We start from the raw sequence: 50,050 nt of genomic DNA on the forward strand, positions 1-50,050 counted from the left end.
TGGCTTCAACCTGTTCGTGGAGCGTATACACGACTCGATGCGAGAAGTGGCGTCCTCAACGGTGCAGCTCAACGAAGTCGCCTTGAGGGTAGTGAGTGCGTCCAATGCCTCGATGCTCAACTCGGATCAGCAAGCCAACCGCACCAGCAGTGTCGCGGCGGCAATCAACGAACTGGGCGCTGCCGCTCAGGAAATTGCTCAGAACGCCGCACGCGCCTCCGGTCATTCCAGCGACGCCCGCACGCTGGCGTCCGAGGGTCAGGAGGTGGTCGGTAAGAACATCGCGGCGATGGATCGCCTGTCCTCTCGTATCAGCGGTGCCAGTGGCGAGATCGAAGCGCTCAATACCAAGACGGCCAACATCGGCCAGATACTGGAAGTCATCACCGGCATCTCTCAGCAGACCAACTTGCTTGCGCTCAACGCGGCTATCGAAGCGGCACGTGCTGGTGAGGCAGGCAGAGGCTTTGCCGTGGTCGCTGATGAAGTTCGCAATCTGGCCCATCGAACCCAGGAGTCGGCCAGTCAAGTGCAGGAGATGATCGAGCAGTTGCAGTCAGGCGCCCGTGAAGCGGTGGCGCTCATGAACGACAGTCAGCGTGAGAGCGTCGAAACGGTTGGAATCGCCAATCAGGCTGTTTCAAGCCTTGAAAGCGTGAGCGTGCGCATTGGAGAAATCGACGGCATGAATCAATCGGTTGCGACAGCCACTGAAGAACAGACCGCTGTTGTCGAAGCGATCAACGTCGACATCACGCAAATCAATACCCTGAATCACGAAGGTGTCGAGAACCTCAATGCAACGCTGCGTGCGTGTACCGATCTGGAACGCCAGTCAGCCCGTCTGACGCAACTGGTCGGCAGCTTCCGTATCTAGCGTGCAGGTGAATCGCTGCGGAATCGATTCACCTATTTATGCCGCAGGCTTCCAAATATCCGGAACTCTGGCGTCGAACACGGTTCTAGACCCCTTCTCCGATGCTCAGTCAGCGTCGGCGTTTTTCGTTTGGCAATCCTTCACGACGGAGCGACGCATGTCGATACAGCAAAAAACCGGGCACGTTTTGCCCGCGCGCGCCGCTGGCAAAATGGAAGCCGCAATGGCTGTGGGCAGCTTCGCCATCGGTACGGGCGAGTTTGCAATCATGGGTTTGATGCCTGATATCGCCAAAAACCTGCACCTGAGCGAGCCTCAGGTGGGCCATGCAATCAGTGCGTATGCGCTTGGCGTGATGGTGGGCGCCCCGCTGCTGACGATTATCGGTGCCAAACTGTTACGCAAGCACATGCTGTTGCTGCTGATGGCGCTCTACGCGATGGGTAACGTGGCCACGGCTTTTACGCCGACCTTTGGCAGCCTGGTCGCCTTTCGTTTCATCAGCGGTCTGCCACACGGAGCCTACTTTGGTATCGCAGCCGTGGTTGCGTCGAGCATGGTGCCGGACAACCAACGCGCAGGTGCTGTGGCGCGGGTCATGATGGGCCTGACCCTGGCGATGTTGCTGGGTAATCCGATTGCAACCTTCCTTGGCCAGTTTTTCGGTTGGCGCTCGGCCTTCGCGCTTGTAGGACTCCTCGCCCTCTGCACCATCGCGCTGGTGTGGCGCTTCGTGCCTGACCGTCGTGACGAACCGCGCAGTGATCCACGCAAGGAACTGGGCGCCTTCACCAAACCGCAGGTGTGGATGGCGCTGGCCATCGGTGCCGTCGGTTTTGCCGGCATGTTCTGCGTGTTCAGTTACCTGGCTCCGACCATGCTGGACGTCACGCGTGTGTCACCTCAGTGGATTCCCTTCGGACTGGCAGCCTTTGGCGTGGGCGGGATTATCGGCAACATCGCAGGCGGCAAGCTGTTCGATCACATGCAGTTCAAGGCCGTCGGCGTGTTGTTGATCTGGTCGATGGCCGTATTGCTGTTCTTCCCGTTCGCCGCCGGCTCGCTGTGGGGTGTGTTGCTGGGTATCGCGCTGGTCGGCACGATGGTCGCGCTGGCCGCACCGTTGCAGATCCGCCTGATGGACATCGCACATGAAGCGCCGAGTCTGGCCGCAGCCTCCAACCATGCAGCATTCAACCTGGCCAATGCGCTGGGTCCCTGGTTTGGCGGCATGGCGATCACCGCAGGTATGGGTTGGACCAGCACGGGCTACATTGGCGCTGGCTGTGCGCTGGCGGGCTTGGGCATTTACCTGCTGGCCAGGCGCATGAAGGGCGGGCAATAGAGCCTGGCGGCTGAACAGCAGCTTAAGAAGGGTCGATCTACACGCCAGCGACTCGTTGAATGTCGGATGATCGACCTTTAACGAGTCGTTTGCTGCCTGCGGAGGCATCCTTTTGTATAGATCGCTGCTGCAGGGGCTGGCCTTGTGTTGCACGGTACTCGTCACCCCTTCATGGGGGCACGCTGCCGAGCACCCCGACGGTTTTGCCAAAGACGTCACCGGCGGTGCCAATGCCGTCGCCGTGCATCCCGCCACGCTGGATGAGCTCGAGCAGGCGTTGTGCAGCACTTACGATCACCGTGGCAACTGCACGGATACGACGCCGCGCGTTGTTCTGCTAGACCACATGTTCGACTTTCGCGGCAGCGTAGTGGCGAACGGCAGTGCCACCACCACCGAGACCGGCTGCATGGTCAAGGCTTGCTCCGATGGTGGCGCGCAGCTGGCACTCAACGGCGCAAACGACTTCTGCCAGTCAAGGCCGCCCGCCTTAGTGACTTACGACAACGCCGGGTTAAAACGTCTGAAAATCGGTTCGAACAAAACGTTGCAGGGGATGGGGAAACAGGCAGGCATTCAGGGCATGGGGCTGTGGATCGGTGGCGGTGTCCATAACGTCATCGTCCGCAACCTGACCTTGTCCGACATCAATGCGCAGGTCGTCTGGGGAGGCGATGCGCTTACCATCGACGACGCAGACGGCGTGTGGATCAACCACAACACCTTTGCGCGCATCGGCAGGCAGATGATCGTCACCGGCTGGGGCGCCGCGTCTCACGTGACGATATCCGACAATGAATTCGACGGCCGAACACTCTGGTCCTCTACCTGCGACGGGCATCATTACTGGGTATGGCTGTTCCTTGGCGGCCATGACACGCTGACGCTGGCGCGAAATTACGTGCACGACACGTCAGGCCGTGCGCCTCACGCCGGCGGAATGCACGATGCTGCCGTGATCGCCCAGCTGGTCAATAACGTGTTTGCCCGCCTGACTTATCAGGGCGCGATCATGTCACGCACGCCCTCCTCACAGTTATTGGTCGAAGCGAACGGGTTCGAAAACGTGACGCACCCGATGTTCAACGATGAAAAGCAACCGGGCGCAGGGTTTGCCCTCTTCTCAACGGCTGCAGCAGCGGCTGTGAACGACGAATGTCAGCGCACGATTGGCAGAGCGTGTATCGCCAATCTTCAGCAACTGAGCGGCGACGACTATCGCCCACAGGACGACGCGGTACTTGAAGCGTTCGTGCCATACCGCCAGTACTTGGTGACGCCTTTATCTGCCGATGTAGCGCTGGCGAGAGTGCCTCTGCACGCCGGTGCGGGTAAAGACTGATTCCTTTTTGAAATCCCGTGAGTACGCCTTATGCAACGCTTGATCTGGATGCTGTGCTGCGGTTGCCTGGGTCTGGTCGGCCTTGCGGGCGAGGCACACAGCGCATCCTTTGGATTCGTTCGAACGCCGCCGCAGATTGTCGTGGACACCGGTAGCCAGCTGATATTCAGCGTGGACACGCGCAATGGCGATCTGGTCTCCCTGCGCTACCGAGGCCAGGAATTACAGACCCGCGAACCAAAAGCGTCGCAGATCGCATCAGGCTTGGGCGCGGCGCAGGTGAACGTTAAAACCGTAGGCGATGTGATCCTGATCAGCGCCCAGGCAGGTGACCTGACGCAGTACTACATGGCAGTGAAAGGCCGCGACGCTATTTACATGGCAACGTATGCGCCGACGTTGCTGCCGGTTGGGGAGTTGCGATTTGTCACGCGACTGGATGTGGGCAAGCTGCCCAAAGCAACGCATGGGACCGACTCCAATGTCGGCACAGCGATCGAAGGCAAGGACGTGTTTTTGCTGCCGGATGGACGCACCAGCTCCAAGTTCTACTCGGCGCAGCCGATGATCGATGATGCCATTCACGGCGTAAAAGGCCCGGGCGTGGCGGTGTATATGCTCATGGGCAATCGTGAACTCAGTTCGGGAGGTCCGTTTTTCAAAGACATCGCCACCCAGAAAACCGCCAAGACTCACGAGTTGTACAACTACATGTTCTCCAACCACACCCAGACCGAAGCTTATCGGGGTGGTCTGCACGGCGTTTATGGCCTGCTATTCACACAAGGGGAAGCACCTTCGGCTGAACTGGCCCAATTGGATTTTCTAAACGGTCTGGGGCTTGAAGGGTTTCTGAACAGCACTCAGCGAGGTTCGGTGTCCGGCCATGCCTCGGGAACTGATCACGGCCTACCAGCGGTGGTCGGTCTGGGCAATGAAACGGCGCAGTATTGGGCGCGAACCTCCACGGCGGGTGATTTTCTCTTGCCCGATGTTCGCCCTGGGCGTTATCGATTGACGCTCTACCAGACCGAGCTGGAGATCGCCCACGGCACAGTGGACGTTTCAGCGGGCAGCGTCACACACACCACACTGAATGCCGGATCGCCCAAGGGTCGAGTGAAATGGCAGATCGGGTTGCCCGATGGAACCCCTACAGGCTTTCGTAACGCACAACTGCTGCCAGCGGCCCACCCCTCCGACGCCCGTATGGCAACGTGGAAGTCAGGAACCTACACGGTCGGAACAAGCACGCCTGCCGATTTCCCGGCCGCACAATGGCGTGACATCAACAGCCCTGTCCGAATCGAGTTCTTACTGGCCGCCAAGGAAATACGCGCCTACCGGTTGCGAGTGCTCATTTCCCTCGCTCAGGCGGGCGGACGACCGCAATTGAGCGTCAACGACAGCTGGCACGCCGAGGTGCCAGCGGCCTCAGCGCAACCCGACAGTCGTGGCATCACCCGCGGCACCTGGCGTGGCAACAATACCCTGTTCGAATTCAACATCCCGGCGTCGGCACTGCATTCAGGCAGCAACTCACTCGAGATCGGCGTTGCCTCCGGCAAGTCAGGCACGGGTTTTTTGAGCCCGGGGTTTGTCTATGACAGCGTGCAACTGGTCGAATAGGCCATGTGACAGGCTCACTTGGCCTTGAGCGCATACTCAACGATCGTGTCCGCGCAGGCTTGTATGCCGCCTTGGGTGATGATTTCGTAGCCATGCGTATTTTCCGTCGGGATGGCGATGCACCCGGCTCTCGCTGCCGCGCCAATGCTCATCACCGCGCTTGCATCGGACGCAAAGTCCACCAAAAGCGCGACCTGGGCGTCGTACCCGGCTCGTGTTGCAGCAGCAATCAGGTCGTCAACGACGCACCGGGTGTAGACGCCCTTCTGATCGCCTGTACTGATAATGGGGTTGTCTTCCAGGCGAGTCCCGTATTCCTCCAGCACGGGTCCCACCTCTACGGCAAGTACCGTATCACCCGGCAGTCTGGAGGCCGCGTACATGGCCCCGGCATTGGTTTCCTCTTCCAGCGTTGTGCAGACAATCCAGACATCCTGCCTGAGTTCGTGGCGTCTTTTGCACAACTCTTCTGCTGCCTGAATGACCGCCAGAAGCGGTGCCCGGTCGTCCATAAAATGCGCCGCAATGGCATCGGGCAGATACCACGGGGCGCGCCAGTGCTTGCTCAGGACCACACGCGTTCCAGGCCGGATGCCCAGTGCCGACAGTTGTTCCCGGGGTCGGCGGGTGACCACATGCACGTCCGACCATTGCACGTTGCCCTTGAGGACGTCCCGGCTTTGGGATGTGCCGCCACTGCTGTGCATGGATCCGAATGAGAGCACGCCTGGGCATCTTTGCGTATCGCCCAGCACCTCGACGGGGGCCACCCCGAAACAGATGGGTTGGGCACCGCCCAGTGCTTCGACCAGCAGCGTGCCGTCTTCATTCACGAGCTTGACGACCATTGCTATCTCGTCCATGTGAGCCATCACGCTGATCCCGTCATCGGGATCAGAGGCGTGCGCCGCTTTTATCAGCCCTATGACGTTGCCTGCCCGGTCAACCGTGACCTCGTCGCAATGGCGTTCCAGTTCTGTCTTGCACAGCTTACGGACTTCATCTTCCTGCCCGCCCGGGCCGTAGGCCAGCAGCAAAGCTTCCAGCAAGGATTGGCGTTGATCGCTCATGGTTTCTCCGATGAAATGCACAGATCGATCGAAACCGTGTCCACTCGATCACGTTGCAGGGTCGAAAGGCTTTTCAGTGTTTTTTCATATACGGCGTCGGCAGTGTCTTTCAAACGCTGCCACTCCTGCAGGGTGATCACCTCGCGCAACACCAGTTCGTCGGCTCGACGAATCAGCGTCTGGTAGAAGTCATCGGGAAGATCCAGTCGATAGGTGTCATCCTCCAGTAACAGGTGCCATGCCTTCAGTTCCATTTGCTTGTCGTTTCTGGTCATGATTGCGTCTCCTGAGCCTGTTGCTTATTGGCCGGGGAGTGAAAGTCGGGATCACGGACGACGAACTCGTGATCCAATGAAGGTCAGTAACGATAAATGGCCGCAGCGCCCGTTTCGCTCGGCATGGAGCGCTCCGGCGGCAGTACAATCACCTCTCCGCCATGCTGCATGACGGCCAGAATCATTTCGTCCAGCACGTCATCCGAACCTGCCTCGTCATTGCTCTGAAGCGCAAGATCGCCGCTCAGCCCATCCATCACGCCATTAACCGTGCGTTCAGCCTCGACCAGCAGCAGGGCCACCCTGCCCTCGGTGGCCGCTCGTGCGATTTCAGGCAGTTCATGTGCGCTCAGCCGCTGGCCCACGGCTTTTGCGTATCGACCCAAGGCCTCATCCAGCCTGTCGTCCTGACGCAGACGGATGAGTTCGCCGCATGCGGACGTCAACTGCGCCGCCGTCAGTGTCGCCGGATCCTGTTCTATGCCCACCGGCAGCAGAAACGGATTGCGACTCTGCGCTCTGAACACGGCCTGGTTTTCAGCCAGTGCTACCAGAACAAGCGGTAATTTCGAGACCCGCGAGCAATGTTCGGTAATCCTGCGGTCAACGATGCGGAAGAACCGTTCGCGATCCAGGTTGATTTCCTCCTGCTTACCGCTGCCGCCCGACTCGTGCATCATCGGATCACCGCGCTCCCCGCCACCGCTGAACCCGTCTGGATGGCCCCGCTGGTCGCGGGGGGTAAGTTCATCGCCCAGCGCTTGATTTTGATTGGTCGGCACCGCCTCCGGCAGACTGACCTCCTGCAGGCTCTGCATGGATCCTTCATAAACACGCACGCTGTCACGCGACAGACAAAGAACCTGATAACGATCCGTCATCGGCGCAAGGCGCAATAAAGGCTTCAAGTAGGGATGGCTATTGACCACTGCGGTTTCCGGCACCGCCTTATGCAGGCCCACTACCAGAAAATGCTCCAGCCCGCCAAAAATGGCGATGGCTTCAGGGCAGGTGTTCCAGAACGCATGGTCGTCGATCAGCGCGTGGAACGGCGCGATCAGTGCCTGGCTGGCTATCTGTGGGTAATGCTGCTCCAGCAGGATTTCCAGTTCCTTGATCAGGTTTTTCAACCGAATAGGGTCCTGGGTGCGCTGCGGAAACGTTCGATGCGTTGGCATGTACACACTGAGGTTGGGACGTCCCGCCAACGCCAGCAGCCTGTTCAGTGTCTGCTCGGTAAAAGGTTGAATTGGAACCATGACGACCTCCTAGTCTTTGGCAAGCCGAGCCTGTTTTTCGAGGAACTCGTCTTCCAGCATGGCGTCCACCTCGGCGGCCGAGTCCTCATGCACGACCGGCGCAGTCAGATGCCCGGTTGACTCGACTTTCGACGACAGTTTCCCCATAAGATGTTCCAGCGCATGGCTCATTTTTCTGGCGGCACCTGCGACAGCCAAGTCCAGGCTGTCCGCCTTGTGGGTGACGGAAAGCGGTGTATGTCCCTTGGGGCGGGCTTCGATCTGGCAGCGTTTGTCCTGAGGGCCTGCTTTCTGTGCGTTGACGTCGCCTACGTGAATCTCTATCCGAGTCAGCAGATCGGCATAGCGTTCCAACTCATCGACCACCGTACTGCCTACCCACTCCTGCAGCTCTGCGCTGCCTTCGATGTGATTACTGTCCACCTGAACTTGCATGTGATTATCCTCCGACACAGGCGCCCGACTGCGCCTGTGCCAGTAGAAAGATCCGGCAACGGGTCGGTTCCTGAAAATGGATAACTGGTCAGTCCAGAGTGATCCGGGATGCTCAGTGCAAGGCGGTGCGTTTCAGTGCCTGCTTCCAATGCCCGTATAGTTCGGGGACTGCATTGCTGCGAGGTTCGTATCGCTGGCGAGGACGTTCGAGGCTTGCCAGTGCGTCCTCATCCGGCCACCAGCCAAGCGCAAAGCCTGCCAGGTGCGCAGCGCCGATGGCGGACACTTCCGGCGACAGACTGCGGATGACCGGACGTTGCAACAGGTCTGCCTGAAACTGCATCAGCCATTCGTTTCGGGTGGCACCGCCATCGACCCACAGCTCTCCCAAAGGGCCGGGGCTGTCCAGCTCCATCGCTTCGAAAACGTCGCGAATCTGGTAGGCAATGGCTTCAAGGGTGGCGCGCAGAATGTGCGCGCGGGTGGAGGCCTCGGTCAGTCCGGTGATCAGCCCGCGAGCTTGTGAGCTCCAATGAGGCGCACCCAGGCCGCCAAGTGCGGGAACGAAATACACACCGCCTTTATCCGGCAAGGCCGCCGCCTCGGCGGCCAGTGCGTCAACGTCCTGCGGCCCCCAGCAGGCGAGCCGCCCAGCTTACGGCGACTCCGGTGTGCACGATATTGCCTTCCAATGCATACGTGGGTGCATCGGTCTGCCAAGCAACAGTAGTCGCCAGCTGTTGGGCGGCGTGGGTAATAAAGGCGCTTTCGAGGCCACACTGCTGACTCAGCAATTGGCGACGCTGCTGGGTTGCCCCGCCTACCTGCTGCCCTCACAAAGCATCGAACAATCCGTCGACAGCCGTCATCGCATTCTGCAACTGGACGAAGTCAGAGAAGTTGTCGAGCGGTTCTCGAACCTGACCGTTGCGCTGGTCGGTATTGGCGAGCTCGAACCCTCGAAACTGCTGCGCAACAGTGGCAACTATCATGGCGAACCGATGCTGAAGCTGCTGGCCGAGCGTGGCGCCGTGGGTGACATCTGCCTGCGCTATTCGATGCCGACTGCAAACCGGTGCTGCAGGACAGCGAGGAAGTCGTGGTATCCGTAGACCTTGAGCAGCTTCTGAGCATCGCACGGGTCGTCGACCTTGCCGGCGGCGAGCGTAAAGTCAACGCGATTCGCGGCGCGCTGCGAGGTGGCTATCTGGATGTATTGATTACTGACCTTGCGACGGCCCGCTCGCTCATAGGCTGAAGTTCCGCACCGTACATCCGTTTGCGTCGGGGAGCGGATTCTTTGCGAAAGGCGGGATGCCCGCCTCTTACGCCTCTATCTCAGACAGCGCGGTCGACAGTGGAGCGCCGTTACTCAAGACCAAACCCGCCCAATGACGCCTCTGCGCGATGAGATGAGCTGTTTTTCAGAAAAATATGAATTTTTCCTCCCCTGTTTTGCTCATATCAGCATGAGCAACGGTTACGTCCAACGTTGCGGTGTTTTTGAATGTGAAATGCAAGGCTGAGGGAACGAGAAATGGCTCAATCAGAGCAGTATGGGAAGCCTGAACCAGGTGAAGGTCTGGTGCTTGTCGTTGAAGACGAGCAGACAATCCGTGACTTCGTATGTGAAATCCTTGAGACGGATGTCGGACTTCGCACCAAGGCCGTAGAAAACGCTGACCAAGCCATGAAATACCTGGAAGAGCACACGAATCGGGTTGCGCTGCTGCTCACCGATGTCCGTATGCCCGGCAGCATGGATGGTATTGCCCTGGCCAACGTGGTGGGCGAGCAGTGGGCGCACATCCCCGTGGTGGTGATGTCGGGCCACGGCACGCCCGGCAGCGATCAGTTGAAAGACGACGTGCTGTTCATTGCCAAGCCCTGGACCATCACGCAACTGGTCAACGGCATCATGGACAGCCTGGGCGCAGAAGGCATTGCCCACGTATCAATGGACGATCCGAACTGAGCGCCTTCGAGCCTGCTGCGCGCAATGAGTGCTGAATGGCATTGCGCGCAGCGCCGGGGGTGTGGTTGCGACCGGGCTAGCCGATGAACCGCTTAGAAACATTCATGCGCTTTTCAACCAGTCGCTCAAGCAATTCTTCTCGACGCGCCCGATCCGCCCTCTCCTTTGCCAACAACTCAGGCAGCATCTGACACGCTTGTTGCGCACTCATGATGAAAACGCCGTCATCGTCGCCAATGGCAATGTCGCCCGGCTGTACCGTCACCTCGCCAATCCTGATCGGACTGTTGAGCGCCCCGCTTTCTCCAAGGCTGCGCGTGGTCACGGCACTGATAGCACGACTGAACACCGGCAAGCCATGCTCGCGAAGAGCGGCGACATCGGTGACGGCACCGGACACCACTACACCGGCCAACCCTTTGATCAGGCCCGCCAAGGTGCGCAGCTCGCCCCAGCATGCGCAATGCGCATCACCTGCACATTCGACGACCAATACGTCGCCAGGCTCGCTGTTGATCAAGGCGTCACGCAGGATGCTGCCATCGGGCAGGTCCACCCGGACAGTGACGACGTTGCCGACCAGCCGCGCCCCTTCAGACACAGGCCTGATGCCCGGCAGATAACCGGATTCGGTCAAGTGGCCGATGGTCGATGCTGAAATTTCCCGGTACTGATCAAGTACGTCGTTGCTGACGTGTTGCTGCCTGGGTGCGATTCGCTCGTTCATCGGCATTTCTTTGGCCTCAATAGCGGACAGGTCGAGCAATACTCGACGGGATTGCTGGCGTCGTAATAAAAACAGCAGGTGCGGCGAAAGCGAATGCTTTGCCCGGTCGGCAGTGTCGTCGGCGGTCGCCTGAAATGCTTGAGCGGGTTGTAGTCCAGCCCGAACAACGATGGATCTGCATGGTTCAACAACCAGTCGAAATCCGCTTCGTACCGTGCCCGAATGGCAGGGTCATCGACTTTAGCCATGCGCTTTTCATACAGCGAGTACACACGTACTGCGGTGTTTTCCCACAGGATGCGTCGAGATATACCGCTTACCCGGTTGAAGGTTTCCCATAACGGCTTCAACAGGTCGGCAAACAGCGCACGGACAATGGACGCCCGCCAGAGGTCGCGCGCACCCTCCTCGCAGCCAATCGGCGTGATGGCTGTCATCGGCATGGCCGATGTCCACACGCCATTGTCATGGGCGTACTCGACCACACTGTTGTCCAGCGACAGTATTAGCCCTTTGTCATAGACCGACATCGCGTACAGGCAGGCCCCCGTGCTCAGGAAGGAAAAACGCTTGGCCAGCAACGAGGCTGTGATGGCGAGCGTTGGCGAACCAATGACAGGCCCCAAGGCGGCGAGCATCTGCCTGCACACCTCTTCATCCAGCAACGCCCGTGCGGGCAGTGAACGCGGATCCCGGGTGTCGGCCGTCTTTAACTGCAACGCACCGCTGAGCACCGCCCATTCGGCGTTGCTGAAGGCTTGCCCCTGAGTCATTGGGGCAGTTCCCGGCCAAAGGGAATGCACAGCGGCGTACCAAAAAACGGGTCGGCGATGATTCGGCAGTTCAGGTCGAAGACCTGTTTGACCAGCGCTTCGCTCAGGATATCGGCCGGCCGCCCTTGCGCAAAGGCCGTACGCTGATGCACGGCAATCATGTGGTCGGCATAGCGACACGCCAGGTTCAGGTCATGCAGGACCATGACGATGGTTTTGCCTTCCTGCCGGTTCAGGTCGCGCAGCAGGTCCAGCACTTCGATCTGATGGGCCAGATCGAGAAAGGTGGTTGGCTCATCCAGCAGAACGATATCGGTGTCCTGAGCCAGGGTCATTGCGATCCATGCGCGCTGACGCTGGCCACCGGACAACGCATCCACCGGGCGTTCGGCCAGTGCCAGCGTACCCGTCTGCAACAACGCTTTTTCGACCATCGTTTCATCCTGGGCAGACCACTGCTGCATCCAGTTCTGGTAGGGATAACGCCCCAGCGCCACCAACTGCCGCACGGTAATGCCTTCAGGCGCACTGGGCATCTGCGGCAGAATCGCCAGTTCACGCGCGACGGTTGCAGTGGATTTCTGGTGAATGTCCGCGCCATTGAGCACGACTGTGCCTTGCTGGGGCTTGAGCAAACGGGCCAGGGATTTGAGCAGGGTGCTTTTGCCGCAACCGTTACTGCCGATCAACACCGTTACCTGGCCCTGAGGCAACTGCAGGTCGAGGCTGTCGATGATGACTTGGCCTTGATAACTCAGGGTCAGGTCATGGGTTGCAATGGACGCCATCCGAAATTCCTTAATGCCGCTGGTTGATCAATAGATACAGAAAAAACGGCGTGCCCAGCACCGCGACAAAAATTCCTGCGGGCAGGTCCAACGGCAGGAACAGGGTGCGTCCGGCCAGATCGGCCAGCATCACCAGATTGGCCCCCATCAGCGCAGACATCAGCGCCTGACCGGCAAAGCCAGGCGGGATCAGGCGCTTGGCGATATGTGGCGCAATCAACCCGACAAAGGCAATCGCCCCGCCCCAGGCCACCGCCAGCCCCGCCAACGCCACGCTGACCAGCAGCAACCCGGCGCGCAACCACTGCACGCGTACGCCGATACCCTGCGCCAGATCATCGTCGAGTTGCTGCACCCGCACCTGCCGAGCCAGCAGCACCAGCAAGGGCAAAAGGACCGCCAGCCAGCTTGCCAGTGCGCGCGGCTCAGGCCAACTGGCACCATACACGCTGCCGGTCAGCCAGACGTAGGCCGACAGGGTGGTGGTCAGCGGGCTGAAAACCAGAATGAACGTGGTCACGGCCGCCAGCAGTGCCGACACCCCTACCCCGATCAGCACCAGCCGCAACGGCGACGCGCCCTGATTCCAGGCCAGCAGATAGATCGCCAGGGCCGCCAGGCCAGCGCCGCACATGGCGGCCAATGGCAGGAACTGCGCGCCCAGCGCCACCGAGAAAAACGACAGGTAAATCACCGCCGCAGCGCTGGCACCGCTGGTAATACCCAGCAGGTCCGGGGAAGCCAGCGGGTTGCGGATAATGCTCTGCAAAATCAGGCCTGAAACCGCAAGCGCCGCCCCCACCAGTGCAGCCAAGGCCAGTCGGGGCATGCGCAATTGCTCGACAATGAACACCAGGCTGTCATCCGCGTGGCCGAAAAGCACACTGAACAATGTCGCAGGCGACAGGTTGACCTTGCCCAGTGACAACGAGGCCATCATGACCGCCAGGGTAAAAATGACCGCCGTGAGCAGCCGCGTCAGCCCGGCGAGACTGAACCGTCGCGAGAAACCGCGATAGCGCAACGTGAGGTGCTTATCCATAACGAGCCCCCCGGCGTGCCAGCGCAATGAAAAACGGTGCGCCGAACAGCGCAGTCATCACACCGACCGGTACTTCCTGCGGCAGAATTACCACCCGCGCCAGGGTATCGGCCAACAGCAGCAGCGTTGCCCCCAACACCGCACAACCGGGCAGCAGCCAGCGGTGATCGATCGACAGCGTCTTGCGCACCATATGGGGGACCAGCAGACCGATGAACCCGATGCTGCCTGCCAACGCCACCGCGCTGCCTGCGAGCGCGATGATCACCCCGCTCATCAGCAGGCGAATGAGCCCGGTACGTTGTCCCAGTGCCGTAGCGATGGCTTCGCCCGTGTTAAGCACATTGACCTGCCCTGCCAGCAGCAGCGCGGCGATCAACGACAACAGCACACACGCCAGTAACGGTGCAGCAGTGGCCAGGTCACGTTCCGACAGCGAGCCTGCAAGCCAGAACAGCACGGTATCCAGTCCATCCTGATTGACCACCAGCAGCGCCTGACTGAATGCGGTAAACAGCGCGGTGATCGCGGCACCAGCCAAGACGATACGCAACGGATTGAGGCTGCCCTGCCCGCGATTGCCGATCACCCAGACCAGACACCCGGCCACCGCTGCGCCGATAAACGCACACCACAGCCACTGACTCATCGACGTCAGGGTCAGCAGCGAAGAGCAGACAATGATCGAAAATGTTGCGCCAGCATTGATGCCGAACAGACCCGGAGACGCCAGTGGGTTGCGTGTCAGGGCCTGCATCAGTGCACCGGCGACCGCCAGGCTTGCGCCCACCGCAATGGCCATCAGCGTGCGGGTCCACCGGCTGTCGAGCAGAACATGCTGGCTGGCGCTGAGCGCGTCGGGCTGCCAGACACTGGAGAAGATGGCTGCGGGCGAAATCCAGCTGGCGCCCGAGGCAAGGCTGAGCCCCATGCAGACCAAGAGCATCGATAAGCCGACAGCCAGTTTTTTTCCCGCACTCATGAAAGGTTGTTCCCGAGCGCAACCCGCGCTATCTCGTCGAGCATACGATTGGCCCCCAGGATCCCGCCGGACAGACTCCAGGCCACTGCATCGACGCGCCAGACCTCTCCGTCCTGCGGGGCGCGCAATTGTTTCCAGAACGGATGTTGCACAAGCTTTTGGTAATTGTTCATCGCGGCTTGGTTATCACCGCGTTGAAACACAAAGAACAGGTCGGCATCGACCACAGGCAGACTCTCTTTACTGCTGAGTTTGAGGGAAACGCCTTGCGCTTCGCGGGCAGCGGGTGTCCAGGCGAAGCCCAGTTCAGTGAGCACTGAACCTGCAAAACTGGCGGGCAGATAACTGCGGATGTGGTCTTCGCGGATATCGAGCACCGACACGGTAATGGGCCAGCGGCCGGCGAACTTCGCCTGCAACTGCTCCCGTAATTGCACCACGCGGCGCTGCCACTGCCCTAACAGGTCGACGGCCATCTGCTGACGGTTCAGCGCCGCGCCCATCATCGCCAGCGTGCGCTTGAACTCGAACACCTCCTCCAGCATTACCAGCGGAGCGATCTGTTGGAGCAAGGGGGCAATGCGTTGATGGCGAAAGCGCGAGGCGACGATCAGGTCCGGCTTGAGCAGTACGATGTCTTCAAGGCTCGGCTGGGTTTCCAGGCCGACATGGGGCACCGCCGCCAGCGCCGGGCGCAGGTAGCGGTACATCGGCTTCTCACTCCAGGAGTCAACGACACCGCAGGGTGTCACACCCAATGCCACGGCGGTGTCGGAAGCGCCCTGAAACAACGTGACCACCCGCAACGGCGCTGCCCGGGCAATGCCGGGCAGCGACAAACCGGGTAACACCAGCAGTCCCAGCGATAGGCGCAATGCCCTGCGCCGGGACGATGACAAGGGTTCGTCAGACGTCACGTCGCAACCTGTGGAACGGGTTGACCACTTCGCCCTTGCCGAACGGCATGCTGCCCGGGCCGCCCGCGCGGGCGATCATTGGCGTGAGCAGCAGTTTTTGTGGCCAGTTCGGTGCGTCGAACAGTTGGTGCCGGAGCATGGTGCGGGCCTCCTCGTCGAATTCAATGGTGGTGATCAGGTCGTCCAGCACGTCGCGCAATACAGTCCACAACGCGGTCACAGGAACCTCGTAAACCTGCGCGAGTGTGTCCATGATTGCCCGGACATTGACCTGGATACCCAAGGTCTGCAGCCAGAACAGCAAATCTTCAGGGCGCTCATGGTACAGGGTATTGGCATGACCTTTCTTCATTCGATAGACCGGATCCTGCATACCGTTGCGTTCCAGCCACGGCACGAAGATGCGCAGCGAGTCGTGATCGCGCAACAACAAGCCCTGCGCCTGCCCGGATTTCCACACCAGCACCGCATTTTGCCCATGCACTTCGCCGAGCATGCCTAGGCGCAACATGCGCAGGTTGATGTCGAAGAAACGGTGGCTCAGCTCGCGAAACAGCGTCAGCACCGAAGCCTGGTTGCGCGGCAACTCACGATAAGCCATCCACTCATCGAAGAAGTGTCGGTTACTGCCCGGCAACGGCGTGCCCAGCGCAGCCATTGGCAGCAGGCGGCACTCAGGATCGTCGAGCAGTTCGGAGGGATACGTGCGCACCATCGCAGAGAGGTGGCGCGGCCCTTCGTCGAACAGGCTCGCGTCTTTCGGCATGAAGGCCCACCACTTGCGCTCGTCGCACAGGTGCAGCGAGCGACTCAGCGCTTCATCCTTATGGACCACCTGGCGCAGCAACACCTCACTGAGGTTGCCGTTGATCATCTTGACGGCTGGCAGATAACGCGACGCACCCAACGAATGGATGGCCATTGGCAGTTTTAGGTAATCGGCGCTGTCGAAGCATGGCGTCATCGAGCGCAACGATGAAGTGGCGAACACCGAGGCTTCATTGAAATCCAGACGCAGGCAATCGCCCTTGGCCAGCGCATCACCCACCTGCGCGTCCAGCACGTGATCGAACTGCCAAGGGTGAACCGGCAGCGCGACGTGGCTGTTCGCAACGCCGCGATCCTTCATTTCCTGATCAAGCCTGACTTGCAGGTGTGTAGGCAGCAAATGGCGAGCCGGGAACGACGTCTGCAGATCATCGACGCCCTCACCGCATTGCAGCAGGGTTTTGTCGACCGCCACCCAGTTGAGCGCGACCGGCTGGGCGAACTCGGCCTGATAGGCGCGGTATTGCTCCTCGCTCAAGCCCTGCTTGGCCTTGGCCAGCGGATGGTACGGACGGTCACGCAGCGACGCCCACTGTTCCATCGTACGGAAGAACGTATGACCGTCCTGAGCCATCAGGTTTTGGTCATCCACCTTGTGATCCAGCGACAGCGCGGTCTGCCAGACGCTGATGCGCAACACATCCAGAAACAGCGACAAGCCCTTTTCGTTGTCGGCAAAACGCGGCGCCATGCCGGCAAACACCCATTTCATGAAGTCTTCGGGCGACAACTGCGTCCAGCGCTCGCCCTGACGGCCCAGAACCGGCGTGCCGGGTACTTTCTCCCATCGCTGAGTGATGCCCGGGCGCAGCGCGATACTGATAAAGCGCTGCTCGGCGGCATCGCAGTTCCAGTCCCAGACCTGCTGGCCCGCACCTTGACCGGCCAATGCAGGCGCGTGCGGATGGCTCCGTTGCCAGGCTGCGGTGTCTTGCAGGTTCAGGTTATCGCCACCGAAGAAATCTTCGGCCAGCAGGCAATCGACCAAATCCTGCATGACCAGGTCTACCGCATGTGATGTGAAATTCATCGAATCAGTTTCCTTCTACAGAATGTTGGGTCAGGCGGGCCTGAAGCGCACGAAAGGTAATGCCGCGCTCATCCCCCAGAACAAAAGCGTTGACGCCACGGGCCTGCCAGCGAGCGGCGTCGCCGGGCTGGCGGGGAATCGTGCAATATGGAACACCTGCGGCTTGGGCAGCCTGCCAGGCATCGAGCAGCGCTTGCTGCACGATGGGTTGATCGATCTGCCACGGCATGCCAAGCGATTGCGACAGGTCAGCAGCGCCCTCAAGGATCATGTCCAGCCCCGGCACCGCAGCGATCTCGCTGGCGCGGCGCACGCCTTCGGCGCTTTCGATCATCGCCACCAGCATGATTTGCCGGTTGGCCGCCTCCACGTACTGCGCCAGGCTATGTTTGCCGAACGCACCCGGACGACCGGCATTGAGGCTGCGATGGCCCAGTGGGTGGTACTTGCAGGCGGCGATGGCGGCGGCCAGTTGTTCGGGGCTTTCGATCATCGGCAAGACGATGCCCTGCGCCCCGCCATCAAGCAGTCGCAACAGCGTTTTCGGGTTCAGATCGGCGACCCGCACCAATGGCGTCAGGTCATAGCTTTCAGCAACACGGATCATGTTCTCCACGGTTTCCGGGTTGATCAGCACGTGTTCCATGTCGATGATCACGAAGTCGAAACCGGCTTCGGCAATCAGCTCGATGGACGCCGGGGCCGGAATCGAGCTGATCAGCCCGTACACGGCCTGGCCGCTGCCCAGCTTTTGCTTGAGTGTGTTGGTCCTCAACATCATTGCGGCCTGTATGCGTGCAGTGGGTTGGGAACCGACCTGAACCGGCGCTCGCTGTCACCGAGCAAGCGGCGCTTGGTCAACTCTTCCACTTCGTAAGTCGGTGCGAACACATCGAACAGACCGTAACGTTCCTGGTGCTGCGGATGCGCTTTTTGATAGTCCAGGATCACGTCGGCGGTCATTTCCCAGAACAGCGCTTCGTCCAGCTGATACTGCTGGCGCAGGAAAATGGCCATTTCAGCCAGGCAGATGAAGAAGAAACAATCGCAGGAGAAGTCGCGTACCGCGTTGACATCATCGGTAACGATGAACGAGTTGCGGTTGAGCTTCGCGTGGCTGGCAGGCAGCGGCACCAGCTCGGGGCACAGTTCGGGGCGACCCAGATGTGCAGGCGAATACCGCACGCCGTCATGGAAGTCCTTGAGCGCAATACGCTGCGGCCAGCCGTCCTTGACGATCAAGACGATGTTCTGGCCGTGGGATTCCATACCGATGCCTTCGGCGTAGAGCATGTGGATGATTGGCGGCACGGTGACGCTCAACAGCTGCCGGGTCCATTTTTCCAGGCCGTATTGGCGCACCCAGGCGTCGATGAATGGTGACTGATCGCCGTCGCCATATTGGTTCTCGACATGGCTCAGGCCGTTGAACGGCACGGCTTGCTCGTCGTCCCTGAGGTACCGGTGAAGGCTTTCGCGCCAGATCGCGCCCAGCGTGCCGTATGTTTGTGCCGAACGTGACTCCGGCAGATGACGGTAGTCGAAACTGACGCCGGCGACTTCGCCAAGAATCACGAAATCCAGCTCGCGAGCGGTGCTGTCGGTGCCAATCAGATGTTGCAGCCAGTCGGCGATGATCGGGCCGTTCAACACGGTATGGCGCGCCAGAATGCGTGTACTGGATGTATTGGTCATGCTCATGGACAGCTTGACGTAGGGCTTTTTCGGATCGCTGGCGTTAGCCAGGGTGCGGATCGATTGCTGGGCCTTGTACACGTCGGCCGAGGTACCCAGATAAATCAGTTCGCCGCTGGCCAGCTCCGGAAAGAACGTCGAAACCGTCAGGTTGTCCCATTGCCACGGATGGACAGGCATCAACTGGTAGTCGTCTATGGATTTGCCCTGCGCCGCCAGTGTATGGGTAAACACTTGCCACCGCTGCGCGCCCAGCTCTTCGCGCACGAACTGTGGGAAATTCATGGCTCGGGAATGCCCGACCGACGCGCTGGATTTTGCGACCGCCAGCCAGACCACTGAAATGGGTGTCGCAAACTCAGGTCCGTAGTTGACGTTGTCATCCAGCGAGAAGCCGATACGCGATTTGTAGCAAGGGTGGTAGCTGTGGGCGTCCATGAAATGCTGTTCAAGCGCATCGACGTCCAACTGATGCGCAGGCTTTGCAGGCTGGTAACCCTGAGTGCGGGCTTGCAGGTCCTTGAGCTGAGTCTGCTCGATTTCCTGAATGAAACGCGCTAGATGTGGGCTGTCCTTGAACGGGCTCAGCAGCTCGGCCAGCGCCAGATGCAAGTCCGGAACAGTGCGCTTACCGTCTTTGTCGACGCGTTCCAGGCTGGCATGGTCCAGGCGGATCAGATCGAAACTGGTGCTCAACAATCCATTGCAGCGGTATTCGACCGGAGCCTGTGAGGCATCGGTGACAGGGACGACGAACAGGTGCCGATGCTCGTCCAGCGACACGCAGGTGTAAGGCAGCGCGGCTTCATACAGCAACGTTTGCAACAACTGGCCTATCACCCGGCGCTGCACCTTTGTGTAACGGCCGGCGTCGATATCGGCCAGCCAGTCGCCGGTGGCTGGAGTGTTCGCAGCGTGTTGAACGAGCGGTAACGGGTTCAGCGGTAAAGGGGTTGCCATAGTTCATACCTCGAACGGAAATTATCGGGTTTCGACCGCGCCGGGCTCAGCCTCGACGCGCTCGTTTTCAAGAGGAAAACGCCAGGCACAGGGCAGTGCCAGCAGAATCAGAATGCCGGTGGCAACGAAGACTTCGCTGATGGCCGAGGGGGTGGCGGCCGGTCCCGCTGAACTGATGCGGAACTCAAGCCACAGCGAGGCAATGACAATCCCCAGCGATGCCACGAGACGCCGTGAAATGTTGTTCATCGCTGCACCCTGAGTGACCATCGGTTCGGGCAGTGCATTGAGCCCGGCGGTGGTCACCGGCATGTAGGAAAGCCCAAGGCCTGCGCCACGGATCATCATCAACACGAACACCACACCAATGGCCGCGTCGGCTTTGAGCAAGCCCAAGGCCAGCGTCGAAATGCCGGTCAGCAGCAGGCCGATGGCAACCACTGCGCGCGGGCCGTGCCGGTCCAGAGCCTTACCGCCCCACTGCCCGAACAGGCTGGCAAACGCGGCAGTACACAGCAGCGACAGACCTGTCCAGATCGGGTTGTAGCCCATCACGGTTTGTACCAGCAGCGGGAGCAGCACCAGGCACTCGAACATCCCGACCGATTGCACCACCGCGACGATCACGCTCATCCGGTAGCCGCGCAGGTTGAACAGGCGCAGGTTGAGCAGCGGAGCCTTGCGGCGCAGTTCTACCCAGACAAAAGCGATCAGGCAGACCACCGCCACCAGTACCATTGCCTGATTGAGCGGATCCCGCAGCGCCTCGGCATGGTGCATCCGGCTGATGGCAATCATCAGCAGTCCGATACCCGACGCGATCAGCAGGTAACCGACCAGATCGAACGGCTTGCGCTCTGGCGGCTCCGAAGCAGGTAGCACGCCGATGCCCAGCACCAACGCCAGCAGGCCGATGGGCACATTCATCAAGAACAGCGAACGCCAGTCGAACCACTCCAGCATGAGGCTGCCGCACAACGGCCCGAGCGCCGGAGCCAGCATGACGGCGGCACTCCACAGCCCGGTCACACGGCCCCGTTCGTGCTTTTCGTACACGGCGAAGATGATGGCCAGCGACAACGGGATCATCAGCCCGCTGGCCACGCCCTGCACCACCCGAGCCGCGATCACCACCGCGATGGAGTTGGCCAGCGCCCCCAGCAGCGATCCACCGATGAACAGCGCAACCCCCCACAGATAAAGGCGCTTGCGCCCGATCCGCTGGCTGAGAAAGCTGGTCAGCGGCATGGTCATGCCCATGCTGGTCATGAACCCGGCAACGATCCAGGTGGCCATCAGTGGACCAATCCGGAACGCTTCCATGAACGCAGGCAGTGCCGGATTCAGCGAACTGTTGCTCAGGCTCACCGTCAGCGTGCCCAGCAAAACGTTGATCACCACCCAACTGCGCGGGACGTTGAAGCGTGCTGTCACCGAGCATCCTCCACAAGGCGTTCACCGCCACGCACAAAGTGCTGTGCCGGACGCGGATGGCAGAGAAAATCCACATGGGAGATGTTGAAGCCATAAGCCCCGGCCATTGGCAGCACCAGCAGATCGCCGATGGCGACGCCCTTGAAGGGATGCTTGCGGCTCAGCACATCCTTGGGCGTGCACAGTTGCCCGACCACAGTGCAGGCCTTTTCTTCGGACTCGGCCGTCTGAGGAACGCTTGGCAAATGGATGACCGGATGATCGTGGCTCTGGGCGACCGGCAGGCGAAACTGGTGGGTGCCGCCGCGACAGACCAGAAAATGCTCTCCATGACTGGTTTTGGCGTCCAGCACTTCGATCACGTAATAGCCGCAGTAGGCGCTGATGAACCGGCCCGGTTCGAAACGCAGGATCGGCGCATCGGCTTGCTCTCCGAGCCGCTTCTCCAGATATCGGCAAAAACGCTGCCAGTCGAAACGCTGCTCGGTCAGGTAGTCCACGCCAATCCCGCCCCCGACATTGAAGTGGGTCACTTGATCCGGTTGACGTGTCAGCGCTTTCCACTGTGGCCAACGCTGCAAGTAAAAATCGATCAACTGCTCGTGCCGCTCCACCGAAAGCTGATGCGACATGGCATGCACATGAAAGCCCTTGAGCGTCAGGTGGCTGGCATCGTCTACGCGCTGCACGGCTTCAGCGAGATCCGCCTCGTCGATTCCAAACGGAGTTGCGGTTCCGGCCATCGCCAGTTTGCTCGACTGGGTAGGTGGCAACTGTGGGTTGATGCGGATGAACACCGGTTGCACGCGTCCAACGTCGCTCGCCAGTGCTTGCAGGCGCTCGATTTCGTTGAGGCTTTCCACATGGAACGCTTCGACCTTGTTGAGCAGCGCCCAGCGCAAGTCGGAGTCCAGCTTGCCGGGGCCGGAGAACACAAACGATTTGCGCGTCGGACAGGCCATCACCCGCTCGATTTCTCCGCCCGACGAGATTTCGAAGCCACTGACCAGGGGGGCCAGCGTTTCCAGCACAGGCGCTTCGCTGTTGGCCTTGATGGCGTAATACAGCTCCACTCCTGCGGGAAGCGCCGCCATGACCTCGCTGACATGCTGCTGGAGCGCATCGAGGTCGTAGACAAACGCTGCCAGTGGATCGCTTTCCAGAGCCCGCGCCTCATCGATCACCGCGCGCACCGCGTCCGGCAACTTATGCATAACGGACCTCCTTGGCATAACGTGTTTCTTCACCCCACGGCGAGGCGAGGCGCACGTAATTGGCCTCGCGATCAGCCTTAGCGGCCAGACGGACCTTGAGGTTGGTCTTGCAAGCGATGGAGTCGCCAGCAATCAGCGCGTCCAGCTCAGGTGCCGGACGCAGCAGCTCGGCGCGAATACGGCGCAGTTGTTGCTCGACACGCTGCCACATCAACGGCGCAAGGTGCGCCCGCTCCCAGCTCAAGGCCAGCACGGCTTCGGACAGGTTGTTGATCAACAGGCAGTAGGTAATGCGGCTCCAGCCCTGCTCGCGGGAATACTGCATGGATTGGCGAACACGCGGATGCAGCGCCGTTTCAATGTGCTTCATGCCCAGTTCTTCGGTCAGCTTGACCCCTTCGAAGTCGCGCAACAGCAGTTGTTGAGGACGGCCGTTGTCGTGGATCACGACGGCATTCTGCAAATGCGGCTCCATGACGATGCCGTGGTTGAAGAACAACGCCATGACCGGACGCAGCAACAGGGCTTGATACTGGTCGAACCACGTCAACAGATCCTCGTCGTCCAGCGCTCTGCCTTTGAAGCCTTCGAGAAATTCGAGCACCAGAGGCCTTGAACGCAGATCACGCGCGAACAAGGTGCCCGCCATCACGCTGCAATCGGGACCGGAGCGACGGCAGAAATTCTCTCGCAGGATCGCGCCGGTCTGCTCGCGAAACCAATGATCATCCGATTCGCTCGCACCCTTTGGCGCCCAGCTCAGGGACCCCGGCTCGGCGACAGCGGACAGCCCACCAAGGGTTTCCGGCCGTGTGGTGTGCAGACGCTGGAACAGCGCGTCGATGATCAGTGTGCTTTCCAGCTCGTACCAGGCGTTTTTCCTGACGCAGTTGGTGATACGCACGTTCAGCGAACCCTTGATGAAATAGTCGTGCCCTTCGATGTACCAGGTGCGCATCGAGGCCGTCGGGCTGGCAAGCGGCCCGCTGGTGCCCAGGTCCACCACGTCGCCCTGCTCGATCAGACGTTGCACGCGACGATCCTGCAGGAACAATTCGGCCTGGACCGGGTGCATGCAAATCAGCGCGTGGCCCGGGCGGGCTTTCGCTTGATCCACAAACCCTTCCATGACCTGTGTGTCGCTCAGACCATTGGCGCTGATTCGCAGCCCGTCCAGCGGCACTTCGAACAGGTGCAGCGCCGTTTTTGCCTGAAATTCCGGGGCATAGGTTTCCTGCGCCAGATGCTTGGGCCACAGGCGCGCCTTGGGGGCCGGGTGATTGGGGTGACCGAACCACAAGCCTTGCTCGCTGGCCAGATAACCACTCAACGGCTTGGGATGCTCGCCGCTCATGTTATGGGCCACAATCGCGGCCGTCAGTTGCTGGCTTTGCAGGACCTGATCCAGCAGTTCGTCGTTGCTGGAACGGGTCATGTACTCGCACGCAGACAGCATCTGCGCGACGAACTCTGGAAACGCCAGGCATTGCCAGGTGCCTTGGCCACGTCGCGCATAGACGTCGGACAGGTAACGGTGGCTACCCAGACGGTCCTGGCGGTCTACCAGTACGAAGAACTGTTGCTTGTTGGGCAGGCTGATGGTCAGCGGAATCCCCTTCCATTGGCCACCGTCGACAAAGCTGCCGGGCGCGATACCCAGCATGCCTTGCGGCCAGGTGTAATGAAGGCAGTCTTCTGGCAGTGCAAATTCCTTGATCAGGCAATTAAGTAAAGCGCGGGTCGTCGCCAACTCGCTCACCATGTTTGATAAAACGGTGCGATCGGTATTAGTCATGTCTGCTCCACAGTCGCTGTTCGCTGACTGTTCAGGTACGTCGCAACAAGCGTTAATAACGGCTTGCGGCCTGACAACTTACGTACGGGCATGATTTATCACGGGAACAATCGCCGCTGGATAAATCCTTTCACCCAATACACTGTATTTTTGCGGGCCTGGCATTGTTTAAAGGGTCGTCAATGAGCGACGCCGTTATGTGCGCAGTTGAAGGAGCGCTGATTTGAGGGCTTCTTCAAAACGCTGGATCACTAACTGACATTGTTCATCGGTGATAATCAACGGCGGTAATAAACGAATGACATTGCCATTTCGGCCACCGCGTTCAAGCAACAAACCGTGTTTGAAACACTGTTGTTGAATCACGAGTGCAAGTTCTGGATCCGTGGGAAAACTGCCCAGGCGGTCTGCCGGTTTGCGCTCGTCAACGATCTCGATGCCCAGCATTAAACCGCGCCCGCGCACCTGCCCCATCGCGGGATAGCGTGATTGCAGAAGCGTCAATTGGTCCATGAGCCACTGGCCACGCTTGCTGGCCTGACCGGCGAGATTCTGCCGCTGCAGCACTTCAAGCGTCGCAAGCCCTGTGGCCATCGCCATCTGATTGCCCCGGAAGGTGCCGGAGTGATTGCCCGGTGACCAGGCGTCGAACTCGCGCTTGATGCCCAATACCGCCAGCGGCAGGCCGCCCCCGACCGCCTTGGACATAACAATGATGTCCGGCTCGATGCCGGCATGTTCGAAGGCGAACATCTTGCCGGTGCGACCGAAACCTGCCTGCACCTCATCCAGAATCAACAGAATGCCGTGTTTGCGAGTCACTTCACGGATCTGCCGCAGCCAGCTGTTCGGTGCCGGATTGACGCCGCCCTCGCCCTGTACGGCCTCTAAAATCACCGCCGCTGGCAGGGATACACCGCTTTCGACGTCCTCGATGAACTGCGTGAAGTAATACCCCAGCGCCTCTGTGCCTGCTTCGCCACCAATGCCCAGCGGACAGCGGTATTGATGCGGATAAGGCAAGAACTGCACACCGGGCATCAGACCGGCTACCGCGTCTTTCGGCCCGGTGTTGCCGGTCAGCGCCAGGGCACCGTGGGTCATGCCGTGGTAGGCCCCGGAAAAGCTGATGATGTTGCTGCGGCCGGTGGCGGTCTTGGCCAATTTGAGCGCTGCCTCGACAGCATCTGCGCCGGAAGGTCCACAGAACTGCAGGCAATAGTCGCGTCCTTGTCCCGGCAGCAGGCTCAGCAGCGTTTCGCTGAAAGCGTCCTTGACCGGGGTGGTCAGGTCAAGGGTGTGCATCGGCATGCCGGAGGTCAGGAAGCTGTCCAGACTGGCCATGATTGCTTCATGGTTGTGCCCCAATGCCAGCGTTCCCGCCCCGGCCAGACAATCCAGATACGTGGTACCCTCAACGTCCGTGACCCAAAGCCCGTGCGCCTTGGCAATAGCCAATGGCAACTTGCGCGGATAACTTCGAACATTGGATTCAAACTTCGCCTGTCGAGCCAGATAGTTGGCATTGGTTTTCTGCGACGCAGTAGAGTGCAATAAGCCATCATTCAACATCTGTTAACCCTCGCTTAATTCGGGATGAAAACTATTCTCATTTCCGGAAAAGTGCAAGTACGTTATGACAAATTAATTCTGAATTTAATATGACAACGGCACAGCCAGCGACATGAACATTACAGGCACACTGAAGCACCGATTAAAGAATCGGCCATTATCAAAGTGCCACGACGGCAGCGCACAATGGGGGCGCATTCCTTATTGCGGTAATCACAACGGAACCGGTCTTTAGTTATAAAGACGTTTGCTATCCAAGTTGTCATCTACATCGCATGTTCTCTGTGTAATGGGTCCATCTTTATTCAACGACACTGCTGCCCTGCCCTGGGCAGCAGCCGTGCATGATCAGAAACCAACGGTGGCCGAAATCAAGTAGGTTCTCGGAGTGGCGAGCGTCAAGCCAGGCTCACTGTCATCCGAAGCCCCCGCCGAACTCCAATAGCGCTTGTCCATGACGTTCTCGACATTGGCCCGCAGGGTGATGGTCTTCTGATCGACCTTGAAGGCGTAACGTGCGCCGACATCGAAACGCTCGGAGGAATCGATTTCCTTGGTGTTGGCTTGATCCAGGTACTGGGAACTGGTGTAGATGCCCCGCCCGGTCAGGGTCAGACCTTGAACCGCCGGCACGTCCCATTCGGCACCCAGGTTCACGTTGTACTCAGGTGTCGCCGGGGCACTGTTGCCGTCAAAGGCGCCACCGGTTGTATTTTTCAGCTCGCTATCGATATACATCACACCGCCCAACAGGCGGAAGCCTTTGAGCGGTTCGCCGAACATGGTCAACTCGACGCCATTGTTTTCGCGCTTGCCATTGGGCCCGAACACGCGAGAAGCGGCGTTGGTTTCGTAAGCAGGCTGCTTGATGCGGAACACGCTGCCGGTGAAGGCAAAGGAGCCCAGGTCATACTTGGCACCGACTTCGACCTGGCGACTGACGAAGGGCGGAAAGATCTCGTCTTCATTGATCGATGTCGAAGGCGCAATCTTGCCTTGACTCAAGCCTTCCATGTAGTTGGCGTACACCGACAGCTCGTCGGTCACCTTGTACAGAATGCCGCCCGACGGTGAGATTTTTTCCTCGTCGTACGCGGTGTCGCCTTTGACATTGTTGGTCCAGTCATCAACCTTGACTCGCTGCCAACGCGCTCCCAAGGTCAGCAGCAGACGGTCATCGAAGAATCCCAGTGTGTCGGACAGCGCCAGACCGCTGAAGCGGTTTTCGGTGTAAACCTTGTCATCCCTGCGTGTCGGGTTGGCCGGTGTCGGGGTATCGATGGGGTTGAACAGGTTGCTCGGGGACGCCGCGTAACGCGCACCACCGTTTTCGAAGTCCATGTAGAAATAACTGGCGGCCAGATTGACCTCGTGGCTGACCGGACCGGTATTGAACCAGTTGCGGACACCGGCGGACGCAGTGCGTACGTTCTCATCACGCGTGAAGTCACGAGGCTGCACGCTGAAATCACCCGCATTGTTGGTGATCGAGACCGCATGGCGCAGGAAGTCATGATCACTCTTGCGGGCACCTACGCCGCCGTAGACCATCACCGAATCGCTGACGTCGTATTCGGCGTTGACCGTACCAAAGGTGTCCTCAGTGCGTGCCTTGCTCCAGGATTGCGCATAGTTGTCACGCACATCGTTGGGGTTGGGCACTTTGGCATTCGGACCAATTTGCACTCGTTCCTGTGGTGCGTCAGTGTTGCGTTCGGTGTGGCCGATATCGGTCGAAAGACGCAGGCGCTCACCCCGGAAGTCCAGACCCAGGACGGCCATTTCGCGGTCGACGCTCTGATGGTCCCAAGTGGTATCGCCGGACTGCTTGACGCCGTTGAAACGAATACCGAACTTGTCTTCGTCGCCGAACCGGCGGCCGATGTCTACCGCGCCGCCCACCTGGCTGTCGGAGGCATAGCTGCCGGTGAATTCAGTGATCGGTTTGTCGGTCGCGCGCTTGGGCACCACGTTGATGCCACCCCCGACACTGCCACGCGGAGAGATGCCGTTAACCAGCTGGCTCGGGCCTTTGAGGATGTCCACCCGCTCGGCCATTTCCATATCGATCGTGTAGGTCGGCAGAATGCCGTACAGGCCGTTATAGGAAACATCGCTGTTGAACAGGCTCAAGCCACGGATGGTGAACTGCTCGTAGCGTCCGCCAGCCGGGTTGGTCGCGCGCACCGACGGATCGCTGGCAATCAGGTCGCCCAGCGTGCGGGCCTGCTGATTCTTCACTGCCTCCTGGGTGTAGGTGGTCATGCTGAACGGGGTGTCCATGAAGTCCCGCGAGCCGAGCATCCCCTGCGAGCCACGACGTGCAACCTGACCACCGGCGTAAGCCTGACCGTCGGTCGTGCCGCCCGCGCCGAGAATCGAGGTGGGTGCCAGTTCCAGGCTGCCACTGCTGGGTGCTGGGATCAGCGTGTAAGCCTGTTCGCCCACCGGCACCAGTTGCAGACCGGAACCTTGCAGCAGACGGGCAAAACCCTCCTCGACGGCGAAGTCGCCAGACAGGCCGGCACTGTTACGTCCGTTTACCAGCGCGGGGTCAACCGACAGATTCACGCCCGCCAGGCCTGCAAAGCGTGTGAGTGCGGCGCTCAGGCTACCAGCAGGCACTTCGTAGGCACGGCGTCCCGACGTTTCTGCCCAACTGTTGGAGATGAACAGCGGGCTGGCGCTGAGTGTCAGCAGAAGACTGACGTGCAAAAGCGGACGTAAACGGAAAGGAGGCACTGCGGACATGTAGGGAAGCTCTCGTAGTTTTTTGTTCACTTACCTGCAATGACAAGTGAGCCGAAAAAAAGGGACAGGCTTCACGCAGTATTTTTTGTAGAGCGACTTTTTCGAGGCACCACCGTGACCCAATAGCGGGTGCGCATCTGCACATCCACCGGCAGACTGGCTGCCAGCAGCGAGAGGACCCGGTCAGTGTTGTCGAGCCGGAAGCTTCCCGTGACACGCAGCGTTTCAAGCTCGGGCTCCCAGCGCAGCAGGCCAGGCCTGTATCGCCCCAGTTCGCGAAGGAAATGGCCCAATGTCTGGTTCTGCGCAGTCAGCACACCGTCTCGCCAGCCGGGCGACATCGCATCGAAGACGCTGATCGGGCCTGCCCCGCCGCGTTGCAGACTCAGTTGCTGTTGAGCGTGCAGGTCCAGGTCCGGCCCTTGCAGAGGCTGCACCCGCACAGTGCCACTGACCACCGACACCCGACACTGCGCCGCATCAAGACGCATGCAGACTTCGCTACGGGCGACAATGACCCGGCCATAGGGACCTTCAAGGGTCAGCGGCGCACTGCCCGGTACTTTCAGGGAAATCTCGCCACGCAGCAGCGTCACTTGCCGCGTGGTCAGGTCGACGTTCACAGCGCTGTCGGTGTTCAACTGCAAGGTGCTGCCATCGGCGAGAGACAGCCGTTTGTGTTCGCCAATGGAGGTTTGCAGGTCGGCACGCCAGACATCCAGCGGCAGTTGGCGCCCCAGCAACCATACGGCGGGCACCAGCGTGGCGACACCGAGCGCCCTTTTGAGGGCTGCGCGGCGGGCCTTGTCGGGGCGATCGAGGGTGGCCATCGCCAGATTGGCGGGCAAGCCGAAAAAACGCTGGCGCAGCTGTTGCGCCTTTTGCCAGGCGCGTTCATGACTGCAGGAACTGTCACGCCAGAGTTGCAGCTTGACGTGATCTTCGTCACTGGCACCGCCGGATTCTAGCAAAGCCAACCATTGCGCAGCCCTGCGCGCGACTTCGCGTTCCTCGCTGGACGGGGCCGAACGGATCACCAGTCCACCAGCAGGCAGTGTTCGTAGGCTTGGGCCATGTAGCGTTTGACGGTGCGCTCGGAAACCTGCAAACGTTCGGCAATTTCGCGGTAGCCAAGCCCCTCGAGCTGGCTCAAGAGAAAGGCCCTGCGCACCACGGCGGACAGCCCATCGAGTAACTCGTCCAGCGCTTGCAGGGTTTCCAGCAACAGCCATCGCTGCTCAGGCGACGGCGCACTGTCTTCCGGCAGATGTGACAGCGCTTCGAGGTAGGCCTGCTCCAGACTGCGACGTGTATAGAAGTTGCTGAGCAGGCGTTTGCCTACGGTCATCAGATAGGCGCGAGGCTCTTGCATGTCAGCGATCTGCTGTGAACTGGACAACACGCGCAGAAAGGTATCCTGGCTCAGGTCCGCAGCATCCCAGGCATTGCCCATCCGTCGCCGCAACCAGCTTTCCAGCCAGCCATAATGGTCGCGGTACAGGGAATGTAGAGAGTGGTCCGTTGACGTCGCTGCTTCGATCATGTCGAGAGGCCTTGCGCTATGGATGTGTCAAATGAGACTCATTCTAATTAGTGTTATATCCCGAGTCCATGTCCTTTTTCCATAAACACCCCGTCGCAGCGGAGTCAAAAGGGTCCAAACGGCCCTCAACGACCCGGTTTGCAACGGCTGCGCCGCAGATGGAATCTTGACAGATTCCTGTGGATCAGGGCCTGCCGTGACCCAGACGCACCACGACCAAGCCGTCGCTTGCTACGTTTCCCACTGATCGACACGGCTCTGCAAGCGATGAACCCACGCCCGGTTTCTCCCGAGTGATCGCGGGGCATTCCTTGAAGCAGAGGGATCAGCAACCCCCTTCCTCGCAGCCGCATACCCGTCGTGCGCAATGGAAATAACGCTTAGTCGCTCTAAATCGTCATCTTTCGCAGGCAGCTTAGTTGGAGAAATAAAAAACTTAGTTGTGTGACCGCGCCGCGTTACTCGCGTCTTAGATACGTCAGTAGTTCTCGAATCATGGATGACAAAGATGACGCCAACCTTACTTCCGCAAATCGGCAGGGCCATCGCCAGCATCGGCAATGGCAACTTTTCAAGCATGTTCCACGCGCTGATCAACTCCCAGCTCGCCGTGGATGCCACCCACCTCTACCTGCTGCCCAGGCCTTGGCAGTCGCCACAGAGCGGCGTGTCGACCGTGTTCAACGAAACCGTCACCTCGCCCCGCGCCGCCCAGCGTTTCACGGACTCGATACAGTTGAATCCGTTACAGGAGTCGCTCAACTACTCCTGCAAGATCACTGCATTTCGAGGCCGGCCTTCCCACGACTTTTCCGTGAGCGAACGCCGTCGTCTGGAAGACATTTCACCGTTGTTGTTTTCGATTCTGGAAAAGCACGTCGATGCCCTCCAAACAGCGACCCTGGAAGCCGAATCGAAAAAGCCCGAAGGCCTGGAAGATCGTTTCCACGAGCGGCTGCGTGAAACCGGGTTGATGCTGTCCGAACGCGAGCTGCAAATCTGCTTGGGGCTACTGGCCGGACAGACCGCCGTGGAACAGGCTGAACGCCTGTCGCTCAAGGTCAGCACGGTGAGTAGCTATCAGCGCCGTGCGGCGGTCAAGCTGGGGATCAGCGGACGCAATTCGTTGATGCGCTGGATGTACGCCTCGCCCGAGCACCTTGCTGCGGGCGAAAGCGCCTTGTAACCGTAACCGTTGCGTTAATCGCGTGCCAGCGCCTCGATGGGGTCCAGCCTTGCGGCATTGCGGGCTGGCACGAAACCGAACAGCACACCGATCAGGGTGGAACAGGCGAACGCGGTCACCACCGAGGCCATCGAAAAGACCATTTCCCACTGTTTGACGAACAGCGTGAACAGGTAGCCGATGGCGTATGACAGGCCAATGCCAATCACGCCGCCGATCAGACAGACCATGACCGCTTCCACCAAAAATTGCTGACGGATGTCCGACTGCCGGGCACCCACAGCCATACGAATGCCGATCTCCCTTGTGCGTTCGGTGACCGACACCAGCATGATGTTCATTACGCCGATGCCGCCCACCACCAGGGAAATGACAGCGATCAGCGATAACAGCAAGGTCAGCGAACGGCTGGTTTTTTGGACCGTCTGCATGACGCTGTCCAGGTTATTGGTGAAAAAGTCTTTCGTGCCGTGGCGCTGCAGCATCAAGCTCTTGATCTGCTCTTCGGCCAACTTGCTGGGCATTCCGTCCTTGACCCGGACGCTGATGCTGTCCAGATGACGCTGGCCCAGCACCCTTCCTGCCGCGGTTTCGTAGGGCATCCAGATATTGAGCGTGTTACCGGCAATGAACATGTTTTTGTGATCGCTGGTGACGCCAATCACTGTGCAGGGCAGCTTGCCGATCAGAATGACTTTGCCGAGGGGATTGACGCCAGGCCCGAACAGGCGCTCGGCGGCGTTGTGATCCAGCACCACCACTTGCGCCTGACGACGTGCATCCTGGTCGCTGAACGTGATCCCAGCCGCCAATTGAATATTGCGCACCTGGAAATAACGGCTGCTGACGCCGTTGAGCTGCGCATCGACGTCGATGTTGCGGTAACGGATCAGCATGCTGCGGCCGACCACCGGGGTGGCGCTGTCGATGTAATACAGCTGGTTGAGCGCCGTGGCATCAGATGGCAACAGCGTTTCGATGGACTTGGCCCGGCTGTCGCCAAAATTGCTGCCGGCGTAGATGTCGATGGTATTGCTGCCGATCGACTGGATGTCCTTGAGCACGTAACGCTTGGCGCCTTCGCCAATGGCCGAGATCGACACCACCGAGGTGATGCCGATAATGATCCCGAGCATGGTCAGCAACGTGCGCATGCGGTGCGAGATCAGCGCAATCCAGGCCATGTTGAAGGCTTCTCGGAATAATCCGAAGCTGGCAATCCACCTTCGTCGTCGCCTGGTGGACGCGTTTACCGCAGTAGCCGGCTGTGTCGCGGGCTGTATGTGGGGACGCGTACGTGTGTCGTTGATGATTTCACCATCGCTGACTTCGATGATGCGCTCGGCATTGGCCGCCACCTTGGGGTCGTGGGTCACCAGAATGACCGTATGACCCATCGCATGCAGTTCCAGCAGGGTGCGCATGACCTCCTTGCCACTGGTGGTGTCCAGCGCGCCGGTAGGTTCGTCGGCCAGAATCACCTCCCCGCCGTTCATCAAGGCCCGGGCGATACTCACCCGCTGCTGCTGCCCACCCGACATCTGACTCGGCCGGTGTCCCAGATGGCCGCCCAGTCCCAGACGTGTCAGCAGTTCCTGAGCACGCAGATGACGCTGGGCCTGTGAGGTGCCTGCATACACAGCCGGAATCTCGGTGTTGCGTACGGCGTCCAGGTGCGGCAACAAGTGATAACGCTGGAAAATGAAGCCGAAATGGTCGCGGCGCAGCGCGGCCAGTGCGTCGTCGTCCAGATCCCGTGTTGGCTGCCCGGCGACGCGATAAATCCCGCTGCTGGCGTTGTCCAGACAGCCGAGAATGTTCATCAGCGTGGACTTGCCGGATCCGGAAGCACCGATGATCGCCACCAGCTCGCCCGCATGGATCGCCAGATTGATCTGTTTGAGGACCTTGACCTCGCGATCCCCGGCCATGAAACTGCGGCTCACGTTTTCCAGTTGCAACAACGGGCGGTCCGTTTCAATCGGGGTTGCGCGCAGGTCAGCGGCGTCTACCTTCTGATTCATGTTAGGCCTCTGCCACAGCCGCTGTCGGATCGCCGATCACTACTTGGTCCCCTTCAACGAGCCCGTCCTTGATCTCCACCTGCACGTTGTTGTTGATGCCGGTCTGCACCTTGCGCTCTTGGGCAAAGCCTTTGGCGTCCACCACGCGCACGACAGCGGTGCCCTCGACAGTACGAGGCCCCAGGGCCGCCACCGGCACCGTGATGGCGTTATGGGCGGTGCCCAAGACGATCCGCACCTGGGCAGTCATGGCGATGCGAAGGCGCTGATCAAGGTTCGGAACTTCGAACAGTGCGTTGTAAAACACGGCCGAATTCTGCCTGGAAGCCGAACTGCCGCTTTCGGTTTCAAGGTAATCCTGCGGCGCAGGCTCGGTGCCACGAAGCTTGGCGTAATAGCGTTTGTCTTCCCCCAGAATCGTGAAATAGACCTCCTGGCCCGGCGTGATGTGAATCACGTCCGCTTCGGAGACTTGGGCCTTGATGGTCATGGTGTCCAGATCGGCCAGCTTCAACAACACCGGCGCCAGTTGTTGGGCGATCACGGTCTGGCCTTCCTGCGTCACGATACCGACCACGTCGCCGTCAATGGGCGCAATGATCCGCGTGTAGCCCAGATTGACTTTGGCCGTGTCTATCTGCACCTGAGCGCTTTTTATATCGGCATCCAGTGCACGCACATTCGCCTGCTGCATTTCGTAGTCGGACTCGGCACTTTCATAGTCCTGGCGAGATACCGACTGATCGGTCTGTAATTGCTTGTAGCGGTCGTAAAGCCGCTTGGCCTGTTTCATCCGGGCCTGGGCGGACGCACGTTGGGCCTTGAGTTTTTCCTCGTCCACCTCGGCTTGACGCAAGGTATTGCGCAGCACCAGTGGATCGATTTCGGCCAGCCACTGGCCTTTTTTGACCTTGTCGCCGAGTTTGACCTTGAGCGATTTCAACTGGCCAGACACTTGAGCGCCGACGTCCACTTGCTTGATGCCTTCCAGAGCGCCCGTGGCGAGCACCGCATCCTCGATGTCACCGCGTTCGGCCCTGGCCGTGATGTACGCGGGTGGTTTGGCCGGGGCTTCCACGGCGTAGAGCACAGCGCCCGCCGCCAGTACCAGGGCGCTGATTAATCCAGCCTTGCGTAGTTTCGACATATTCATAAATGCCTGCTGATCCTTGGATCGCGCCCACTGATCGGGGCGGCGATTGATTTTCCGTTTATCCATGTACTTGCCCCGGAGCAGGCGCCTGCCTGCCACGGGGTTCATCATTCAGGGATTCATGAGAGCGTTTCCCTGACGGCAATCGGCTGCTGGTCGTACCACCAGGCTGCGAGACTGTAGACGTTCGGCGTCTTGAGGATGCTGAAGTGATCACCGGGACCGTTCCAAAGCGTGAGTTGGGGCAACAGGTGTTGCCAGCCCTGCGTCATCTCGGTCTGCTCGTTTTGGTTGGCTTCTTCGTCCAGGCCGGGGTCGGTCAACAGCACCAGACTGGCAGGTCCGGTGTAATGCTCAACTGGCCGGTACAGGGTGCGAAGCGCGCTGGAGAACGTGCGAACGATCCCGTTCAACGCGTGCGGTGCCACCCGTGGCGAGAGCAGACCGACCCGTATCATCGCTTCGCGAAGCTGATGCAACTGGGCCGTGTGATCGGCATCGGCGAAGGCCTGCGACCCCAGCCCCAGGTCCTTGCCGCTGGACAGCTGCAGCGCATTGATCAGCCGCTGTACCGCCGCCGTGGCGGTATAGGGCTTGCCGCACATTCCCATACCGCTTGGCGCTTCACTGTCGATCAGGGTCAGCGACACCACCTCGCGACCTTGCGCCTGAAGCCTGCTTGCGATGGCATGCGCCACCCAGCCGCCAAACGAATGCCCCACCAGATGCAGCGGCCCCTGCGGATACACGTGCTGGATTTCGGCTGCATAGCACTGCGCCGCCGCTTCGACACGACTATGGGGGACGGAGCGACCCTCCAGCCCCCTAGCCTGCAAGCCATAGATCGGCCAGTCCGGACCAAGCGCCTCGGCCAGACCGATGAAGCTGGTGACACTGTCGCCCGCACCCGGTACGCAGAACAGCGGCGCCCTCGCACTGTGTCCGCTCTGGATCGCCAACAGCGGCTGATAGACCGGCATCGGCTGAGCCGCACTCACCGGCGCAATCAACGCCCTGTCAATTGCCTGGCCGAGCCCACGAACATGAGGCGCTTGCATCATGCTCATGTGATCGCCAGGCACACTGATGCAGTGCAGTTGCCATGTCGGCACAACCGCCGCCCAGCCATGACTGTCATCTCGCGATGATCCAGAACGGTCAGTCGCATCGATTGGCGCGTTATGCGCCTGCTCGGCACGGAACAGATGCACCGGCAAGTTAATCGACTCCAGCCGGTAATGGGCCAATGCGTGACCGTGGGCCAGTTCGCGCTCAAGGTAGTGACGCAATTGCTCGTCGCTCGCCTCGGCCAGCTCCGGGTACAGCAACTTCTCGTCCCTACACACTTGCAAAAGGGCCTCGAATGCCGGCTTGTCAGCCTGTTCCTGCAAGGCTTCCAGTCGCATCAGCGGCGTGATGCCCGCCTGCCCCTTCGCCTGCCAGTACGCCGAACAGTGGGCGAGCAACTCGCGTTCCACCAGATTCGGCCCCTGCCAGCGAGCCTTTCCTTGATCGGTCAGGTGCGGCACGTAGCTGTCCAGCAGCCCCAGGAAAGACACGGTTTCGTCCATGCCCATCAGCTGCGTGGCCGCTTCATAGGCCAGCACCCCGCCGAACGACCAACCCGCCAATCGATAAGGCCCCTGCGGTTGTACCGCCCGAATCCGGTCGATCAATCGGGTGGCCAGACCTTCCAGCGTATTGAGTTGCGGCTGGCCCAAACCAATACCGGGCAGACCGTAAATAGCAAAATCGCCTTCCAGGTGCTGACCCAGTACCGGGAAGTAGGCGTCCAGGCCCGTGAAGTCATGGATCAGGAACAGCGGTGCTTCGCTATCGCCGTCGCGCACCGTAATCACGTCCTGCATCGGGTCCGTTTTGCCCGAACGCTGTTCAAGCAAACCTGCCAGCGACGCAATACTCGGGTGCTGGAACAGCTCGGCGAGACTCAGCGTCAGGCCGGACTTCTGAATCAGGCTGACCAGCCGAATGGCCAGCAACGAATGACCTCCCAGCTCGAAGAAACTGTCGTGACGACCCACCCGCTCCACTTCCAGCACACTGGCCCAGAGTTCGGCCAGATGCTCCTCCAGCGCCGTCTGCGGAGCCTGATAGCTGCTCGTTGCCAGCGCGTCCATGTTCGGCAAAGGCAACGCCTTGCGGTCCACCTTGCCGTTCTGGGTCAGCGGCAGCGCATCCAGCACCACGTAGGCCGCAGGCACCATGTATTCCGGCAGCCGACCGATCAGATACGCTCGCAGGCTTGACGCGTCGAGCGATGCGTCGCGCCGGGTGAACCAGGCCACAAGCCGCAATCCACCTTCTTCCAGGTGTTGCGCCATGACCACGGCTTCAGCGACGCCTGGGCACAGAGCGAGCTGCTGCTCGATTTCGCCCAGCTCGATACGAACCCCGCGAATCTTCACCTGATCGTCATTGCGCCCCAGATACTCCAGCGTGCCATCGGCCAGCCAGCGAACCAGGTCGCCCGAGCGGTACATCCGTGCATCCGGCGCGTCGCTGAAGGGGTCGTTCAGAAAGCGTTCGGCAGTCATCTCTGGACGGTTCAGATACCCGCGAGCGACACCGTTGCCACCAATATACAGCTCACCAGGCACCCCTAACGGTACGGGCTGGCATCGCGCATCCAGCACGTAAAGCCGTGCATGGGAAACCGGTTTGCCGATATGCAGAACCTCGCCTGGCGTCATCCGGCCAGAGCTGGCGACCACCGTGGTTTCCGTAGGGCCATAGTTGTTGATCACCGCAAAACCCGGATCACGCTGGAAATGGCGCAGACGATCACCGCCGATCAGCAGCGTACGCAGGGTCGGGTGCCGAAGCTCGCGGCTGAAAGCGTATTCGGCCACCGGCGTGGGCAGGAAAGCCACTTCCAGCGGTTGAGCCAGCCACCAGTCCAGCAAGGCATCCAGTTGCTCGTTGCCGATGTCGGCTGGCGGTAAATGCAGCGTCGCCCCGGCGCAGAGCGCAGGCCAGACTTCCCAGGCCATTGCGTCGAAGCCAAAGCCGGCGACGCTGGCGGTGTGACTGCCCGCGTGCAGATCGAACGCCTGACAGTGCCAGTCCACCAGGTTATTGAGGGTGCGATGCTCCACCATCACACCTTTAGGCAGGCCGGTGGAACCTGAGGTGTAGATCACGTACGCCAGATGGGCCGTCGTCAATGCGCCGATCTGTGGGTTGCCCGTACGCGTCGCCCACTCTGCTCGGTCCAGGGCAATGACAGGCACGGTTAGATCCGGCAGACGCCCTGCCAGATCGGCCTGAGTCAGTACCGCGACCGGCGCGCTGTCTTGCAGCAGATAGCCGATGCGTTCGTCGGGGTGCGCCGGATCGATGGGCACATAACCGGCACCGGCCTTGAGCACGGCCAGCAGACCGACCAGCGTATCCAGCCCGCGCCGGGCCATGACCGCAATGCGGTCGTCAGGGCGCACGCCCAGCCCGATCAAGTGATGGGCCAGCGCGTTGGCCTGGCGATTCAGTTCGTCGTAGCTCAAACGCTGGTCACCGACCTGCGCCGCCACGGCATGGGGAGCGACGATTGCCTGCTGCTCAATGCGTTGATGGATCGTCAGCGTGCTCTCGGGCTCGCTGCGTCCGGCGTTGAAGGTGTCCAGCAGCTCGATGCGTTCAGTCGCAGGCAAGAGATCGAGCGTCTCCACAGACAACTGCGGCGTTTGTGCCAAAGCCTGAGTCAGACGCTCCACTGCCTGAACCATGTAGGCACAGATACGCCGCGCATCGATGCCTGTCGACGTGAGTGCGGTGAGGTCGAAACCCTCGCCCAGATCGTCCACGCTCAGGGTCAGGGGATAATTGCTGCGCTCTTGGGCAGCGAGCAATTCAATGCCCTGCCACGCCTCGCTGGCCACCGCGCCGGCGTCATGAGGCGCTGCGCTGTGGCGATAATTGAGCAGCGCGCTGAACAACGGCGCACCGGCGGGAAGCGCACTGCAACGTTGCGCAAGGGCCAGCGGCGCATGCTCATGCGCCAACAAGCCACTGAGACGACGATGGGCCTGTTGAACGGCATCCCGCACCGACCGCCCGACCAGATCGATACGCAGCGGCAAGGTGTTGATGAACACCCCCAGCGTGCGCTCGACCCCTTCACCGCCTTGCAGTCGACCGAGCAGAACGGTGCCGAACACCACCTGATCCCGACCGGACAATTGCCCCAGTACGTGCGCCCAGGCCAGATGCATGAGGCTGGCAGCACTGACGCCGAGCTGGCGTGCCTGATCGCGGACCTGACGACTCAGATCGGTGCCAAGTGTTTGCCTGGCTTCGCCGGGGACTTCTGCTCCCGGCAACCAGCCCTGCCCGTACGGCAACGTCGGTTCGTCAAGATCACTCAACTGCTCGCGGAAAAACGCTTCGTGGGTCTGCTCACCCTGCTCCTGCATGGTATGGGCAATGTAATTGCGATACGGAACGGGCGCGGGGAGATCCGCTTCCTGATCCAGCAACATGGCCTGCAATTCGTGACTCAACAGCTCCAGCGCCATGTGGTCCATGATCAGGTGATGGAACAGCAGCACGGCGACAATGCGCCCATTGGCCGGATCATCAGCATGGACCAGACGCAACAGCGGCGCCTGCTCCAGACCAAGCGGTGCAGCATCCGTCAGCGCATCCAGCGCCACTTCGATGACCGGCAGCGTTGCCTCGCGCCACACCACCTGCACCGGCGTTTCCAGCCCTTCCCAACACATTGAGGTGCGCAGCACATCATTACGGGCGATCACCCGCTGCAAAGCCGCGCAGAATGCGTCCATGCGTGAGCGGTCGGCGAAAGCAAACCGGGCCTGCAACTGATAGGGATCGTCGCCGCCAGCGGACAGGTGATGAAAGAAAATACCGGCCTGTAACGGACCCAGCGGGTAAATGTCCTGCACGTTGCTTACGCCACCGGGCACACGGGCCACAATCAGGTCGATGTCGGCCTGATCCAGCGCCACCAACGGCAGCAGGTCCGGCGTGATCCGCACACACTTCGCCTCGATCAGGTTGGCCGGTATCTGCGTTTGCCGAGTACTGCCGATCGTCTCCGCCAATGCAGCCAGCGTCGGTTGCGCGAACAGGGTGCGGATGTCGGTATCGAGCCCCTGACGACGCATCTGCGCAATCAGGTTGACGGCCAGCAGCGAATGCCCGCCCAGTTCGAAGAAGTGGTCGTGGCGCCCCACTCGCTCCACCTGCAGCAGCCCGCTCCAGATCTCGGCCAGTGCCATTTCCACCGCCCCTTGAGGTGCTTCGTAGTCGCGGCCGGGCAATGCTTCGCGATCAGGCACCGGCAACGCACGACGATCGACCTTGCCGTTGGCCGTCAAAGGCCACGCATCAAGGCGAACGTAGGCACTGGGCACCATGTAGCCCGGCAGCACCGCCAACAACGCGGCGCGCAGCTCGGAAACCGGTGTCGGCAACGAGGCGTCACGTTCGATGAAGTACGCCGCCAGCCGCGGCTGGCCCGGCTCGTCTTCACGGGCCAGCACCAAGGCTTCTTCAATACCCGGCAACTGACTCAACTGCGCTTCGATTTCACCCAGTTCGATGCGCACACCGCGAATCTTCACCTGATCGTCGTTACGCCCCAGGTATTCAAGGGTGCCATCGGCGTTCCAGCGGGCCAGGTCGCCGGTGCGGTACATCCGTGCGTCTGCCTGGCTGCTGAACGGGTCGCGCAGGAAGCGCTCGGCGGTCAGGGCCGGCTGGTTCAGGTAACCCCGCGCCACGCTGTCACCGGCCACGTACAACTCGCCTGCCACGCCCAGCGGCACCAGTTGCTGACGTTCGTCGAGCAGGTACACGCGGGTGTTGGCAATCGGTTTGCCAATATCCAAGGCACCATCGGGCAGCAGACGGCCCGAGGTGGCGACCACGGTGGCCTCGGTCGGGCCATAGTTGTTGATGACCGCAAAGCCGGGGTCACGGTGGAACTGACGCAGGCGGTCACCGCCGATCAGCAGCGTGCGCAGGGTCGGATGACGCAGGTCACGGCTGAACGCATATTCGGCCACCGGTGTAGGCAGGAACGCCACCTGCAATGGTTGGGCGATCCACCAGTCCAGCAGCGCATCGAGCTGTTCATTGCCGATCTCCGCAGGTGGCAGGTGCAGGGTCGCCCCGGCACACAGCGCAGGCCAGATTTCCCAGGCCATCGCGTCGAAACCAAAGCCTGCGACGCTGGCGGTGTGGCTGCCAGCGTGCAGGTCGAATGCCTGGCAATGCCATTCGATCAGGTTATTGAGGGTCCGGTGTTCGACCATCACGCCTTTCGGCTGGCCGGTGGAGCCGGAGGTGTAGATTACGTAGGCCAAATGCGCGGAAGTCAGCCCCGCGACCTGCGGGTTGTCCTGACGCTCAGGCCACTGCGGCCGGTCGAAGGCAATGACCGGCACCGACAGCTCGGGCACCCGGCTCAGCAATGCCTGCTGGGTCAGCACCACTTTGGGCGCGCTGTCGGTCAACAGATAATTAATGCGCTCATCAGGGTGCGACGGGTCCACCGGCACGTATCCCGCGCCGGCCTTGAGCACGGCCAGCATGGCGACCAGCGTGTCCAGGCCGCGACGGGCCATGACCGCAACGCGGTCGTCCATGCGTACGCCCAGGCTGATCAGATGATGAGCCAGGGCGTTGGCGCGGTGATTAAGCTCGCCGTAGGTCAGGCTACGGTCATCCACCTGAGCCGCCACACGCTCAGGCTCGCTGGTTGCGCGCGTTTCAATGAGCGCATGCACGGTTTGCTCGAAACAGACCTCCAGCGCCGTGTCGTTAAGCGTTTCCAGCAAGTGCAGCCGCTCCTGTTCGGCCACCAGTGCGACCCGGTCAAGCGGCGTCTGCTCGTGGTTAACCAGCGCTTCAAGGGTCCTCACGAAATAGCCGAGATACCGCTGCACGGTCGCCGCGTCGAACAGCGCCGTCGCGTAATCCAGCGTACCGATCAGGGTTTCGCCCTGCTCGCTCAGGTTCAGCGAAAGGTCGAATTTGGACACCTGACTGACCTGTTCCACAGGTGCCACGACAAGCCCGTTCAGTGGCACCGCCGTGTGTTGACCGGGCATCCAGTTCAAGGTGGTCTGGAACAGGGGCGCGTGCGCCAGACTGCGAGCAGGACGCACGATTTCTACCACCTGCTCGAAAGGCAGGTCTTGATGATCCTGCGCCTCAAGCACGCGCGCCTTGACCTGTGCCAACAAAGCCTGACCACTCGGGCTGCCCGAGGTGTCGATACGCACGGCCAGGGTGTTGACGAACAGACCGACAAGGTCTTCCAGTTCGGTACGCCCGCGTCCTGCGACCGGGCTGCCGATCACCACTTCAGCCTGACCGGACAGACGCGTGAGCGTTGTCGCCCAGGCGGCCATCAGCGCCATGTACAGCGTGACGCCCTGACGGTGCGCCAGCGTGCGCAGAGCTTCGGTCAATCTTGCATCCAGTTGCAACGCAAGGCTGGCACCCGCAAAGTCCTGCTGTGCCGGACGGGGGCGGTCAGTGGGCACGGTGAGCAGCGTGGGCGCGCCGTCCAGCACCTGACGCCAGTAGGCAGACTGGTGTTGCAGACGCTCGCCCGTTAGCCAGCGGCGTTGCCAGACCGCGTAATCGGCGTACTGGATCGCCAAGGGCGGCAACGGATCGCGCTGCCCTGCACAGAATGCCGGGTACAGCGCGAGCAATTCCTGAGTGAGCACGCCCATCGACCAGCCGTCGGCGACGATGTGGTGTACGGTCAGCAGCAGTACATGATGATTGTCGGCCATGCGCAACACATGAACGCGGATCAGCGGTCCATGCGCCAGATCGAATGGCACAATCGCCTCGGCCCGCAGGCGCGCACCCAGTGATGCGGGAGCATGGCTCAGGTCTTCGACGAGCAGCATGGCATCGGCGCAGGTGGGTACGAAGAACACCTGAGCGCTGTCGTCAGTGGCCACGAACCGGCTGCGAAGGGTTTCGTGGCGTTCGATGATACGTGCCAGAGCACGTGTCAGGGCAGTCACATCCAGCGCCCCCTCAAGGCTCAGCGCCATCGGGATGTTATAGGCCTCGTTGCCGCCGTCCATCTGCGCCAGGAACCACAGGCGCTGTTGGGCAAAAGACAATGGCATCGGCTGGTCGCGCTTCACTGGCAGGATCGACGGCAGTTCACTGCGGGCTACGCCGCAAAGGGCTGCCGCGACAGCCGCCAGCTCACCGAGCGCAAACAGTTCCCCCAGGGGCAACTCAACGCCCAGTTGCTGGCGAACCTGAGACACCATGCGCATGGCCAGCAGCGAGTGCCCGCCCAGATCGAAGAAGTGGTCGTGACGGCCAACGCGCTCCACCTGCAGCACGTCGGCCCAGATAGCCGCCAGCGCGACTTCGAACTCGCCCTGCGGTGCTTCGTAACTGAGGCCGAACAGCGCCGAGCGCTCAGGCTTGGGCAGTGCTCGACGATCCAGCTTGCCATTGGCCGTGAGCGGCAGTGTCTTCAGTTCGATAAAAGCCGTTGGCACCATGTAATCCGGCAGGCTGGCCTGCAAGTGCGCACGCATCTGCTCGGGCGCAAGCAGTGCGCCCTCTTCGTGGCTGGTGTAATACGCCACGAGCCGCACATTGCCCGGCTCGTCTTCACGCGCCAGCACTACCGTTTCCCCGATTCCCGGCAACTGGTGCAGGCAACTGACGATTTCACCCAATTCGATACGGAAACCGCGAATCTTCACCTGATCGTCGTTGCGTCCCAGGCATTCCAGCTGACCATCATCCAGCCAGCGCGCCAGGTCGCCGGTGCGGTACATGATGGCGTGCGGTGCATCGCTGAACGGGTCGACGAGAAATTTCTCTACGGTCAGGTCCGGGCGATTCAGATACCCCAGCGCCACGCCATCGCCGCCAATGTAGAGCTCGCCGGTCACACCCTTGGGCACCAGACGCTGGTGAGCGTCCAGCACATAGATACGGGTATTGCCGATGGGCCGGCCAATCGGCACGGTCTCGGCATCTTCAGACAGCGCATGCACTTCACAGACGGTGGCAAAGGTGGTGGTTTCGGTCGGGCCATAGGCGTTGAACAGGCGTACGCCCGGCGCATGTGCCAGCAACGTCCGATAGCTGACCGGGTCGGCGCGCTCGCCACCGGACATTAGCAGCCTGAGGCCTTGCAGGGCCGCAGGGATCTGCTGCGCATATTGGTTGAACAGCGCCGTGGTGATGAACAGGACGCTGATTTGGGCATCGACCAGCAAGGCACTGAAACGGGTCGGATCGACCAGGGTTTCATGATTCACCACGCACAATTGTGCGCCATTGAGCAGTGCGCCCCACACTTCCAGCGTGCTGGCATCGAACGCCGGGTTGGAGGCAAATGCCACGCGGTCCTGACTGCTGAAGTCGGCGTAGCCGTTGTTCAACACCAAGCGCGCAATGCCGCGATGAGGCACACGAACGCCTTTCGGCGCACCGGTTGAGCCGGAGGTGTACATGACGTAAGCCGCAGTATCCGAGCCTGGCGAGCGTTCGGGGTTGTGGGCCGGTGCATCGTTCAATGCCAGCAAGTCCAGATCGACCCGCGGAGTCGCTGCGTTGATTGCCGTCCGTGACTGGGTCAATACATAAACGGCCTTGCAGTCATCCAGCATGTAGCTCTGGCGCTCGGCCGGTGCGTGGATATCCAGCGGCACGAACGTCGCGGCGCATTTGCAGACGGCCAACTGAGCGACAAGCAATTCCAGCGAGCGTGGCAGAACGATTGCCACATGGTCATTCGGCGCGACCCCTTGCCCGATCAGGTAATGAGCCAGCCGATTGGCCTGTTCATTGAGCTCGCCATACGTGATTGAACGCTGCTCATGCACCGCCGCCAGGGTGTCAGGATGACGGGCAGCGCGGTGTTCAAACAGGCGATGCACCGGCTCTTCGCGCGGATATTCGCGACGTGTGTCGTTGAACGCTGTCAGCAGTTGTGTGCGCTCGGACGCAGGCAAAATAGCCAGTTGCGTCATGTCCCTGTCCGGTTGCTGCTCAAGCGCCTGGATCAGGTGCATCAACGTTTCATGCAGGTAATCGCAGATCCGCTGCGGCTCGATCCCCGACGCCGCCTGCGCCGTGAAGCTGAAGCCTTCGCCAAGGTCGTCGACGCTCAGGGTCAGTGGATAATTGCTGCGCTCTTCGGCATTCAGCACCTCAATGCCCTGCCACGCCAGCGCTGCGGCCTCGTCGACCGCTTTGTGCGATGCACTGTGGCGGTAGTTGAGCAGCGTATTGAACAGCGGCGCGCCGGCAGGCAACGCGCTGCAACGTTGAGCCAGCGCCAGCTGCGCATGCTCATGGACAAGCAGCCCGGTGAGCCTGCGGTGAGTGTCCAGCACGGCATCGCGTACCGGCTGGCTGCCCAGATCGATGCGCAGCGGCAAGGTGTTAATGAACACACCCAATGCCCGTTCCACGCCTTCGGTGCCATGCAGACGGCCCAGCAACACCGTACCGAACACCACACTTTCGCGTCCCGACAGATGCCTGAGTACCTGGGCCCAGGCCAGGTGCATCAGGCTGGCGGCGCTGACACCCAGCAAGCGGGCCTGATCGCGGACCTTGTGGGACAGGGCGTCGTCCAGCACAAGCCGGGCCTCATGAGGAAGATCTTCCTGAGACACGAAGGCCATGCCATACGGCAACGTGGGCTCGTCGATGTCACCCAACTGCTCGCGGAAAAACGCTTCATGGGCTTCATCGTCAGGCCCTTGCAGCACTTGAGCGATGTAATTGCGGTACGGCACGGGCGCGGCAAGCTGCGCCTCTTGATCCAGCAGGATGCTTTGCAATTCCTGACCCAGGACGTCGAGCGCCACATGGTCCATGACGACGTGGTGGAAACGCAGTGCGGCAGCGATCACCCCGGTGGCTGGGTCTTCGGCGTGTACCAGATGCAGCAGCGGTGCCTGCGTCAGGTCCATGTGCGGCGCGCTGTCCAGTTCCGGCAGGGTGACCTCGTCCACTCGCAGGGCTGCTTTGCGCCAGACCACCTGCACAGGTGCCTGCAAGCCCTCCCAGCACAGCGCAGTGCGCAGGATGTCGTTGCGCTCGATTACGCGCTGCAACGCATGGCTGAACGCATCCAGCCGGGTCTGATCGGCAAAGGCGAATCGTGGTTGCAACAGGTATGGATCGCTTTCGCCCGCCGCCAGGTGATGGTACAGAATACCCGCCTGCAAAGGCCCGACCGGGTAGATGTCCTGCACATTGGCTGCACCGCCAGGCACATGGGCGACGATTCGGTTGATCGCGTCCTGGTCCAGTGCCACCAATGGCAAAAGGTCAGGAGTGATGTGGCGGCAATCCGCGTCAATCAGATTCGCAGGTACATTCAATTCGTGGTTGTCACCCACGGCGCTGGCCAGCGCAGCCAGCGTGGGCTGTGCGAACAGCACGCGTATATCGGCGCTCATTCCCATCTTGCGCATGCGGGCGATCAGGGTGACGGCGAGCAGCGAGTGCCCGCCCAGCTCGAAGAAATGGTCCTGACGCCCTACCCTGGCCACGTTCAGCAACTCGGCCCAGAGTTCGGCCAGACGCGCTTCGGTTTCGCACAAGGGCGCTTCGTAGTGACGGCTCAGCACTGCGCTGGCGTCAGGCTCCGGCAACGCGGCTCGGTCCAGTTTGCCGTTGAGGCTGAGGGGCAATGCAGGCAGCGCGACGTAGGCCGTCGGCACCATGTAATCCGGCAACTGTGCCAGTACGTGGGCGCGCAATACCTCGATGCCGGGGGCGGAATGGCCCTCGCGGCAGCTGAACCACGCAACCAGTCGTTCGCCATGCAGCAAAACGGCAACTTCACGCAGCGAAGGATGCGCCGCCAGGCGTGCTTCGATCTCGCCCAGTTCGATACGCAGGCCATGCAGCTTGACCTGAAAGTCATTGCGCCCGAGAAATTCCAGCTGGCCGTCGGTGCGCAGACGCACCAGATCGCCACTACGGTACAGACGGTCGCCGGACACAAACGGGCTGTCGATGAAGCGTTCGGCCTGCATCTGTGGCAGGTTCAAGTAACCACGCGCGACGCCTGCGCCGCCAATGTGCAATTGGCCCACCACGCCTTGCGGGACGGGCTGGTCATGGTCATCCAGTACATACAGACGCGTGTTGCTGATAGCACGGCCGATGGGCAACGTCGAAACCGGCACAGCATCATTTGGTTCAAGGGTCCACACGCTGCAATCCACTGTCGCTTCGGTCGGGCCATAGACGTTGTGCAAGCGTGCCGTCGGCAGACGCTCACGGACCTGCGCCGCCAGCGCGGAGGTCAATTCGCCGCCGCCGCAGACGATGTCGGTCAGGCTGACGCACAGCGCGCTTTCGTCAAGGGCAAGGAACTGTTGCAGCAGAGCGGGCACGAACTGCACCACGCTGATCTGACGGTCCTGAATTTCCTGGGCCAGGTAGGCCGGATCACGCTGGCCATCGGGCCGTGCAAGCACCAGGCGAAGGCCTGCACACAGGGGCCAGAACAACTCCCATACGGATGCATCAAAGCTGACCGGCGTTTTGTGCAGCAGCGCACCGTTGGCGACCGGTGGACACAACTGTGAACCCCACTGCACCAGATTGCACAGCCCGCGATGCTCGACCATCACCCCTTTGGGTGTGCCGGTCGAGCCCGAGGTGTAGATCACATATGCCAGATTGTCAGCGTTCAGCCCTTCAATGACCGGGGCGTCGGTGGGTTGCGTACTCCAGGTACAGGTATCCAGGTCCACCTTCGGCAATGGGCTGTCGGCGAAGCGTTCACGTGTACCGGCATCGACCAGCAGTGTCAGCGCGCCGCTGTCAGTGAGCATGTAGGCCAGACGATCCATCGGGTAGCCCGGATCCAGCGGCACGTAGGCACCGCCGGCCTTGAGCACGGCGAGCAGACCGATGACCAGTTGCGGGCCACGCGCCAGGCAGACCGCAACCCGGCTTTCGGTCCGTACGCCCTGCTCGATCAGGTGATGTGCCAGGCGATTGGCTGCCTCGTTGAGCGTGCGATAGCTCAGGCGGACGCCTTCGGATTCCAGCGCAATGGCGTCCGGGTGTCTGGACACTTGAGCGTCGAACAGCGCCTGCAACGGTTGGTCAAGCATGAACGCCTGTTCGTTGGCATTGAAGTCCACCAGCAGGAATTGCCGCTCCGAAGCATCCAGTAACCCCGCTTTGGCGGGCACGGCATGGTCGTTGCCAATCAGGGTCCACAGCAGTTGCTCCAGATACCCGACGTAACGCACCACCGTTGCCTCATCGAAAAGGGCGGTGGCGTAATCCACGACCCCGCCAAAGCCTTCGGCGGTTTCGCCCACGCTCAACGTCAGGTCGAACTTGGCGAATGTCGGTTGATCGGACAGCGGCTCCAGATGCAGGTCGCCCAGTTGCAGTCCCAGACCCTGACTGCCATCCCAGGCCAGCGATGCCTGAAACAAAGGACTGTGGGCCAGACTGCGCGGCGGTCGAAGACGCTCCACCACTTGCTCGAACGGCAGGTCCTGATGCTCTTGTGCCGCTATCACCTGCGACTTGACGTGGGCCAGCAGCGTACTGACGTCCGGTTCACCGGAGGTGTCGATGCGCACGGCAAGGGTATTGACGAACAGGCCGATCAAGGCCTCGACTTCGCTGCGGCGACGGTTGGCCACTGGCATGCCGATCACGACCTCGGCCTGCCCGGACAACCGCGCCAGCAGCACGGACCAGGCGCCCATGAACAGCATGAAGGGCGTGACGGCGTGTTGCTGGCAGAACGTTTTGAGGTCATCGGCCAGGCGCGGGTCCAGACGCACCGGCACACTGGCGCCGGAATAATCCTGACGTACCGGACGAGCCCGGTCCGTGGGCAGGGTCAGTAACACTGGGGCACCGGAGAGCGCCTGATGCCAGTAATCGCTCTGGTGGCTCAGGCGTTCGCTGTCCAGCCATTCGCGTTGCCATATCGCGTAATCGGCGTACTGCAGGGCCAATGGCGGCAGTGGATCGTCCAGCCCCTGGTTGAAGGCCTGGTACAGCGCAGTGAGTTCACGGGTGAAGACACCCAGCGACCAGCCGTCAGCGACGATGTGGTGCAGAGTCAGCAACAGCACGTGACGGTCGTCCGCCAAGCACACCAGACGGCCACGGATCGGCAGGTCTTCCAGCAGATTGAACGGTTGCGCAGCTTCTTCGCGAACCACACGCTGCAACGCGTACTCATCGTGACCGCGCAAGTCCTGCCAGAGCAGATCAGGGGCGACGGAGGATGACGCAGCCTGCACGCGTGCTTCGCCCTCGTGTTGAATGAAGCGGCTGCGCAGGCTGTCGTGCCGCGCGACGATACGCTCCAGCGCACTTTTCAAGGCGTCCGTGTTCAGTTGCCCGGTCAGTTGCAGGCCCAAAGGAATGTTGTAGGCGCTGTTGGCGTCCTCCATCTGTGCCAGGAACCAGAGCCGTTGCTGGGCAAAGGACAACGGAACGGGACCGTCTTGCGCCACAGCCTTGATGGCGGGCAGTTCGCTTTGCACCGTGTCGCCCAGGCAGCGCGCCACCGCCGCCAGTGCGCTGTCGGCAAACAGGTCACCCAGCGCCAGCTCCAGCGACAGACGCTGACGCACCTGAGACACCATGCGCATGGCCAGCAGTGAGTGGCCGCCCAGTTCGAAGAAGCGATCCTGACGCCCTACCCGTTCGACCTGCAGCAATTCGCTCCAGATGGCTGCCAATGCAATTTCCAGTTCACCTTGAGGGGCCTGATATTCGCCTGTGTTCAGCGCGTCACGGTCCGGCGTCGGCAAGGCGCGACGGTCGACTTTGCCGTTTGGCGTCAATGGCCATGCGTCAAGGCGTACCAGTGCGCTGGGCACCATATAACCCGGCAAGACCGCCAGCAACGCAGCACGCAAATCGCTTACGTTCAGGGGGGTAGCACCCGGCTGTTCGGTGAAGTAACCCACCAGCCGTGGCTGGCCTGGCTCGTCTTCACGGGCCAGCACCAAGGCTTCTTCAATGCCCGGCAACTGACTCAACTGCGCTTCGATTTCACCCAGTTCGATGCGCACACCGCGAATCTTCACCTGATCGTCGTTACGCCCCAGGTACTCAAGGGTGCCATCGGCGTTCCAGCGGGCCAGGTCGCCGGTGCGGTACATCCGTGCGTCGGCCTGGCTGCTGAACGGGTCGCGCAGGAAGCGCTCGGCGGTCAGGGCCGGCTGATTCAGGTAACCCCGCGCCACGCTGTCACCGGCCACGTACAGCTCGCCTGCAACGCCCAGCGGCACCAGTTGCTGACGTTCATCGAGCAGGTACACGCGGGTGTTGGCAATCGGTTTGCCAATATCCAAGGCACCATCGGGCAGCAGACGGCCCGAGGTGGCGACCACGGTGGCCTCGGTCGGGCCGTAGTTGTTGATGACCGCAAAG

Annotated in this window: 29 protein-coding genes and 3 pseudogenes (1 of these 32 running past the window's edge); 8 read left to right on the plus strand and 24 right to left on the minus strand. The window is 60.8% G+C overall.

The annotated features are described in order from the left end of the window. The 5 genes and pseudogenes from ALP40_RS26210 to ALP40_RS17930 form a co-directional block, all read left to right on the plus strand. Window positions 1–22, plus strand: a pseudogene (locus tag ALP40_RS26210) (cache domain-containing protein) (its annotated part extends 1,013 nt beyond the left edge of the window); the annotation flags it as partial. A 90-nt stretch (window positions 23–112) separates the two neighbouring features. Continuing rightward, a complete protein-coding gene (locus tag ALP40_RS26215) occupies window positions 113–877 on the plus strand; it encodes a methyl-accepting chemotaxis protein (protein WP_409077531.1) in 765 nt (254 codons plus the stop codon). A gap of 157 nt (window positions 878–1,034) precedes the next feature. After that, window positions 1,035–2,222: an MFS transporter gene (locus ALP40_RS17920; RefSeq protein ID WP_122209542.1), complete on the plus strand. Its 1,188-nt coding sequence runs from the start codon at window positions 1,035–1,037 to the stop codon at window positions 2,220–2,222. 124 nt (window positions 2,223–2,346) lie between these two features. Beyond that, window positions 2,347–3,564: a pectate lyase gene (locus tag ALP40_RS17925; RefSeq protein ID WP_259640729.1), complete on the plus strand. Its 1,218-nt coding sequence runs from the start codon at window positions 2,347–2,349 to the stop codon at window positions 3,562–3,564. Window positions 3,565–3,594: 30 nt separating this feature from the next. After that, window positions 3,595–5,193: a rhamnogalacturonan lyase B N-terminal domain-containing protein gene (locus ALP40_RS17930; protein ID WP_122209544.1), complete on the plus strand. Its 1,599-nt coding sequence runs from the start codon at window positions 3,595–3,597 to the stop codon at window positions 5,191–5,193. A 14-nt stretch (window positions 5,194–5,207) separates the two neighbouring features. On the opposite strand, the gene ALP40_RS17935 is transcribed toward ALP40_RS17930, so the two are convergent. The 5 genes and pseudogenes from ALP40_RS17935 to ALP40_RS17955 all read right to left on the minus strand — a co-directional run. Next, window positions 5,208–6,263: a M42 family peptidase gene (locus ALP40_RS17935; RefSeq protein WP_122209545.1), complete on the minus strand. Its 1,056-nt coding sequence runs from the start codon at window positions 6,261–6,263 to the stop codon at window positions 5,208–5,210. Continuing rightward, on the minus strand, window positions 6,260–6,538 hold the full coding sequence (locus tag ALP40_RS17940) for a hypothetical protein (protein ID WP_122209546.1): 279 nt from the start codon (window positions 6,536–6,538) through the stop codon (window positions 6,260–6,262). Before ALP40_RS17940 ends, ALP40_RS17935 begins: the two co-directional genes overlap by 4 nt. 83 nt (window positions 6,539–6,621) lie before the next feature. Next, window positions 6,622–7,797: a hypothetical protein gene (locus tag ALP40_RS17945; RefSeq protein WP_122209547.1), complete on the minus strand. Its 1,176-nt coding sequence runs from the start codon at window positions 7,795–7,797 to the stop codon at window positions 6,622–6,624. Between the two features lie 9 nt (window positions 7,798–7,806). Then, window positions 7,807–8,232: an HPF/RaiA family ribosome-associated protein gene (locus ALP40_RS17950; protein WP_122209548.1), complete on the minus strand. Its 426-nt coding sequence runs from the start codon at window positions 8,230–8,232 to the stop codon at window positions 7,807–7,809. Window positions 8,233–8,344: 112 nt separating this feature from the next. Then, window positions 8,345–8,969: pseudogene (locus ALP40_RS17955) on the minus strand (FGGY-family carbohydrate kinase); the annotation flags it as partial. Here ALP40_RS17955 and ALP40_RS17960 point away from each other — a divergent pair. Both ALP40_RS17960 and ALP40_RS17965 read left to right on the plus strand, forming a co-directional pair. Then, window positions 8,967–9,490 (plus strand): annotated as a pseudogene (locus ALP40_RS17960) (sugar-binding domain-containing protein); the annotation flags it as partial. The pseudogenes ALP40_RS17955 and ALP40_RS17960 sit on opposite strands and share 3 nt — an antisense overlap. 279 nt (window positions 9,491–9,769) lie before the next feature. After that, window positions 9,770–10,207 carry a response regulator gene (locus ALP40_RS17965; RefSeq protein WP_122209549.1) on the plus strand — a complete coding sequence of 146 codons (438 nt, stop codon included), beginning with the start codon at window positions 9,770–9,772 and terminating at the stop codon, window positions 10,205–10,207. A 76-nt stretch (window positions 10,208–10,283) separates the two neighbouring features. Here ALP40_RS17965 and ALP40_RS17970 read toward each other — a convergent pair whose 3' ends face one another. The 16 genes from ALP40_RS17970 to ALP40_RS18045 form a co-directional block, all read right to left on the minus strand. Next, a complete protein-coding gene (locus tag ALP40_RS17970; protein WP_258197780.1) occupies window positions 10,284–10,940 on the minus strand; it encodes an RraA family protein in 657 nt (218 codons plus the stop codon). Beyond that, window positions 10,931–11,707: an IucA/IucC family C-terminal-domain containing protein gene (locus tag ALP40_RS17975; RefSeq protein WP_122209551.1), complete on the minus strand. Its 777-nt coding sequence runs from the start codon at window positions 11,705–11,707 to the stop codon at window positions 10,931–10,933. Before ALP40_RS17975 ends, ALP40_RS17970 begins: the two co-directional genes overlap by 10 nt. Continuing rightward, window positions 11,704–12,495: an ABC transporter ATP-binding protein gene (locus ALP40_RS17980; RefSeq protein ID WP_122209552.1), complete on the minus strand. Its 792-nt coding sequence runs from the start codon at window positions 12,493–12,495 to the stop codon at window positions 11,704–11,706. The genes ALP40_RS17975 and ALP40_RS17980 overlap by 4 nt, the downstream gene beginning before the upstream one ends. 10 nt (window positions 12,496–12,505) lie before the next feature. Then, the gene (locus ALP40_RS17985; RefSeq protein WP_122209553.1) at window positions 12,506–13,537 is read right to left on the minus strand and encodes an iron chelate uptake ABC transporter family permease subunit; all 1,032 of its coding nucleotides are present in this window, start codon (window positions 13,535–13,537) and stop codon (window positions 12,506–12,508) included. After that, the gene (locus ALP40_RS17990; protein WP_122209554.1) at window positions 13,530–14,519 is read right to left on the minus strand and encodes an iron ABC transporter permease; all 990 of its coding nucleotides are present in this window, start codon (window positions 14,517–14,519) and stop codon (window positions 13,530–13,532) included. The genes ALP40_RS17985 and ALP40_RS17990 overlap by 8 nt, the downstream gene beginning before the upstream one ends. Further along, a complete protein-coding gene (locus tag ALP40_RS17995; protein WP_122209555.1) occupies window positions 14,516–15,436 on the minus strand; it encodes an ABC transporter substrate-binding protein in 921 nt (306 codons plus the stop codon). The genes ALP40_RS17990 and ALP40_RS17995 overlap by 4 nt, the downstream gene beginning before the upstream one ends. Next, window positions 15,426–17,294 (minus strand): IucA/IucC family siderophore biosynthesis protein, encoded by a 1,869-nt coding sequence (locus ALP40_RS18000; RefSeq protein ID WP_122209556.1) that lies wholly within the window; start codon window positions 17,292–17,294, stop codon window positions 15,426–15,428. The genes ALP40_RS17995 and ALP40_RS18000 overlap by 11 nt, the downstream gene beginning before the upstream one ends. 4 nt (window positions 17,295–17,298) lie before the next feature. Beyond that, window positions 17,299–18,072, minus strand: a complete 774-nt coding sequence (locus ALP40_RS18005; protein WP_183136063.1) for an HpcH/HpaI aldolase/citrate lyase family protein — start codon at window positions 18,070–18,072, stop codon at window positions 17,299–17,301. Further along, window positions 18,072–19,949, minus strand: a complete 1,878-nt coding sequence (locus tag ALP40_RS18010; protein ID WP_122209558.1) for an IucA/IucC family siderophore biosynthesis protein — start codon at window positions 19,947–19,949, stop codon at window positions 18,072–18,074. The genes ALP40_RS18005 and ALP40_RS18010 overlap by 1 nt, the downstream gene beginning before the upstream one ends. A 21-nt stretch (window positions 19,950–19,970) precedes the next feature. Then, complete coding sequence (locus ALP40_RS18015; RefSeq protein ID WP_122209559.1) at window positions 19,971–21,383, minus strand: DHA2 family efflux MFS transporter permease subunit; 1,413 nt, start codon at window positions 21,381–21,383, stop codon at window positions 19,971–19,973. Continuing rightward, complete coding sequence (locus ALP40_RS18020) at window positions 21,380–22,597, minus strand: type III PLP-dependent enzyme (RefSeq protein WP_122209560.1); 1,218 nt, start codon at window positions 22,595–22,597, stop codon at window positions 21,380–21,382. Before ALP40_RS18020 ends, ALP40_RS18015 begins: the two co-directional genes overlap by 4 nt. Next, window positions 22,590–24,392: an IucA/IucC family siderophore biosynthesis protein gene (locus ALP40_RS18025; protein ID WP_122209561.1), complete on the minus strand. Its 1,803-nt coding sequence runs from the start codon at window positions 24,390–24,392 to the stop codon at window positions 22,590–22,592. Before ALP40_RS18025 ends, ALP40_RS18020 begins: the two co-directional genes overlap by 8 nt. Window positions 24,393–24,587: 195 nt before the next feature. Next, on the minus strand, window positions 24,588–25,964 hold the full coding sequence (locus ALP40_RS18030) for a diaminobutyrate--2-oxoglutarate transaminase (protein ID WP_122209562.1): 1,377 nt from the start codon (window positions 25,962–25,964) through the stop codon (window positions 24,588–24,590). 348 nt (window positions 25,965–26,312) lie between these two features. Continuing rightward, window positions 26,313–28,715, minus strand: coding sequence for a TonB-dependent receptor (locus ALP40_RS18035; RefSeq protein WP_122209563.1), 2,403 nt, complete (start codon window positions 28,713–28,715; stop codon window positions 26,313–26,315). Between the two features lie 71 nt (window positions 28,716–28,786). Continuing rightward, a complete protein-coding gene (locus ALP40_RS18040; protein ID WP_122209564.1) occupies window positions 28,787–29,752 on the minus strand; it encodes a FecR domain-containing protein in 966 nt (321 codons plus the stop codon). Beyond that, complete coding sequence (locus ALP40_RS18045) at window positions 29,749–30,258, minus strand: sigma-70 family RNA polymerase sigma factor (protein WP_122209565.1); 510 nt, start codon at window positions 30,256–30,258, stop codon at window positions 29,749–29,751. The genes ALP40_RS18040 and ALP40_RS18045 overlap by 4 nt, the downstream gene beginning before the upstream one ends. Window positions 30,259–30,766: 508 nt before the next feature. Here ALP40_RS18045 and ALP40_RS18050 point away from each other — a divergent pair. Beyond that, window positions 30,767–31,444: a LuxR family transcriptional regulator gene (locus ALP40_RS18050; RefSeq protein ID WP_122209566.1), complete on the plus strand. Its 678-nt coding sequence runs from the start codon at window positions 30,767–30,769 to the stop codon at window positions 31,442–31,444. Between the two features lie 14 nt (window positions 31,445–31,458). Here ALP40_RS18050 and ALP40_RS18055 read toward each other — a convergent pair whose 3' ends face one another. From ALP40_RS18055 to ALP40_RS18065, 3 genes are all read right to left on the minus strand, one after another. After that, entirely contained in the window at window positions 31,459–33,468 is a 2,010-nt protein-coding gene (locus ALP40_RS18055) for a MacB family efflux pump subunit (RefSeq protein WP_122209567.1), read from the minus strand. A 1-nt stretch (window position 33,469) separates the two neighbouring features. After that, on the minus strand, window positions 33,470–34,621 hold the full coding sequence (gene macA, locus ALP40_RS18060) for a macrolide transporter subunit MacA (RefSeq protein WP_122209570.1): 1,152 nt from the start codon (window positions 34,619–34,621) through the stop codon (window positions 33,470–33,472). Window positions 34,622–34,740: 119 nt separating this feature from the next. Further along, window positions 34,741–50,050 (minus strand): non-ribosomal peptide synthetase (locus ALP40_RS18065; RefSeq protein WP_147478342.1); only part of this gene is annotated, 15,310 nt, incomplete at its 5' end.

Source organism: Pseudomonas viridiflava (assembly GCF_003702045.1).
Taxonomy (GTDB): Bacteria; Pseudomonadota; Gammaproteobacteria; order Pseudomonadales; family Pseudomonadaceae; genus Aquipseudomonas; species Aquipseudomonas viridiflava_C.

Bases quoted from the DNA above. Each gene is read 5' to 3' on its own strand.
- ALP40_RS17965 (WP_122209549.1), top strand. From the start codon at position 9,770: ATGGCTCAATCAGAGCAGTATGGGAAGCCTGAACCAGGTGAAGGTCTG.
- ALP40_RS18005 (WP_183136063.1), bottom strand. From the start codon at position 18,072: ATGTTGAGGACCAACACACTCAAGCAAAAGCTGGGCAGCGGCCAGGCC.
- ALP40_RS26215 (WP_409077531.1), top strand. From the start codon at position 113: ATGCTCAACTCGGATCAGCAAGCCAACCGCACCAGCAGTGTCGCGGCG.
- ALP40_RS18020 (WP_122209560.1), bottom strand. From the start codon at position 22,597: ATGCATAAGTTGCCGGACGCGGTGCGCGCGGTGATCGATGAGGCGCGG.
- macA (WP_122209570.1), bottom strand. From the start codon at position 34,621: ATGAATATGTCGAAACTACGCAAGGCTGGATTAATCAGCGCCCTGGTA.
- ALP40_RS17935 (WP_122209545.1), bottom strand. From the start codon at position 6,263: ATGAGCGATCAACGCCAATCCTTGCTGGAAGCTTTGCTGCTGGCCTAC.
- ALP40_RS17975 (WP_122209551.1), bottom strand. From the start codon at position 11,707: ATGACTCAGGGGCAAGCCTTCAGCAACGCCGAATGGGCGGTGCTCAGC.
- ALP40_RS17920 (WP_122209542.1), top strand. From the start codon at position 1,035: ATGTCGATACAGCAAAAAACCGGGCACGTTTTGCCCGCGCGCGCCGCT.
- ALP40_RS18055 (WP_122209567.1), bottom strand. From the start codon at position 33,468: ATGAATCAGAAGGTAGACGCCGCTGACCTGCGCGCAACCCCGATTGAA.
- ALP40_RS18000 (WP_122209556.1), bottom strand. From the start codon at position 17,294: ATGAATTTCACATCACATGCGGTAGACCTGGTCATGCAGGATTTGGTC.
- ALP40_RS18010 (WP_122209558.1), bottom strand. From the start codon at position 19,949: ATGGCAACCCCTTTACCGCTGAACCCGTTACCGCTCGTTCAACACGCT.
- ALP40_RS17980 (WP_122209552.1), bottom strand. From the start codon at position 12,495: ATGGCGTCCATTGCAACCCATGACCTGACCCTGAGTTATCAAGGCCAA.
- ALP40_RS17940 (WP_122209546.1), bottom strand. From the start codon at position 6,538: ATGACCAGAAACGACAAGCAAATGGAACTGAAGGCATGGCACCTGTTA.
- ALP40_RS18035 (WP_122209563.1), bottom strand. From the start codon at position 28,715: ATGTCCGCAGTGCCTCCTTTCCGTTTACGTCCGCTTTTGCACGTCAGT.
- ALP40_RS18045 (WP_122209565.1), bottom strand. From the start codon at position 30,258: ATGATCGAAGCAGCGACGTCAACGGACCACTCTCTACATTCCCTGTAC.
- ALP40_RS17990 (WP_122209554.1), bottom strand. From the start codon at position 14,519: ATGAGTGCGGGAAAAAAACTGGCTGTCGGCTTATCGATGCTCTTGGTC.
- ALP40_RS17945 (WP_122209547.1), bottom strand. From the start codon at position 7,797: ATGGTTCCAATTCAACCTTTTACCGAGCAGACACTGAACAGGCTGCTG.
- ALP40_RS17930 (WP_122209544.1), top strand. From the start codon at position 3,595: ATGCAACGCTTGATCTGGATGCTGTGCTGCGGTTGCCTGGGTCTGGTC.
- ALP40_RS18025 (WP_122209561.1), bottom strand. From the start codon at position 24,392: ATGACTAATACCGATCGCACCGTTTTATCAAACATGGTGAGCGAGTTG.
- ALP40_RS17950 (WP_122209548.1), bottom strand. From the start codon at position 8,232: ATGCAAGTTCAGGTGGACAGTAATCACATCGAAGGCAGCGCAGAGCTG.
- ALP40_RS17985 (WP_122209553.1), bottom strand. From the start codon at position 13,537: ATGGATAAGCACCTCACGTTGCGCTATCGCGGTTTCTCGCGACGGTTC.
- ALP40_RS18050 (WP_122209566.1), top strand. From the start codon at position 30,767: ATGACGCCAACCTTACTTCCGCAAATCGGCAGGGCCATCGCCAGCATC.
- ALP40_RS17970 (WP_258197780.1), bottom strand. From the start codon at position 10,940: ATGCCGATGAACGAGCGAATCGCACCCAGGCAGCAACACGTCAGCAAC.
- ALP40_RS18030 (WP_122209562.1), bottom strand. From the start codon at position 25,964: ATGTTGAATGATGGCTTATTGCACTCTACTGCGTCGCAGAAAACCAAT.